This is a genomic window from uncultured Sphaerochaeta sp. (genome assembly GCF_963676625.2).
In the GTDB taxonomy this organism is placed as follows: Bacteria; Spirochaetota; Spirochaetia; order Sphaerochaetales; family Sphaerochaetaceae; genus Sphaerochaeta.
On the sequence record NZ_CAXXYB010000010.1, the window covers coordinates 115,344 to 173,014 of the forward strand.

Annotated in this window: 39 protein-coding genes, 2 tRNA genes, 5 rRNA genes and 2 pseudogenes (1 of these 48 only partly in view); 13 read left to right on the forward strand and 35 right to left on the reverse strand. The window is 47.9% G+C overall.

The window, feature by feature from the left end:
- The 3 genes from ACHZBG_RS15945 to ACHZBG_RS15955 all read right to left on the reverse strand — a co-directional run.
- Positions 1-2,113: ribosomal RNA gene (locus ACHZBG_RS15945) — 23S ribosomal RNA — on the reverse strand (it extends 828 nt beyond the left edge of the window).
- 51 nt (positions 2,114-2,164) lie between these two features.
- A tRNA-Ala gene (locus ACHZBG_RS15950) sits at positions 2,165-2,238 on the reverse strand.
- 148 nt (positions 2,239-2,386) lie between these two features.
- Positions 2,387-3,927: ribosomal RNA gene (locus ACHZBG_RS15955) — 16S ribosomal RNA — on the reverse strand.
- The 16S and 23S rRNA genes sit together here with 1 tRNA gene alongside, the layout of an rRNA operon.
- 1,781 nt (positions 3,928-5,708) lie before the next feature.
- Here ACHZBG_RS15955 and ACHZBG_RS15960 point away from each other — a divergent pair.
- A complete protein-coding gene (locus tag ACHZBG_RS15960) occupies positions 5,709-6,296 on the forward strand; it encodes a DUF1801 domain-containing protein (protein WP_320130458.1) in 588 nt (195 codons plus the stop codon).
- A 156-nt stretch (positions 6,297-6,452) separates the two neighbouring features.
- On the opposite strand, the gene rrf is transcribed toward ACHZBG_RS15960, so the two are convergent.
- The 22 genes from rrf to ACHZBG_RS16070 form a co-directional block, all read right to left on the reverse strand.
- Positions 6,453-6,566: ribosomal RNA gene (gene rrf / locus ACHZBG_RS15965) — 5S ribosomal RNA — on the reverse strand.
- A gap of 83 nt (positions 6,567-6,649) precedes the next feature.
- Positions 6,650-9,590 (reverse strand): 23S ribosomal RNA (locus ACHZBG_RS15970).
- An 88-nt stretch (positions 9,591-9,678) separates the two neighbouring features.
- Positions 9,679-9,752: transfer RNA gene (locus ACHZBG_RS15975), tRNA-Ile, on the reverse strand.
- Between the two features lie 139 nt (positions 9,753-9,891).
- Positions 9,892-11,432: ribosomal RNA gene (locus tag ACHZBG_RS15980) — 16S ribosomal RNA — on the reverse strand.
- Positions 11,433-11,755: 323 nt separating this feature from the next.
- Positions 11,756-12,583, reverse strand: a complete 828-nt coding sequence (locus tag ACHZBG_RS15985) for an HAD-IIB family hydrolase (RefSeq protein ID WP_320130459.1) — start codon at positions 12,581-12,583, stop codon at positions 11,756-11,758.
- 13 nt (positions 12,584-12,596) lie between these two features.
- Positions 12,597-13,193, reverse strand: a complete 597-nt coding sequence (gene pgsA / locus ACHZBG_RS15990; protein WP_320130460.1) for a CDP-diacylglycerol--glycerol-3-phosphate 3-phosphatidyltransferase — start codon at positions 13,191-13,193, stop codon at positions 12,597-12,599.
- Positions 13,194-13,205: 12 nt separating this feature from the next.
- Positions 13,206-14,720, reverse strand: coding sequence for a carboxypeptidase M32 (locus ACHZBG_RS15995; RefSeq protein WP_320130461.1), 1,515 nt, complete (start codon positions 14,718-14,720; stop codon positions 13,206-13,208).
- Between the two features lie 88 nt (positions 14,721-14,808).
- Positions 14,809-16,557, reverse strand: a complete 1,749-nt coding sequence (thrS, locus tag ACHZBG_RS16000; protein WP_320130462.1) for a threonine--tRNA ligase — start codon at positions 16,555-16,557, stop codon at positions 14,809-14,811.
- Positions 16,558-16,922: 365 nt separating this feature from the next.
- The gene (locus tag ACHZBG_RS16005; RefSeq protein ID WP_320130463.1) at positions 16,923-17,414 is read right to left on the reverse strand and encodes a GAF domain-containing protein; all 492 of its coding nucleotides are present in this window, start codon (positions 17,412-17,414) and stop codon (positions 16,923-16,925) included.
- Positions 17,411-18,889: a monomeric [FeFe] hydrogenase gene (locus tag ACHZBG_RS16010; RefSeq protein ID WP_320130464.1), complete on the reverse strand. Its 1,479-nt coding sequence runs from the start codon at positions 18,887-18,889 to the stop codon at positions 17,411-17,413. The genes ACHZBG_RS16005 and ACHZBG_RS16010 overlap by 4 nt, the downstream gene beginning before the upstream one ends.
- Positions 18,882-19,157 carry a hypothetical protein gene (locus ACHZBG_RS16015; protein ID WP_320130465.1) on the reverse strand — a complete coding sequence of 92 codons (276 nt, stop codon included), beginning with the start codon at positions 19,155-19,157 and terminating at the stop codon, positions 18,882-18,884. The genes ACHZBG_RS16010 and ACHZBG_RS16015 overlap by 8 nt, the downstream gene beginning before the upstream one ends.
- 28 nt (positions 19,158-19,185) lie before the next feature.
- Positions 19,186-20,379, reverse strand: coding sequence for a SpoIIE family protein phosphatase (locus ACHZBG_RS16020; protein WP_320130466.1), 1,194 nt, complete (start codon positions 20,377-20,379; stop codon positions 19,186-19,188).
- Positions 20,376-22,202: a [Fe-Fe] hydrogenase large subunit C-terminal domain-containing protein gene (locus ACHZBG_RS16025; RefSeq protein WP_320130467.1), complete on the reverse strand. Its 1,827-nt coding sequence runs from the start codon at positions 22,200-22,202 to the stop codon at positions 20,376-20,378. Before ACHZBG_RS16025 ends, ACHZBG_RS16020 begins: the two co-directional genes overlap by 4 nt.
- A 13-nt stretch (positions 22,203-22,215) precedes the next feature.
- Entirely contained in the window at positions 22,216-22,473 is a 258-nt protein-coding gene (locus tag ACHZBG_RS16030) for an NAD(P)H-dependent oxidoreductase subunit E (RefSeq protein ID WP_320130468.1), read from the reverse strand.
- Between the two features lie 192 nt (positions 22,474-22,665).
- Positions 22,666-23,337, reverse strand: a complete 672-nt coding sequence (locus ACHZBG_RS16035; protein ID WP_320130469.1) for a redox-sensing transcriptional repressor Rex — start codon at positions 23,335-23,337, stop codon at positions 22,666-22,668.
- A 3-nt stretch (positions 23,338-23,340) separates the two neighbouring features.
- Positions 23,341-24,201, reverse strand: a complete 861-nt coding sequence (ispH, locus tag ACHZBG_RS16040) for a 4-hydroxy-3-methylbut-2-enyl diphosphate reductase (RefSeq protein ID WP_320130470.1) — start codon at positions 24,199-24,201, stop codon at positions 23,341-23,343.
- Positions 24,202-24,274: 73 nt separating this feature from the next.
- Complete coding sequence (secF, locus tag ACHZBG_RS16045) at positions 24,275-25,480, reverse strand: protein translocase subunit SecF (RefSeq protein WP_320130471.1); 1,206 nt, start codon at positions 25,478-25,480, stop codon at positions 24,275-24,277.
- Positions 25,481-27,208, reverse strand: a complete 1,728-nt coding sequence (secD, locus tag ACHZBG_RS16050) for a protein translocase subunit SecD (protein WP_320130472.1) — start codon at positions 27,206-27,208, stop codon at positions 25,481-25,483.
- Positions 27,209-27,241: 33 nt separating this feature from the next.
- Positions 27,242-27,769 carry a preprotein translocase subunit YajC gene (gene yajC / locus ACHZBG_RS16055; RefSeq protein ID WP_394699414.1) on the reverse strand — a complete coding sequence of 176 codons (528 nt, stop codon included), beginning with the start codon at positions 27,767-27,769 and terminating at the stop codon, positions 27,242-27,244.
- Positions 27,770-27,911: 142 nt separating this feature from the next.
- Positions 27,912-29,546, reverse strand: coding sequence for a chaperonin GroEL (gene groL / locus ACHZBG_RS16060; RefSeq protein WP_320130473.1), 1,635 nt, complete (start codon positions 29,544-29,546; stop codon positions 27,912-27,914).
- A 118-nt stretch (positions 29,547-29,664) separates the two neighbouring features.
- Entirely contained in the window at positions 29,665-30,546 is an 882-nt protein-coding gene (locus ACHZBG_RS16065; RefSeq protein WP_320130474.1) for a DUF92 domain-containing protein, read from the reverse strand.
- On the reverse strand, positions 30,543-31,211 hold the full coding sequence (locus ACHZBG_RS16070; RefSeq protein WP_320130475.1) for a hypothetical protein: 669 nt from the start codon (positions 31,209-31,211) through the stop codon (positions 30,543-30,545). Before ACHZBG_RS16070 ends, ACHZBG_RS16065 begins: the two co-directional genes overlap by 4 nt.
- A gap of 273 nt (positions 31,212-31,484) precedes the next feature.
- Between ACHZBG_RS16070 and ACHZBG_RS16075 the strand changes: the two genes are divergently transcribed.
- Positions 31,485-31,763 (forward strand): RNA-binding protein, encoded by a 279-nt coding sequence (locus tag ACHZBG_RS16075; protein WP_320130476.1) that lies wholly within the window; start codon positions 31,485-31,487, stop codon positions 31,761-31,763.
- A gap of 82 nt (positions 31,764-31,845) precedes the next feature.
- Here ACHZBG_RS16075 and ACHZBG_RS16080 read toward each other — a convergent pair whose 3' ends face one another.
- The 3 genes from ACHZBG_RS16080 to ACHZBG_RS16090 are packed head-to-tail and all read right to left on the reverse strand — an operon-like array spanning position 31,846 to position 34,506.
- Positions 31,846-32,103 (reverse strand): DUF1653 domain-containing protein, encoded by a 258-nt coding sequence (locus ACHZBG_RS16080; protein WP_320130477.1) that lies wholly within the window; start codon positions 32,101-32,103, stop codon positions 31,846-31,848.
- Positions 32,097-33,953 carry a DUF2207 domain-containing protein gene (locus tag ACHZBG_RS16085; protein ID WP_320130478.1) on the reverse strand — a complete coding sequence of 619 codons (1,857 nt, stop codon included), beginning with the start codon at positions 33,951-33,953 and terminating at the stop codon, positions 32,097-32,099. Before ACHZBG_RS16085 ends, ACHZBG_RS16080 begins: the two co-directional genes overlap by 7 nt.
- Before the next feature lies 1 nt (position 33,954).
- Positions 33,955-34,506 (reverse strand): LemA family protein, encoded by a 552-nt coding sequence (locus ACHZBG_RS16090; RefSeq protein ID WP_320130479.1) that lies wholly within the window; start codon positions 34,504-34,506, stop codon positions 33,955-33,957.
- A gap of 173 nt (positions 34,507-34,679) precedes the next feature.
- On the opposite strand from ACHZBG_RS16090, the gene ACHZBG_RS16095 reads away from it, so the two are divergent.
- Both ACHZBG_RS16095 and ACHZBG_RS16100 read left to right on the forward strand, forming a co-directional pair.
- Positions 34,680-35,150 (forward strand): ArgR family transcriptional regulator, encoded by a 471-nt coding sequence (locus ACHZBG_RS16095; RefSeq protein WP_320130480.1) that lies wholly within the window; start codon positions 34,680-34,682, stop codon positions 35,148-35,150.
- A 69-nt stretch (positions 35,151-35,219) separates the two neighbouring features.
- On the forward strand, positions 35,220-36,782 hold the full coding sequence (locus ACHZBG_RS16100) for a glucose-6-phosphate isomerase (protein WP_320130481.1): 1,563 nt from the start codon (positions 35,220-35,222) through the stop codon (positions 36,780-36,782).
- A gap of 564 nt (positions 36,783-37,346) precedes the next feature.
- Here the strand turns inward: ACHZBG_RS16100 and ACHZBG_RS16105 are convergent.
- From ACHZBG_RS16105 to ligA, 4 genes and pseudogenes are all read right to left on the reverse strand, one after another.
- Positions 37,347-38,680 (reverse strand): annotated as a pseudogene (locus ACHZBG_RS16105) (ATP-dependent 6-phosphofructokinase).
- Positions 38,677-39,069 carry a LysR family transcriptional regulator gene (locus ACHZBG_RS16110; protein WP_320130482.1) on the reverse strand — a complete coding sequence of 131 codons (393 nt, stop codon included), beginning with the start codon at positions 39,067-39,069 and terminating at the stop codon, positions 38,677-38,679. The pseudogene ACHZBG_RS16105 and the gene ACHZBG_RS16110 overlap by 4 nt, the downstream one beginning before the upstream one ends.
- Positions 39,060-40,358: an aminotransferase class I/II-fold pyridoxal phosphate-dependent enzyme gene (locus ACHZBG_RS16115; RefSeq protein ID WP_320130483.1), complete on the reverse strand. Its 1,299-nt coding sequence runs from the start codon at positions 40,356-40,358 to the stop codon at positions 39,060-39,062. The genes ACHZBG_RS16110 and ACHZBG_RS16115 overlap by 10 nt, the downstream gene beginning before the upstream one ends.
- 64 nt (positions 40,359-40,422) lie before the next feature.
- Positions 40,423-42,551 (reverse strand): annotated as a pseudogene (gene ligA / locus ACHZBG_RS16120) (NAD-dependent DNA ligase LigA).
- A gap of 143 nt (positions 42,552-42,694) precedes the next feature.
- Here ligA and ACHZBG_RS16125 point away from each other — a divergent pair.
- The 8 genes from ACHZBG_RS16125 to ACHZBG_RS16160 are packed head-to-tail and all read left to right on the forward strand — an operon-like array spanning position 42,695 to position 53,779.
- On the forward strand, positions 42,695-44,659 hold the full coding sequence (locus ACHZBG_RS16125; protein ID WP_320130486.1) for a molybdopterin cofactor-binding domain-containing protein: 1,965 nt from the start codon (positions 42,695-42,697) through the stop codon (positions 44,657-44,659).
- Positions 44,656-45,207 (forward strand): 2Fe-2S iron-sulfur cluster-binding protein, encoded by a 552-nt coding sequence (locus ACHZBG_RS16130; RefSeq protein ID WP_320130487.1) that lies wholly within the window; start codon positions 44,656-44,658, stop codon positions 45,205-45,207. The genes ACHZBG_RS16125 and ACHZBG_RS16130 overlap by 4 nt, the downstream gene beginning before the upstream one ends.
- Positions 45,191-46,078, forward strand: coding sequence for an FAD binding domain-containing protein (locus ACHZBG_RS16135; protein WP_320130488.1), 888 nt, complete (start codon positions 45,191-45,193; stop codon positions 46,076-46,078). The genes ACHZBG_RS16130 and ACHZBG_RS16135 overlap by 17 nt, the downstream gene beginning before the upstream one ends.
- Positions 46,079-46,094: 16 nt before the next feature.
- Complete coding sequence (gene dnaE, locus ACHZBG_RS16140; protein ID WP_320130489.1) at positions 46,095-49,556, forward strand: DNA polymerase III subunit alpha; 3,462 nt, start codon at positions 46,095-46,097, stop codon at positions 49,554-49,556.
- Between the two features lie 39 nt (positions 49,557-49,595).
- Positions 49,596-50,252 carry a YggT family protein gene (locus tag ACHZBG_RS16145; RefSeq protein ID WP_320130490.1) on the forward strand — a complete coding sequence of 219 codons (657 nt, stop codon included), beginning with the start codon at positions 49,596-49,598 and terminating at the stop codon, positions 50,250-50,252.
- Between the two features lies 1 nt (position 50,253).
- Entirely contained in the window at positions 50,254-52,344 is a 2,091-nt protein-coding gene (recG, locus tag ACHZBG_RS16150) for an ATP-dependent DNA helicase RecG (RefSeq protein WP_320130491.1), read from the forward strand.
- Positions 52,345-52,401: 57 nt separating this feature from the next.
- A complete protein-coding gene (gene rsmD, locus ACHZBG_RS16155) occupies positions 52,402-52,962 on the forward strand; it encodes a 16S rRNA (guanine(966)-N(2))-methyltransferase RsmD (RefSeq protein WP_320130492.1) in 561 nt (186 codons plus the stop codon).
- Positions 52,952-53,779, forward strand: coding sequence for an acyl-ACP thioesterase domain-containing protein (locus tag ACHZBG_RS16160; protein ID WP_320130493.1), 828 nt, complete (start codon positions 52,952-52,954; stop codon positions 53,777-53,779). The genes rsmD and ACHZBG_RS16160 overlap by 11 nt, the downstream gene beginning before the upstream one ends.
- A 1-nt stretch (position 53,780) precedes the next feature.
- Here ACHZBG_RS16160 and ACHZBG_RS16165 read toward each other — a convergent pair whose 3' ends face one another.
- Genes ACHZBG_RS16165 through lspA form a run of 3 tightly spaced genes read right to left on the reverse strand, consistent with a single transcriptional unit; the run spans position 53,781 to position 55,613 of the window.
- Positions 53,781-54,800, reverse strand: a complete 1,020-nt coding sequence (locus ACHZBG_RS16165) for a hypothetical protein (protein WP_320130494.1) — start codon at positions 54,798-54,800, stop codon at positions 53,781-53,783.
- 2 nt (positions 54,801-54,802) lie between these two features.
- On the reverse strand, positions 54,803-55,090 hold the full coding sequence (locus ACHZBG_RS16170) for a leader peptide processing enzyme (protein WP_320130495.1): 288 nt from the start codon (positions 55,088-55,090) through the stop codon (positions 54,803-54,805).
- Positions 55,083-55,613 (reverse strand): signal peptidase II, encoded by a 531-nt coding sequence (gene lspA / locus ACHZBG_RS16175; protein ID WP_320130496.1) that lies wholly within the window; start codon positions 55,611-55,613, stop codon positions 55,083-55,085. Before lspA ends, ACHZBG_RS16170 begins: the two co-directional genes overlap by 8 nt.
- Positions 55,614-55,942: 329 nt before the next feature.
- On the opposite strand from lspA, the gene ACHZBG_RS16180 reads away from it, so the two are divergent.
- Positions 55,943-57,598, forward strand: coding sequence for a peptide ABC transporter substrate-binding protein (locus ACHZBG_RS16180; protein WP_320130497.1), 1,656 nt, complete (start codon positions 55,943-55,945; stop codon positions 57,596-57,598).
- The last annotated feature ends 73 nt before the right edge of the window (positions 57,599-57,671 follow it).

Here is a 57,671-nt window from a genome sequence, read left to right on the forward strand (position 1 = left end):
GTAAAGGTTCACGGGGTCTTTCCGTCTAACCACGGGTACCAGGCATCTTCACCTGGACTTCAATTTCACCGGATTTCGCGTTGAGACAGCGCCCATATCGTTACACCATTCGTGCGGGTCGGAACTTACCCGACAAGGAATTTCGCTACCTTAGGACCGTTATAGTTACGGCCGCCGTTTACTGGGGCTTGGATTCGCTGCTTCGATTGCTCTGACAACTCCTCTTGACCTTCCAGCACCGGGCAGGTGTCAGTCCATATACTTCCCATTGCTGGTTCGCATGGACCTGTGTTTTTGGTAAACAGTCGCATGGGCCGTTTCACTGCAACCCCCTTGCGGGGGCCATACTTATCCCGAAGTTACGTATGCATTTTGCCGAGTTCCTTAACGCGAATTCTTCCGTGCGCCTGCGCATTCTCAGCTCGCCCACCTGTGTCGGTTTATAGTACGGGCCCCCAGAGCCTATCCTTAGAGACTGTTTCTCGGCACGACGACTACGCGCACTTCGACCTGCCTAGACAGGTCTCGCTCACGGCTCGCCTCGGCACCCGGATTTGCCTGGGTGCCTCATCGGCTCGCCGCTCCGGCAGGGACTACCGTCGCCCTGCTGCGTTTCGCCCTATGCGTCGTCCCAATCGGAACTCTGGGAGGTGCTGGGATGTTGACCAGCTTCCCATCGACTACGGCTCTCGCCCTCGCCTTAGGGGCCGACTAACCCTTGGGTAGATTACCTTTACCCTGGAAACCTTAGGCTTTCGGCGGACGGGGATCTCACCCGTCTTTTCGTTACTCATGCCTGCATTCTCACTTCCGTCCCGTCCACGGGGGCTTCCGCCCCCGCTTCTTCCGTACACGGAATGCTCTCCTACCGACAGCATCAAGTGCTGTCCCGCGGCTTCGGTGGCGTGCTTAGCCCCGTTAAATTATCGGCGCATGACTACTCGACCAGTGAGCTATTACGCACTCTTTGAAGGGGTTGCTGCTTCTGAGCCAACCTCCTGGCTGTCTGTGCAATCATACTTCCTTTCCCACTTGGCACGCCTTTGGGACCTTAGCCGGCGGTCTGGGCTGTTTCCCTCTTGACGATGGCCCTTATCAGTCACCGTCTGACTGCTGCATATTGTATCGCGGTATTCGGAGTTTGGTTAAGCTCGGTACCCAGTGACGGGCCCTCACCTATCCAGTGCTCTACCTCCGCGACAGTCCGTGCAACGCTAGCCCTAAAGCTATTTCGGAGAGTACCAGCTATTTCCAAGTTTGTTTAGTCTTTCGCTCCGAGCCACAGCTCATCCCAACCCTTTTCAGCGGATTTAGGTTCGGCCCTCCACAGGATTTCACTCCTGCTTCAGCCTGGCCATGGCTAGATCACTTGGCTTCGGGTCTACCGCACGCGACTGAACGCCCTGTTCAGACTCGGTTTCCCTGCGGCTCCGGGACTTCTATCCCTTAACCTTGCCGCATACGGTAACTCGCAGGCTCATTCTACAAAAGGCACGCCATCACCCCTTCGGGCTTTGACCGCTTGTAGGTCCACGGTTTCAGGTTCTCTTTCACTCCCCTCCCGGGGTCCTTTTCACCTTTCCCTCACGGTACTATGCGCTATCGGTAGCTGCCGAGTATTTAGCCTTGGAGGGTGGTCCCCCCAGATTCCGGCAGGATTTCTCGTGTCCCGCCGTACTCAGGTTGCGTGGCCATGCAGCCGAAAGGGTTTCGCGTACGGGGCTTTCACCCGCTCTGGCCGGCCTTCCCAGGACCGTTCCGCTACCCTTCCGGTTTTTGACTGCACGGGGCAAGCCCCCGCCACGCCCCTACAACCCCGCGCACCCGAAGGCACGCGGTTTGGGCTCCTCCCCGTTCGCTCGCCGCTACTGGGGGAATCTCGTTTGATTTCTACTCCCGCTGGTACTTAGATGGTTCACTCCCCAGCGTATACCGCGGACACGCTATTTTGTTCACGTGCCCGCGAATGTCATCAGGACATTCGGGTTACCCCATTCGGATACCCGCGGATCAAAGGGTATTGGCCCCTCCCCGCGGCTTTTCGCAGCTTATCGCGTCCTTCCTCGCCTGGCAGCTCCTAGGCATCCTCCGTGGACCCTAATTTCACTTGACCATATCATTCTTCCAATCCCTACGCTTGTCCTGTCAATAATCACCAATGCTCTGGAGGCAAGGGGATTCGAACCCCTGACCCTCGGCTTGCAAAGCCGATGCTCTAGCCAGCTGAGCTATGCCCCCGAATAAAAAAGGGCGGGGGAAGGAAGAGAAGATCTTCGACGGCGGCGCCCCTGGGGGGCGTCTTGTTCGCAGGACTCTCACCTGCTGGCCAACGGCCTTGGATTGCGGTCCGGGGCTGTGAGAGCCTCGGGCCTGCCTTTCTTGTCAGAAAGGAGGTGATCCAGCCGCACCTTCCGGTACGGCTACCTTGTTACGACTTCACCCCCCTCACCAGGCGTACCTTCGGAACCGCCCCCCCTCGCGGGTTGGGCTGGCGACTTCGGGTACCCCCGACTCGGATGGTGTGACGGGCGGTGTGTACAAGGCCCGGGAACGTATTCACCGCGCCATGCTGATGCGCGATTACTAGCGATTCCAACTTCATGGAGTCGAGTTGCAGACTCCAATCCGTACTGGGACCGGCTTTAAGCGATTCGCTCCGCCTCACGGCCTCGCTGCGCTCTGTACCGGCCATTGTAGCACGTGTGTGGCCCAGGGCATAAGGGCCATGATGACTTGACGTCGTCCCCACCTTCCTCCGGTTTGTCACCGGCAGTTCCGCCTGAGTCCCCACCTTTACGTGGTGGTAACAGGCAGCAGGGGTTGCGCTCGTTGCGGGACTTAACCCAACACTTCACAGCACGAGCTGACGACAGCCATGCAGCACCTGTATACCGGCTGCAAGCAGCTATGCCCTTTCAGGCATATTCCGGTATATGTCAAGCCCTGGTAAGGTTTCTCGCGTACCATCGAATTAAACCACATGCTCCACCGCTTGTGCGGGCCCCCGTCAATTCCTTTGAGTTTCACCCTTGCGAGCATACTCCCCAGGCGGTACACTTAATGCGTTAGCTTCGGTACCGAGGGTCAACCCCCCGCCACCTGGTGTACATCGTTTACTGTGCGGACTACCAGGGTATCTAAACCTGTTTGCTCCCCGCACCTTCGCGTCTCAGCGTCAATACATGGCCAGATGCCTGCCTTCGCCATTGGTGTTCTTCCAGATATCTACAGATTTCACCCCTACACCTGGAATTCCGGCATCCCCTCCTGTATTCAAGCCCTGAAGTTTCCAGCGCGTCCCCCCGGTTGGGCCGGGGTCTTTCACGCCAGACTTGCAGGGCCGCCTGCACGCCCTTTACGCCCAATGATTCCGAACAACGCTCGCCCCCTACGTGTTACCGCGGCTGCTGGCACGTAGTTAGCCGGGGCTTATTCCGGGATTCACGTCATCCCGCGGCCATTCCCTGCCACGGTTATTCCCCCTCCCGAAAAGAACTTTACAACCTCACGGCCTTCATCGTTCACGCGGCGTCGCTCCGTCAGGCTTTCGCCCATTGCGGAAGATCCTTAGCTGCTGCCTCCCGTAGGAGTCTGGACCGTGTCTCAGTTCCAATGTGGCCGATCACCCTCTCAGGCCGGCTACCCATCATCGCCACGGTGGGCCTTTACCCCGCCGTCTAGCTAATGGGCCGCGGACTCATCCCCCGGCGGCGCCGTAGCGCCTTTCCCCGGAGCCCCTTGTGGGGCCCCGCTCGCATCCGGTATTATCCCAGGTTTCCCAAGGCTATCCCGGACCGGGGGGCAGATTGTCCACGTGTTACTCACCCGTCCGCCGCTCTAGGGGCCCGAAGGCCCTTGCCGCTCGACTTGCATGCTTAAAACGCGCCGCCAGCGTTCGTTCTGAGCCAGGATCAAACTCTCCGTCATAGGAATACGGGCCCGAGGGCCCGCTCTTATTCACTTCGATTGTTTGCCCTGTCTTTTCTCGCAAACGAACGTAGCTTCTTTCATCTACCGTTCATCATTTTGAATTGACTGGGAAGCCCCCTATTCGGTGCCTCCGTCTCTAATCTTCTCTTCCTTCCCTGCGCTCGTAATTTCATAAATCGTTGGCATGCCCGGCTTTACCCGGCGCCTCTTTCTCCGCCTCATCTCTGAGGCGCTCGGTTAACATATCCGATTTCCCGCTTCCAAGTCAAGACCTTTCGAACTTTTCTTTTCAGCGTTCCGCTCCGTTTCTGCTTGCCGAACAAGATGGGACTATATACGCCATGCCTCTTATTGTCCAGTAGGTTTTGCAAAATATCATGAAAAAAGTTCAGTATACTAAATCTCTTCTGAAAATGATGATTCTCTTCCAATAATGGTCATTTGATCATTCCTTTATGGATTTTCAGGTAAAAAATTCTCCAGGAAATTGAAATTTCCATACTCTATATAAGAGGAATACTACACTAGGTAACCAACCTTTCCACTTCCTGTCAGTACCTATTCAAGGAACTCAAACCTAACCTCAAAGACTCTTTTTATCCGTTGAAACAAGACAGGAAAACTCTCTCTTTACAGAGAGACACAAACTAATAAAATAAACGCAATATAGAATAAGAAAAAGATATATGATTTCTTCATAACAATGCATCTTATTATCCCTTAATATATTAGTTAATTTCTTTCCACCTATTTCTATCGTGTATCTTTTTACTTCCTGATTTTTTTTCATACTATTGGAAGCTATAAGAGAGCCAACCTCCAGCTAAAGGAGGGCTTTCTCCTATGAACACTTTCTGAGTTCTATCCTATCTATAGAGAGAAAACCAGGACTGAAAAAGTGCAGATCTACGCTTCATTAGAAGGAAGTAATCCTTGAGAATCGAGCTGATTCAAGAGTTCCTCATTATAATAAATAACAGGAAATATCTTTCCGCCAAACAGGTAGTTCTTAAGGTTTTCAACCCATATTTCATCCTAAAACAATGGACTGAACCAAAAATCGATATTCTGGAGACACTTGCAACAGGTCCGATTATTTTTCATTATTTTTTTTATTTATATCTTTTTCTCACTCAATACACAGAAATTTGCATGCAATTTTTCTGCAACATCGATAAAAACAAGTAAATATTTTTTTTCAAGCAAAAAATATTTCTTGCAAATGTTTAAAAAAAAGATCCTGATCATGAAAATCTTTGCAATTCTTTCAAAAAATATTTTTCCTTCCCCTCATTAATCTTGGTGAAATTTAAACCCTCACTGTCTTTCTGTATGATATTTTCCAGAAAACAGAATATTGAGAGAAAAATACATTCCTTTTATTCTGGAAACATTAAGATCATCTGTCGCAGTGCATCAATATAACCAGTCATCAGCATTCGTATATATAAGGGTAAGGAATAACCCTATTACTCTACGATGATATTTCCAATAGTTTTTGTCTTTCCATCAATTTCCACCTTCCAGTTCTAAAAAACAGAAACCTTATAAAGAAAGACTCCTTGCCTATAGCACCAAACAAACAATATCAACTCTCATAAAAACAGTATGCAAAACAAACCCAGGCATTTAAGCTCCCTACAGGGAGGCTCCTCCCTATATTGACATCGTAATAAAATGATCTATGATTTTTGAAAGGGATTTCACCAATAAGGAGCTCTTGCAACTTCTTGTTTTCCGATATCTTGAATAGCAAGTCAGGAGGAGTACCTCGCCACATGAACACTCGTAATCCAAAAGTCGATGAATATATAACCAAGGCCAGCAGGTGGCAAAGCGAAATGGCTCACCTGCGCGAAATTCTTCTGGATTGTCAACTCATGGAGGATTTTAAATGGGGTGCCCCGTGTTACACGTTTCAGAATGCCAATATAGCAATTATGCGTGATTTCAAGGATCATTGTGTACTCATACTCTGCAAAGGATCACTGCTGCAAGACAGTGCACACATTCTTGTCAAACCAGGAGAGAACACACAAGCTGGACGTCAAATTCGCTTCACGACCCTGGAAGAAATAATTTCAAGGGAAACAATTCTAAAAGACTATATGCAAGAATCCATTCTAATAGAAAAATCTGATCTGAAAGTAATTCCCAAGGAACATACCGAACTTACCTTCCCTTCTGAGTTTTCAGAGTCCTTGGATGGAAGCCCTTCCTTGAAGCAGGCCTTTAAAGCGTTGACTCCAGGAAGGCAACGAGCATACATCATCTATTTTTCAGCACCCAAGCAATCCAAGACAAGAAAAACCCGGATAGAGAAATATCTACCCTTGATTCTTCAGGGAAAAGGCATGAACGATTGACCAAGCTATAGACGAATCCCCTGAAACCAGGATCCTGCCATTCTCCAATTCATTTTTTTATCGATGTGTCCAGAAATGACAAAAGCGCACCGTAGGGTGCGCTTCTGCTATATATCAATCACATCCCCTGTTGGGGACGGAAAGGGCAAAGAAAAGGCCCGGCGGCTACCTACTCTCCCACGGACGAACCGTAGTACCATCGGCGTGAGAGTGCTTGACTTCCGTGTTCGGGATGGGAACGGGTATATCCACTCTGCTATGGCCACCGGGCCAGCCAACACCTGGGAGCCCGAACAACTCGTTGTGTTCGGACGACCGGCCTTGGCTCTGGGCCTCGGGACTGGAACGATGATATGGTCAAGCCTCACGGATGATTAGTACCGGTCGGCTGAACGCATTGCTGCGCTTACACCTCCGGCCTATCGAACAGGTCATCTCCCTGTTTCCTTCAGCCCGCATCGAGTGCGGGGGGGATGTCTCATCTTGGGGAGGGCTTCCCGCTTAGATGCTTTCAGCGGTTATCCCTTCCGAACGTGGCTACCCAGCGGATGCCGTTGGCACGACAACTGGTACACCAGAGGTTCGTCCACTTCGGTCCTCTCGTACTAAAAGCAGAACCCCTCAGACATCCAACGCCCATGGCAGATAGGGACCGAACTGTCTCACGACGTTCTGAACCCAGCTCGCGTACCGCTTTAATTGGCGAACAGCCAAACCCTTGGGACCTGCTCCAGCCCCAGGATGCGATGAGCCGACATCGAGGTGCCAAACCTTGCCGTCGATATGAACTCTTGGGCAAGATCAGCCTGTTATCCCCGGAGTACCTTTTATCCGTTAAGTGACGGCGCTTCCACGCGCTACCGCCAGATCACTAAGACCTACTTTCGTACCTGCTCGGCTTGTTTGCCTCGCAGTCAAGCCACCTTGTGCCTTTACACTTGCCAGATGATTCCCAACCATCCTAAGGTGACCGTCGCGCGCCTCCGTTACTCTTTGGGAGGCGACCGCCCCAGTCAAACTTCCCGCCTGGCACTGTCCCCGGCCCGGATAACGGGTCGGGTTAGAAAATTGGAAAGGGAAGGGTGGTATTTCACCAGCGGCTCCGCACAGCCTGACGGCCATGCCTCGCGGCCTCCCACCTATCCTACACATCCCTGTCCAAGTCTCCATGCCAAGTTGAAGTAAAGGTTCACGGGGTCTTTCCGTCTAACCACGGGTACCAGGCATCTTCACCTGGACTTCAATTTCACCGGATTTCGCGTTGAGACAGCGCCCATATCGTTACACCATTCGTGCGGGTCGGAACTTACCCGACAAGGAATTTCGCTACCTTAGGACCGTTATAGTTACGGCCGCCGTTTACTGGGGCTTGGATTCGCTGCTTCGATTGCTCTGACAACTCCTCTTGACCTTCCAGCACCGGGCAGGTGTCAGTCCATATACTTCCCATTGCTGGTTCGCATGGACCTGTGTTTTTGGTAAACAGTCGCATGGGCCGTTTCACTGCAACCCCCTTGCGGGGGCCATACTTATCCCGAAGTTACGTATGCATTTTGCCGAGTTCCTTAACGCGAATTCTTCCGTGCGCCTGCGCATTCTCAGCTCGCCCACCTGTGTCGGTTTATAGTACGGGCCCCCAGAGCCTATCCTTAGAGACTGTTTCTCGGCACGACGACTACGCGCACTTCGACCTGCCTAGACAGGTCTCGCTCACGGCTCGCCTCGGCACCCGGATTTGCCTGGGTGCCTCATCGGCTCGCCGCTCCGGCAGGGACTACCGTCGCCCTGCTGCGTTTCGCCCTATGCGTCGTCCCAATCGGAACTCTGGGAGGTGCTGGGATGTTGACCAGCTTCCCATCGACTACGGCTCTCGCCCTCGCCTTAGGGGCCGACTAACCCTTGGGTAGATTACCTTTACCCTGGAAACCTTAGGCTTTCGGCGGACGGGGATCTCACCCGTCTTTTCGTTACTCATGCCTGCATTCTCACTTCCGTCCCGTCCACGGGGGCTTCCGCCCCCGCTTCTTCCGTACACGGAATGCTCTCCTACCGACAGCATCAAGTGCTGTCCCGCGGCTTCGGTGGCGTGCTTAGCCCCGTTAAATTATCGGCGCATGACTACTCGACCAGTGAGCTATTACGCACTCTTTGAAGGGGTTGCTGCTTCTGAGCCAACCTCCTGGCTGTCTGTGCAATCATACTTCCTTTCCCACTTGGCACGCCTTTGGGACCTTAGCCGGCGGTCTGGGCTGTTTCCCTCTTGACGATGGCCCTTATCAGTCACCGTCTGACTGCTGCATATTGTATCGCGGTATTCGGAGTTTGGTTAAGCTCGGTACCCAGTGACGGGCCCTCACCTATCCAGTGCTCTACCTCCGCGACAGTCCGTGCAACGCTAGCCCTAAAGCTATTTCGGAGAGTACCAGCTATTTCCAAGTTTGTTTAGTCTTTCGCTCCGAGCCACAGCTCATCCCAACCCTTTTCAGCGGATTTAGGTTCGGCCCTCCACAGGATTTCACTCCTGCTTCAGCCTGGCCATGGCTAGATCACTTGGCTTCGGGTCTACCGCACGCGACTGAACGCCCTGTTCAGACTCGGTTTCCCTGCGGCTCCGGGACTTCTATCCCTTAACCTTGCCGCATACGGTAACTCGCAGGCTCATTCTACAAAAGGCACGCCATCACCCCTTCGGGCTTTGACCGCTTGTAGGTCCACGGTTTCAGGTTCTCTTTCACTCCCCTCCCGGGGTCCTTTTCACCTTTCCCTCACGGTACTATGCGCTATCGGTAGCTGCCGAGTATTTAGCCTTGGAGGGTGGTCCCCCCAGATTCCGGCAGGATTTCTCGTGTCCCGCCGTACTCAGGTTGCGTGGCCATGCAGCCGAAAGGGTTTCGCGTACGGGGCTTTCACCCGCTCTGGCCGGCCTTCCCAGGACCGTTCCGCTACCCTTCCGGTTTTTGACTGCACGGGGCAAGCCCCCGCCACGCCCCTACAACCCCGCGCACCCGAAGGCACGCGGTTTGGGCTCCTCCCCGTTCGCTCGCCGCTACTGGGGGAATCTCGTTTGATTTCTACTCCCGCTGGTACTTAGATGGTTCACTCCCCAGCGTATACCGCGGACACGCTATTTTGTTCACGTGCCCGCGAATGTCATCAGGACATTCGGGTTACCCCATTCGGATACCCGCGGATCAAAGGGTATTGGCCCCTCCCCGCGGCTTTTCGCAGCTTATCGCGTCCTTCCTCGCCTGGCAGCTCCTAGGCATCCTCCGTGGACCCTAATTTCACTTGACCATATCATTCTTCCAATCCCTACGCTTATTTTGAACTACTATTGCTAGCTTATTCACTGTAAAAAAACCAGTTGCCATTGCAACTGAATTGGGACTGATAAGACTTGAACTTATGACCTCGTGCTTATCAGGCACGCGCTCTAACCACCTGAGCTACAGTCCCGAACTACAGAAATATCAGAGAAGAGAAGAGATTTAGAAAGCATTAGGGATCTTTTGTTCGCAGGACTCTCACCTGCTGGCCAACGGCCTTGGATTGCGGTCCGGGGCTGTGAGAGCCTCGGGCCTGCCTTTCTTGTCAGAAAGGAGGTGATCCAGCCGCACCTTCCGGTACGGCTACCTTGTTACGACTTCACCCCCCTCACCAGGCGTACCTTCGGAACCGCCCCCCCTTGCGGGTTGGGCTGGCGACTTCGGGTACCCCCGACTCGGATGGTGTGACGGGCGGTGTGTACAAGGCCCGGGAACGTATTCACCGCGCCATGCTGATGCGCGATTACTAGCGATTCCAACTTCATGGAGTCGAGTTGCAGACTCCAATCCGTACTGGGACCGGCTTTAAGCGATTCGCTCCGCCTCACGGCCTCGCTGCGCTCTGTACCGGCCATTGTAGCACGTGTGTGGCCCAGGGCATAAGGGCCATGATGACTTGACGTCGTCCCCACCTTCCTCCGGTTTGTCACCGGCAGTTCCGCCTGAGTCCCCACCTTTACGTGGTGGTAACAGGCAGCAGGGGTTGCGCTCGTTGCGGGACTTAACCCAACACTTCACAGCACGAGCTGACGACAGCCATGCAGCACCTGTATACCGGCTGCAAGCAGCTATGCCCTTTCAGGCATATTCCGGTATATGTCAAGCCCTGGTAAGGTTTCTCGCGTACCATCGAATTAAACCACATGCTCCACCGCTTGTGCGGGCCCCCGTCAATTCCTTTGAGTTTCACCCTTGCGAGCATACTCCCCAGGCGGTACACTTAATGCGTTAGCTTCGGTACCGAGGGTCAACCCCCCGCCACCTGGTGTACATCGTTTACTGTGCGGACTACCAGGGTATCTAAACCTGTTTGCTCCCCGCACCTTCGCGTCTCAGCGTCAATACATGGCCAGATGCCTGCCTTCGCCATTGGTGTTCTTCCAGATATCTACAGATTTCACCCCTACACCTGGAATTCCGGCATCCCCTCCTGTATTCAAGCCCTGAAGTTTCCAGCGCGTCCCCCCGGTTGGGCCGGGGTCTTTCACGCCAGACTTGCAGGGCCGCCTGCACGCCCTTTACGCCCAATGATTCCGAACAACGCTCGCCCCCTACGTGTTACCGCGGCTGCTGGCACGTAGTTAGCCGGGGCTTATTCCGGGATTCACGTCATCCCGCGGCCATTCCCTGCCACGGTTATTCCCCCTCCCGAAAAGAACTTTACAACCTCACGGCCTTCATCGTTCACGCGGCGTCGCTCCGTCAGGCTTTCGCCCATTGCGGAAGATCCTTAGCTGCTGCCTCCCGTAGGAGTCTGGACCGTGTCTCAGTTCCAATGTGGCCGATCACCCTCTCAGGCCGGCTACCCATCATCGCCACGGTGGGCCTTTACCCCGCCGTCTAGCTAATGGGCCGCGGACTCATCCCCCGGCGGCGCCGTAGCGCCTTTCCCCGGAGCCCCTTGTGGGGCCCCGCTCGCATCCGGTATTATCCCAGGTTTCCCAAGGCTATCCCGGACCGGGGGGCAGATTGTCCACGTGTTACTCACCCGTCCGCCGCTCTAGGGGCCCGAAGGCCCTTGCCGCTCGACTTGCATGCTTAAAACGCGCCGCCAGCGTTCGTTCTGAGCCAGGATCAAACTCTCCGTCATAGGAATACGGGCCCGAGGGCCCGCTCTTATTCACTTCGATTGTTTGCCCTGTCTTTTCTCGCAAACGAACGTAGCTTCTTTCATCTACCGTTCATCATTTTGAATTGACTGGGAAGCCCTAATGCTTCCTTCGAAAGCTTTCGCTTTCCACGCTCGATCAACAACCGTTTCCGGTAATCATCTTTGCGTATATCTTCTCTTCTCTTCTCTCATATATCTGTAAAAAATCTGTTCGCTGAATGAACTCTGTCGTTCAGCGTGCTCCGATAACATATCAAAATAGAGTGTTTAGTGTCAAGGGTCATTGTCAAACAAATTGACAATTATTCTTTTTTGGCATCAATCAGAGCAGTCGCAATTTGTCTAAACCCTTCTCCACCATGATAATGGGAAACATATAAAGGGAAATCAACCATTTCCTCCTTATGATCCAGGACAGTACCGACACCAAAGGAAAGGGGAATATAGGAAAACATCACCTGGTCATTGGGAGCATCCCCACAATAACAACATTGGTTCTTGAGTGAACTTTCATCAATTCCAAGGATATCAGCGAAAAAAGCAACCGTTCCCTGTCGTTTGTCATACTGACCGAACCAGGCATTTACATGAATGGAACTCACTGCCGTACCTGCACCAAATCGGTGACAGATATTTACAACCTCACCAATCTGTTTTCTGGTCAAGAACGGCGGTTCGCTGCCATGGTCAAAGGCAATATCATACAACCTCGCAAACTGATCACTGGATAACTTTGCCTCGGGAACCTCAGTAAGAACCGCAGAAATAAGCTTTTGGGAACGTTCGGCATAGCCTTGCTGGATGATGGAAGGATGGACATAGTGCTTGATAACCCCATCTTTCCTATAAAGACAGACCGCCCCACTTTCGCTAAGCACTGCCTCAACCGGCCATTGACGCAGATAGGTATCCCCCCATCCTGCAGATCCTCCAGTAACACAAATCACCTTGAACCCATTCTCAGACAAATCCCAGAGCGCCTGCAAGGCGTCCGGACTCAATTTACCCTTGGTAGTAATCGTATCATCCACATCGGTAAGGACATACCTTATCGGTTTGACCTCTTGGGGCGATAACAAGGAAAGGTCCCGCAAAAAAGCGGAACCTTCAAGAGAAACAGGACTAGTCATTATAGCAATATCCTTATTTTGACATCGTCGAAAGACTTCCGTCCCTGACAATGGCCTTGATATAGGTCATAAATGAAGCAACCGAGGCAAACGCAGCCAAGGCAAACAGAACAACAAGAATAGTTTTGAAAGGAACCAACCAAGCAGCTTCACTGAACCAACGGCCAAAAGCAATATACAAAATACCGGCCGCTCCGCTGACAGCATACAAGACTGCCTTGCTTTTTCCCCAAATGTTCGCAGCAACAGGTTTCCCCTTACCCATCATCAACATTCTGACAAAGATAATCGAGAATTCCCTCCACATGATAACAAGGAAAGCCCAGGCTGGCATCACCCCTGCCATCATCAGACAGACAAAATAGGTCAACCGGGAAAAGGTATCTGCAAAAGGATCCATAACCTTTCCCAAATCGGTTACAAGATTGTATTTACGTGCAATTATCCCGTCCAGCAAATCAGTGACCTCCGTAAGGGCAAGCAAAACAATGGTCAATAGAGAAGAAAGGGTTCCCAATTCCGGACCGAACCACAGAGGAAGACTGAAGGATATAAAAAACAAGGGAGCCATTATCAATCTTGATACAGTAAGCTTATTTGGAATATTCATGGAAATCCTTTATTAGCCAAACAGATGGTTGAATTTGTTATCAAGGTACTTTGTGAACAGATTCGCGTCAAGCCTTTTTCCCGTTGTCCTGACAAGCAAATCCATCGGACTATACAGCGATCCTTTCTGATAGATCTCTCTATTCAGATAAGAACCCAACTCCTTCAACTTTCCTCTTCGGAGCAAATCCTCGCTATCCAGTTCCGTATTCAATTTTTCCCAGATCTGTGCCCCATAGAAATTTCCCAGTGCATACGTGGGGAAATAGCCAAAGTCAGCGCCACTCCAATGGACATCCTGCAAAGCCCCTTTACTGCATGTAGGAACCTCGATTCCCAGCAATTCCTTCATTTTCTTGTTCCAGGCCTCGGGAACATCCCTAAGAGCAAGCGATCCATCCAACATGGCCTGTTCCAATTCAAACCTAAGAATAATATGCAAGCTATAGCTCACTTCATCGGCATTGGTACGGATATATCCAGGAGAAACCTTATTGATGGCCTTTACGAATCGCACCAAGTCGATGCCTTCCAGTTGGGAAGGAAAGGTTTTTTTGAACAAGGGAAAATAATGAATCCAGAAAGCTTCGCTCTTTCCGATCATATTCTCCCAAAGCCGACTTTGCGATTCATGCATACCCATGGATGCCCCATTGGCAATGCTTGTCCCCTTTTGTCTCCCCTGGGAGGCTCCCATCTCATACAAGGCATGACCACCCTCATGTACGGAAGAATAGAAAGAATCCATTACACTGGGATCAGTATATCTTGTAGTAATCCGTATATCATCACATCCAAGAGTCGAGGTAAAGGGGTGGACGGATACTGCACAACTCCCCCTGTCAAAATCAAAGCCCATATCGGTAAGAACCCGATTGGCAAAGGCTTGTTGTTTTTCGATGGGATACTCTTTCAATAAAAACGAATCATCGACGTTACGTTGTTCCTGATGTCTCACCAACGAAACCAAAGAAGGCTTAACGCTGTCAAACAGGGCCTTGACCGTCGAAGTCTTCATCCCTTGCTCATAATCATCAAGCAATACATCATATTGGGAAGAACCTTCCTTGGCATAACAAGCAGCTTTCTCCCGAGTCAAATCGATAATCTTTCCAAGATGAGGTTCAAACAAACCCCAGTCATTCTTCTTCCGGGCTTCTACCCAACTTTCATGGGCAAGGGAAGTTTCGATGCTTAAGCCACGGACCAGTTCAAGAGGCATTTTACGCTCTTTTTCCCAGACCCTGAACCGGATCCGAATCAAGGCCTTCTCAAAATCATCATTGCCTTCGCCTTCACCGTGAGTTTCATCGGCACCTAGTTTGGCCAATACCTCACCCATCTCATTCCCACAGGCAAGTTCATGGCTTTCAGTGGAAAGCCAGCCCATTTGCTGGGCCCTTTCGTCCATTCCCTTTTTTGAAGATGCAATTTCCTGATCCCAGGAAAGTACTGCCTCAATATGCTCGAGCATAACCAGTTGGCGATCCATTTTCTCCAATCGGGAAAAAGCCTTGTCCTTCGTCATGAATACCTCCGATAACAACAAAAGCCGGTATTTCTCCGGCTTTTGTCAAACATACTTTACCAAAAAGCCCAACTGCAGGGAATATCCCCTACAGTTGTTCCTTGCTTTCAACCTTGGACTTTACCAAAGCGATGAACTCAGCAGTAGATAAACCATTCTCCTGCTTTCCGTTACGATACCGTACGGAAACCAGATCATCCTGCTGTTCCTTTTCCCCAAGGATAACCATGTAGGGAATCTTCATCTGCTGGGCAGAACGAATCTTCGCATTCATCCTGTCATCACTTAGGTCGGCACTTACACGGAAACCCTCGGATTTTAAGCGAGCCTCGACTTTCCCGGCATAATCGTAAAAAGCCTCACCGACAGGAATTACCTTGATCTGCTCAGGGGCAAGCCATGGAGGGAAAGCCCCCGCATAGTGCTCAACCAGAACACCAAAGAATCTCTCGATGGAACCAAGCAAGGCCCGATGAATCATATACGGTTGCTTCTCCACGCCATCACGGTCCACAAAAGTCATATTGAAGCGTTGGGGCATATTGAAATCAAACTGCACCGTTGAAAGCTGCCATTCACGGCCAATGGCATCCTTGACTTTCAAGTCAATCTTTGGTCCGTAGAAAGCACCGCCGCCTTCATCCACCTCATAGCTCAACCCTTCGGCCACGATAGCCTTGCGCAAAGCCTCGGTGGCATCATCCCATCGAGCAGGATCGCCGACAGCTTTTTCAGGTCGGGTAGACAAATAGGCCTTTATATCCACAAAACCAAAGGAATGAAGCATATACAAGGAGAATCGCAAGACTTCCTTGATCTCATCATCCATCTGTTCGGGAGTGACAAACAAGTGGGCATCATCCTGGGTAAAGCCCCTGACTCGCATCAATCCATGCAAGGCACCGGCCTTTTCATATCGATACACAGTCCCGAGTTCAGCCCAACGGAAGGGCAAGTCCCGATAGGACCGTTTGCTGTTCTTGTAAATCATGATATGGAAGGGACAGTTCATGGGTTTCACATAATAGTCGCTCTTGTCCATCTCCATAGGAGGGTACATACCTTCCTTGTAGAAGCCAAGATGACCACTGGTTTCCCAAAGCCAGGATTTTCCGACATGCGGGGTATAAACCAATTCATACCCGTTTGCGTAATGTTCCTTTCTCCAAAAATCCTCGATGGCAAGACGAACCCTGGCCCCCATCGGATGCCAATAGACAAGCCCCGGACCTGCTTCTTCATGAAGGCTGAACAAATCCAGTTCCTTGCCAAGCTTCCGATGATCTCGTTTCTCCACATCCTCGAGATGTTGCAGATACAGTCTCAGGTCCTTGGGGTTTGCCCAAGCAGTACCATAAATACGGGTAAGCATCGGATTTGACTCCTTACCTCTCCAGTAAGCACCTGCAATACTCATCAACTTAAAGGAATCGCCACGCAATTCCTTGGTGGACTCAACATGAGGACCTCTGCAGAGATCGGTAAATCCCCCCTGATTATACAGGGATACCTCCTCCCCTTCAGGGATTGCCGCAAGCAACTCAAGTTTGTATTTCTGGTCGGCAAAGGCAGCCTTTGCCTCATCCCGTGTTACGACGGTACGGACAAACTTCTTATCCTCTGCAATGATCTTCTTCATCAACGTTGAAATTTCTTCCAAATCGTCGGTTACCAAAGGCCTTGGCAATTCAAAATCATAATAAAATCCATTTTCAATCGACGGTCCGATGGCAATCTGGGCTGAGGGGAACATCTCCAGCACAGCTTCAGCCATTACATGGGCCATCGAGTGACGGATCTTGGAGAGCTTTTCATCTCCCATTTCCTGTTTAGCCATGTCTATCTCCTTTCCACCTTTTCAAAAGGGGCATTCAGTCAAATAAAAAAAACCTTCGTGCTTTCACCCTCCGCTACGTTTCCGTAGTACGGCAAGGACGAAGGCATGAAGGTTCTCATGTTTCCGCGGTTCCACCTTGCTTCCTTTCCGACTCTTTTTCGCCGGAGAAGACGCTTCATGTTCCTGTATCGTAGGAATACGGCATAACCTACTGGGTTTCCCGTTCGATATGCGGCTCAAAAGGGGTTTTCAACGGGCGCTTGCCAGATTCCTCTCAACCAAGGGAATCCTCTCTGTTGCCTCGATACCGTTTACTCGTCTTTCTCAATGCCTTGCAGTAAGAATGCTCACATTAGATAAAATAGTCAAGACCAAAGTCTTTGGGAAAGCAAACTTGCCACCCGTTCCAAAGAAATCTGATCATCTTCGGTAAAGCGGTCCACCAAAGGGCTGTCAAGATCCATGACAGCCACAACCTGACCACAGCAATCAACTATGGGGACAACCAGTTCACTATTGGAGGCTCCATCACAGGCAATATGTCCGGGAAAAAGGTGGACATCCTTCACCAATTGGCTTTGACCCGTGGTCGCTGCTTTTCCGCAAACCCCTCTTTCAAAGTCAATGTCAGTACAAGCCACCTTACCCTGGAACGGTCCGAGAACCAAATGTCTTGAAATGCCTTCCCGTACATAGAACCCCGTCCAATTCACCTCAGAAAAATGAGCCCAGAGCAAAGCGGCGACATTGCAAAGATGACAATATCGTCGCTCAAGGCTCCCCTCCCAAGGATCGACAAGGGCTGCAACCTGATCATAAAGAGACAATCCGAGTTGCCCCGTGATGGGAGTTGTCATTTCTTTTCCATCATCTTAAGAGGATCACGCATTGATTTTACCGGAGTCGCCGCATTGTTTCCTCCACGGAGCTTGAGGGCAACCGAAGGTTTTACAATGGTTCCGGGGCCATTGATACAACCCCCTTCACAGCACATCACCTCGATCAAATCCACTTCAGGCGGACGTTTTTCCCAAACTTTCATCATGCGGAACATTTTCTTGTCCACTCCATTTATCGGCATCGTCTGGATTTCAAGATCTTCCTTCAGGCGACTGACCACACAACTGGCAACACCTGTCGTTACGGCAAAGCCCCTGCAATCCTCGAACGTGGAGGTATCACCAAGATCCGCAGCTTCCAGTTCCCTGACATCCACACCTTTTGCCATGAACAAAGAAGCAAGTTCACTGTAGGTAATCACCCCATCGACATCAGCAGACCGGGCACCTTCCACTTTCTTTGCAAGACATGGCCCTATGAATATAGTCTTTGACTCGGGGAAATTCTTTTTGCTTATTTCCGCCGTATATCCCATCGGAGTCCTGGCTGTCGAACGTTTGGTTGCCAAAAAGGGTAAATGCTTGTCAACTATCTCCATATAGGCCGGGCAACAACTGGTAGTCATGTAACCTTCATGGTTCTCTTTCTTGCGGGTCAGTTCCTCCGCCTCATGATCACTGGTCACCTCTGCTCCCTGGGAAACTTCGATAACCCTGGTAAACCCCGAAACCAACAGAGCTTGCTTGATCTGTCCCAAAGTACCCGGAAATTGTCCTTCAATCGAAGGAGCAATCATGGCAGTGACATCGTCTCCTGCCTTGAGCATCTTTACCACGGGAAGGAGTCCCGACCGTTCGACGATTGCACCGAAGGGACAGCTCATTGCACATCTTCCGCAACTGATGCAGTTTTTGTAGTCTATCTCAACATATCCTGCCTCATTTTTCTTTATGGCGTTTACAGGGCAGGCTTCTTCACAAGGCACAGGAATATGCACCACTGCATGGAAGGGACAAACTTCCTTGCACTTTCCGCACCGTATGCAACGATCTTCCTGGATATGGGCTTGTCCATTGAGAAAGGAAATGCAATCCTTCGGGCAGTTGGCCAGACAGGGACGTGCAAAACAGCCTCGGCAGGCATCACTTATGAGGTACCGGTCAGGCGGGCAAGAGGAACAGGCCGTACTGATAGTTGTCAAAATTGGCAACGGAGGAGTATCCTTGGCCAGGACTTCCTTCACATACTCGGTCAAGGGTTTCATTTCATCGTCATATTCTTCGATATTGATTCCGAGCAAAGCCATAATCCTATAACGAATCATTGCCCGTTCCTTGTAGATACAGCAACGAGTCGGAATACGGTCCTTGGGAATAATCGTAAACGGAATCTTATCCGCATCTTGAGTCAGGGTGTCATCAAAAAATTGCTTAAGGACTTCAGTCTGTACTTTTCGTTTGATCAACGTGTACTGATTGTTCAGTTCAAGCATTTACCGCCTCCGCTAATAATTTGCAGAACCTCTCCTGTGTTACATCATCATAGATTTTTTCATTGATCTTGATAAAAGGAGGCTTTACATTCTTGGAAGAATCCTTGGTACTCTTGCACATATTGAGACAAGAAATACCCTCTATATCGCAGTTTGCAAGAACTACTGGATCCAGAAAATCGTTATACAGCAGCAAATCGGCACCACCTTGGACAAAACAGGCAGTTCCTACGCAAATTCTCACTATTACTTTTTCTTTCTTGCTCATACGTAACTCCTCTCTATATTTTATTCCCCTACAAGTATTCTTGCGAGGTTTCTTTCAAGTAATTTATTTCGAGAGCCTTTCGCAGCCTCCCGATTATCGTTCTCCGAATACCAATCTCCACCGGAATGTTTGGATCTTGATGTGCCTCGTTTATCTTGGTTCCGACAATAAAGTGCACCTGGTCACTATCCTGTAAAATCTCCACGAACTTTTTGACAGCATCGTTCGGCAGCTTGTGTATAGGAATTTTTGCCTCAAGCACATTTGCAACTTTACTCAAGGTAAGCATACCTTCGGTTACCAAGTCTATCCCTTCCATGCTGGAGGAAGGCGGAACATCTGGAGACCAGCAGTGCATGTCAACTTTCAGCTTCTTGTCAAACAACCGCGAGACGATCAAGGCTGTGGTTCCTCCACTGACAATCTTTTTTCCCTCGAATTGACAAATCTTCTCCCCCAATAGCTCATCCTTGTCCTTTGTGAACGGGGGACCTGTTACAATAAGCGTTCTCCGGGGAGCCCGAACATAGACTGCAACACACGTAATGTCATCCTTTGAAGCAAGTCCATCCAGGCTATTCGCCTTCTGCACCAAACAAAGTGAGAGATCGTGCGAGGAAATACCTGGATTCCCTTCTATAATTTCCCCAGCATATTTTTTGACTCCCTCGAGTCGCCAACCAAGGGGCAAGGTTTTGCCCAAACCCGCCTGGGTCACCCCATCACTGAACATAAGCAGGCGATCACCTACGGCTATCGTAAAATGGGAACAAGCAAGCTCTTCCCGCTTGAAAGCCCCTTCCCTCATCAGATTAATCCTTTCCCGTTCCCACGAAAGCGATTCCTTTCCCCTGAAATGCAAGGCAAGGGGATTGTCATACTCTACGAGATTCACCTGGATATCCTCCAAGGAAGTATGACGTATATCGGCAATGGTAAAGGTCGAATAGCTAATTTTCCGCTCTTTGCAAACAGGAAGCGTATTCATGATTATCTTTGCCGAATGAGTCAAATCCATTGGACTGAAGCTTAACTTGTGAGCCATATGTGCTGTCAGGCTCGCAAGCACATTGGCTTTTACCCCGCTTCCCAGACCATCACTCAAGGTACAGACAATCTGGTTGCTGTCAGGATTGCGCGATAAAAGGAATACATCTCCCCCTATCTGCTGCCCACTTTTGTATATCTGGGCATAATCGACATCAATGAAAATATCATTCATGAAAAATCCTGTTGTTCATCACGGGTAAACCCATCAATCTCTCCACCCTCAGGAACCTTGAAGGCATCTATCAAACTATTGAGCATAATTTCCGTATCCGCGGCATTTTCCCCTAACAGGGAAGCAATCTGTTGCACTGTTTCCAAACTCTTTTGGATAACATCCTCCGCTTTCTTGACGACAGTCTCCCTTCGAACGGTAGGTGTAGTTACATCCTCGAACAAAGCTCCGACCAATCGTTGCTTTTCTACGGAAAAAAAGGTTACCCGCAAGAACCTATCCTGGTAATGCAGTCGATATTGTTCTGTCTTTGGCTTGGAAAACTGTTCACGGAATTTGTCAAAGAAGGGAACAAAGCGCTCCAAGGGCAAGCCACCGATAAGATCCAGTATCTCTTTCTCCACCATATAATCCACATCACCAAACATATTGAGAAAACCATTGTTGCAGTCAACAATTTTCAGTTGGTCATCAACAATGACAACTCCTATGGGGATGGTTCGCAAAAGGACATCGATTTTATTCTGTGCTTCCTTACGCATCTTGGTTACGCACATTTCGGGTTCTGCCATTCCGTCAAGATAGGCAATGGTCATTTCCCTGCAATTATTATAGCCACACCCACCACAATCCAACTCATCTGACTTATCAACCTTCCCCAACTCTTTCAGCGCTTTCTCGATCTCTTGCTCGGAATGTTTGGCTGGAAGGGCTCCCATCTGGGCACTCAGGCCAACCTGGGGTTCCTTGATAAGCTTGTAGCCTTCGGACAAAAGCAGATCGACAAAAGGAGCGGGAGCCTTGAAGATTTCTCGGTTTTCCTGAATTCTGTTTTTCGTATATCTGCTGGCATACCCTTTCTTGAATGCAGAAGAACGCCCCTTCAGATTTCCGGGTCCGTTGATGCATCCCCCTTCGCAAAAAAGCAACTCCAGGAAATCAGAATCCTTATCCGTACCGAAAGGCGGTAATTCACGAAGTGTTCCGATAACCTGTTCGGAACCGCTGATAGCGACCGCACTGGTCTGGAATGGATTGTTTCCCCATTTCAGGGAGGCTATCATGCCACCTTCCACTGGATAGAAAGTCGATTTACCGGCGGCACAGGGTACAAACGAGGGAATTTCCACGGAATGGCCATCCAATTCTTCCTCGATAGCGGCAAGCTCAATATTCTCCTGGGACAACCAGGCTCGAAGCTCCCCGAAGGTAAGGGCAAAATCAGGATATCCCGGAGTATCATCGGCTTCCACCTTCTTGGCAATGCAAGGGCCGATAAAAACGATCCCGATATCTTCGCCATACAGAGACCTGAGATAGGCACTATGACATTGCAAGGGCGAAGGAACCTTGCTGAGATTAGGAACCAAGGCAGGATAATATTTCCGCACCAATTGCACCACAGTGGGGCAAGCTGTTGAAATCCAGGGGCATTCACCCCCATGCTCCTCGGCATATTTTTCGATACTTGCACTGACCAAGGTAGCTCCGATGGCTGTCTCGCTTATGGCAAAAAACCCCAAACGCTGAAGTGCAACAAGAATTGCATCCACTGAATGAGGAAATTCCGAGGCAACGGAAGGTGCCAAACTGCAATATACCTTTCTTCCACTCTTGAGAAATTGTTGTACCCGGAAAAGGTCATTGCGTATTTTTTTTGCATGGGAAGGACAGGTATCAACACAATGGCCGCAATAAATACAGCGGTCCTTGACCACCACGGCAGAACCATCCTTGACCTGGATAGCCTTGACGGGGCAGGAACGGACACATTTATAACAATCCCTGCATTCGGTCAACTCAGTGTATATTGGATGTATCATTGCAGTTTCCCCCTCAGGGCTTTTCATGCTTGGCAAGTGCTTCAAGGAGCAAGTCTACAACACATTCGCTTTTGACGCCAGAAAAAGCAACATCATCAATTTTCAAATTGGGACCACCAGAACAAGCACCCAGACAAAGGTGACCGATCAATTCAACCTGGTCTTCCAGATGGTTCTCTGAAATATAACTTTCCAGATTTGCAAGCGCCTGTGAATTTCCCCGGGCAAAACAGGAACTCCCCATACATAATTCGACCTTCACCTTTTCCATCACAAACCCCACTTTTATTATGATATGCTAGCAATTTACCGTAAAATAGTCAATAAAATCTTAAATATGAAATTTATAGCGTTTTTACATGTATTTAATTTCATGTTTAACGCATTTTTAAGCAGTTAATATTACTGTTGTTATATTAATAATGGGATAGCAGTATACTATCCCATTTTCTCAGCTTAAAATCTACCACTCATCCATTTCACCCGACAACTCTTCATTGGCCATCTTGCGTCTGACCTTTGCCGACAGAACCGCAAAACTTGTAGCCAAATCCGTCCTTTGGACTACGACATGTTCAGGCAGTTTCAGATCCTTGGGAGCAAAATTCCAAATCGCCAGAATCCCGCAATCCACAAGCAACTCCGCTATTCCCTGGGCTTGAATGGCAGGAACGGCGATGACTCCGATATTCACATGATTTTCCTTGATATATTCCTTCAGACTATCCAAGGGAAAAACAGAAACCTCCCCGAGCTTTGTCCCGCATTTATTTTTATCGATATCAAAGGCGGCAACAATTTTCAGTCCATAGCTTTCAAATCCCTCGTATCGGGAAAGCGCTGAACCAAGATGGCCTGCTCCGATCAGGACAGCATCGGTGGCATTATCCCAACCAAGAGTATGGATGATGGCCTCAATTAAATACGTAATGCTAAATCCAACCTTTGGTTTTCCTTCGATACCTGTACAAGAAATATCCTTTCGTACCTGTATCGGTTTCAAACCAAGTTCATCAGCGAGGGTAGTCGCCGACACCATTTCCTTTCCTTCCTCAAGATACTGCTTTAACAGCCTTAGGTAAGAGGGAAAGCGCTTTATCGTGGGTATAGGTATCCCCCGTCTGTCTTCTTGCATGGCTTATTCTTCCTCCAGTAATCTTTTTCGGACAGCTTCAATGGTTGAAAGCGGAGTCGAGGCTCCTGCAGTAAGGCCCAAGGGAGAATAGCTTCGCATCTCCGCCGTCACTTCATCTTTCGTTTCGATATGCCAAACTTTTTTCCCTTGTTGCTGAATCAAGGCAAACAAGGCTTCCGTATTGGCACTTTTTTTCCCTCCGACCACCACAAGGGCCTCACATCGGGAACATAATTGCAAGGCTGCGTTACGTCTGTTTCGGGAGCTGGGACATACATTGTTTACAAAAACAAAAGCAGTGCCCTTTGCCTCCTGAACCCTGATGGCAGAACGGATTTTATAAAAAAGCGACCTCTCGTAGGTTGTTTGCACAAATACGGCATAGTTACCATCTGAGGGAAGAGCGGCTATCTGACTGCAATCATTTACCAGAATCGTAGAACAAAGGATACCCTCTCGCTCAACTCCTTGCATGGCAATCGTCTCAGGATGTTTTTCCATTCCTATGATAATTATAGTGTATTCCTTACTGTATTCCTTGATAAGGGCAAGATTTCTTTTCACTACAGGACAGGTGGCATCAATGATCGTAAAGCCTGCGTCCACAAAACCACGGTACAGGGAATCGGGAATACCATGAGCACGCAAGACAACCAGTCCTGGTTCATGACCCTCAGGGGATTCTATTACGACAAGTCCCTGGGCAGCAAGAAGATCACAAACCTGTTCATTATGAATGATTTTCCCGACGGAATAGACAGGTTTTTTCAACTTATGGGACATTTGAATCGCCTGTTCCACCAAATCAATCGCCCTGGAAACACCACCACAATAGCCCATAGTATCTGAAAGAATCAGTTCCATAGTTCTCTCCAAAAACAAAAACGCCACCGCAAGGAATCCCCACGGAGGCGTCTTACTTCAGCAATGCAGCAAATCAAACCTTTGCAGGGGCCTTCTCGACAGCATTATCTTTTTTCTGCGCCTTGCTGATCCAATACAGGAAGGAAGGAGCGAGAAAGTTGGATGAATACGTACCAAAGACGATTCCAAAGAGCATGTTAATTGCAAACATCTTGATATCACCGGAAGCAAAGATAGCCAAAGGCGCAATTGCAGCCAAGGTAGTGACACCACTCATAATCGTTCGAGTCAACGACTGGGTTACACTTCTGTCAACCTGGGTTGCAAGGGGTTCACCTTTATGCAAACCGATATTTTCACGTACGCGGTCAAAAATAACAATGGTGTTGTTCAACGAATAACCGATAATGGTCAATAGTGCCGCAATAGTGGTACCAGAGAACTCAAAACGGAAAATCGCAATTGCACCGAGCATCATCAAGACATCGTGCATGAGGGCAATCAAGGAAGAAACGGCAAAAGCAAAACGGAACCGAATCCAGACATACACCAGAATCAAGGCCATTGCAACGACAATTGCAAGAATGGAACTCGAGACCAAGGAAGCGCTGAACTTTGCACCGATATAATCGCTCTGGAGAATTACGGCACTGCCTTTCCCAAAATAGGCATCAAGGGCTGCAGTCACTGCATTTTCCATGGAGGACTGAGTATCACCATCCTTGATTCCGAGCCTGACCTGGAAGGTCTGGTTCTCGCTTGCCCCGATGGTCTGCACCTTGACGTTTCCTACAGAAGAGAGAGCCGCACGAACCGTATCAATGGTCTTGGTTCCAGAGGCCTTGAAATTCAAGGAAGTCGGCGTTGTGGACAAGGTTGCAGGAAACCCATATCCAGAAAGCAAATCGGAAGTCTTCAAGGTTCCGTCGACGGCAGTCGCGGAAATCTTGGCTATCTTGGCTAAACCAGTGGCAAGATCTGCTGCAGTCGGATAGGCCGCAGAGTCAAAAGTTGTGGTAGAAACTCCTTCTCCACCTCTAATTTCCAAAACAAGGGCAGACCCAGAAATAGAGAGTGTGGCATCATTGCTACCTGAATAAGCAACATTCAGACCAGTGGGAGCAAATTGAATTCTCTGACTCAAGCCACTCTCAAAGTCAACACCAAGGTTAAACCCTCCGTTGACAATGAGCGCGACAATACCAGAAACCAAGAGGATTGCTGCCAAAATGCTGGTAAACCAGCGGACTTTGATAACAGGAATATCTTTCTTAAGCATTTAGTTTTTCCTCCAGCTGATACGCAACTTCTTACCTTCACGGTCCGTTACTGCTGCATCAAAAATCAAGTGCGATACAAACAAGGCAGTAAACAAGGAGCTTATGATACCAATAGCCAAGGTGTTTGCAAAACCTTGAACAGTACTGCTACCAAGTTGGGAGAGAACCAAAGCCGCAATGATCGTTGTGATATTTGCATCCATGACTGTCCAGAAAGCTTTATCGAAGCCTGCCTTTACAGCGGCCTGGGGAGACTTTTTCAGTCGCCGTTCTTCCTTCATACGCTCAAAGATAATGACGTTTGTATCGACAGCCATTCCCAAAGTCAGGATAAGACCGGCGACGCTTGTCAACGTCAAGGTAAAATTGAAGGCAGAAAGAATAGCCATCATGATAAACAAGTTGAAAATCAAGGCAAGGTCAGCTACCAAGCCACTGATGCTATAGAAGGCAAACATCAGGATAACGACTAGCACCAATCCAAGGGCAATGGCCTTCAAACCAACAGCAACGGCATCCTCACCCAAGGTAGCACCAACAGCCGACTGGCTGGAAACGGTAAGTTCAATGGGAAGGGCAGCGGTGCGAAGCACGATTGCCAGATCATTGGCTTCTGCCGAAGTAAATCCAGAAATCTGAACGGAACTTCGAATACCTTCGTTGATAGTTGCCATAGCCTTGACTTTTCCATCCATCACGACTGCGAGGGTGTCATTTACATGGGTTGAAGTCAGTTTATAGAAAATATCACCACCAACATCATCGAGCTGGAAGTTGACTACAGGTTTTCCGGTGATGCCATCAGAACTTGTGGTAGCACTCTGCAAATGGCTGCCATCGAGTCCGACTTCTTCACTTACGACTACGAAATTCTTCAATTCATCAATACCATACTTGTCGCTTATATAGTAACCGGTTGCAATCTTGCCAGCTGGAAGGAAAGCAGGTTGCTTGAGAGCTCCTGTATCAGTATAGACTTCAGAAGGATTGGCCTTATAATACTCATTCAACTGGGAAGTAAGATCATTATCCACCATCTTGAACACCAAGGAACCCTTTCCACGGAGGAAGGAGTTTACGCGTTCAGGATCCGCGGCACCAGGGATTTCAATTAAAATCTGGTCAGTTCCCTGCAAACGAATGTTTGGTTCACTTACACCGAATTGGTCGATACGTTTGTGAAGAATCTCAATATCCTGATTGACAACAGCCGTAATCTCGGTAGCTGAAGCAGAAGAACCCTTCTTCGCCTCATAGGATGCCTTGTCGGCTTCAAGCAAGATGCTCATGCCTCCACGGAGATCCAAGCCCAGCTGCAAAGCCTTGTTGCTCAATTTCTTGTAGGCAAGCAATTCAGTGCGATAGTGATTTTCACAGGCATCAAACACATCTTGTTCACTATAGAAACCTCCCAAAAGGGCTTCTACCGTCCATGTCTTCGGGACAGACTGTTTCATAGCCTTATAATTGGCTTTTGCCACGTCCTTCAGATACCCATACTCGTTAGGAAGTGCAGCAAGGGAATCCTTTGCTGCCAATTCCTTAAGTGCACGAAGATCCCGCGAAGCTTGTCCGCGTGAATATTCCTTGATCTGCACGTTCGAGCCTGTTGCCAATTCTTTGGTGCTCTGGGGTACTCCACCGTACCACTTAAAAGTCGGATACAAAAAATATCCGCACATCAGAACAACAAAAAGAACAATCACCAGACGACTCCGTTTTTTCATGATACTCTCCAGAATGTCTCTATAATATTTATTTTATTTCTCAGTTTCAGGGGCCGTCTCAACAACGGTCGCATCGGTAGCCTCAGCCTTCTCTGGAGCACTGATCTTTTCAACTTTCTCGTCTGCTTTTTCTTCTTTCTTGGTTTTCTTCTTGCCCGCGGAAGCAGTCTCGGCTTTTTTGTCTACGATGCTGCTGATGGCACTCTTGGAAAACTCCATACGGGTATTATCGTCAACTTTAACAACAACAGTTGTCTCCTTGACAGCCATTACCGTTCCGTGGATTCCTCCGATCGAAACCACTTTATCGCCTTTCTTGATAGCAGAAAGCATATCCTTGGTTTCTTTGTCGCGCTTCTTTTGGGGTCTGATGATAAGAAAGTAAAAGATTACGATAATGAGACCAAACGTAACAAACGTCGTCATCATCGAACCGGAAGAGCTTCCTGAAGCTCCAGAAGCTTCTGGGGTTGCCAAAGCACTAAGTAATGACAGCATGGTTGAATCCTCGCTTTTAGTAAAAATTGGATGCCTGAAAGGGATGGAATACGCACTTCGCATCCAATTTTCCAAGTACCGATAAAAGTATCACGTTCAAGCTATGGTAGTCAAGTTTTACCATTCGCAGTATAAAAATCAATAAACACACAAAGAAGGCCGCAAAGAATTACTTCTTCGCGGCCTATCCGGAAGGTTTTTGACCTTACATCATTCCGCCCATACCCTCTCCGCCTGCAGGCATGGCTGGACCAGCCGGTGCAGGAATGTCGGTGATGGCACATTCAGTAGTAAGAATCAAAGCTGCGATGGAAGCAGCATTCTGCAAAGCACTACGCGTCACCTTGACAGGATCGATGATGCCGCAATCGGACATGTTGACCCATTTCAAGGCTTCTGCATCAAAACCAATTCCAGGTTTCTCGTTCTTGCACTTGTCGGCAATGATAGCCCCGTCAAGACCGGCATTCTCTGCAATCTGACGGATAGGTTCCTCAAGAGCGCGGCGTACAATCTTGTAACCAACCCTTTCCTCTTCGGAAAGCTTGGAAAGATCCATTCCCTCAAGAACCTTGGCTGCCTGCACCAAAGCCACACCACCACCAGGGATGACGCCCTCTTCAATAGCGGCACGGGTGGCACTGAGAGCATCTTCCACTCTATGTTTCTTTTCTTTCAGCTCAACCTCGGTGGCTGCGCCAACATTCAACACGGCAACTCCACCAGCAAGCTTTGCCAAACGTTCCTGGAGCTTCTCACGGTCGTAGTCACTGGTGGTATCACCAATCTGGGCCTTGATCTGGGCAATCCTGTCCTTGATATCGGCTTGTTTGCCACTTCCATTGATAATAGTGGTATTTTCTTTCTCGACCTTGACATTCTTTGCACGTCCAAGTTGGGAAATATCAGCATTCTCAAGTTTAAGGCCAAGTTCCTCGCTGATCACCTGACCACCGGTCAAGACCGCGATATCCTCAAGCATGGCCTTACGGCGATCGCCAAACCCAGGAGCCTTGACAGCCACTACGTTCAAGATTCCACGAACACTATTGACAACCAAGGTGGCAAGGGCTTCACCATCGACATCCTCGGCAATGATCAATAAGGGTTTGCTGGTCTGGGCAACTTTCTCAAGAACAGGAAGCAACTCTTTCATGTTGGAGATTTTCTTGTCGTAGATGAGAATGAACGGGTCTTCCATGACTGAGGTCATGGTGTCATGATTATTGCAGAAATAAGATGACAGGTAGCCACGATCAAATTGCATGCCCTCGACAAAATCAGTGGTGGTTTCGATCGTCTTGGATTCTTCAACGGTAATGACACCGTCCAGACCGACCTTTTCCATTGCATTTGCAATCTCATCACCGATTGTGCGGTCATTGTTGGCGCTGATGGTTGCGACCTGGGAGATCTCTTCCTTGTCCTTGATCATCTTTGCCTGTTTCTTGATTTCAGTAATTGTATCGGCAACAGCCTTGTCAATACCACGACGGATACCCATGGGGTTGACTCCCGCCGCAACACTCTTCATACCTTCCTTGGTAATAGACCAGGCAAGGACCGTAGCGGTCGTGGTTCCGTCACCGGCGACATCATTGGTCTTGGTGGCAACTTCCTTCAAAAGCTGGGCTCCCATGTTTTCAAACGGGTCTTCCAACTCAATCTCACGAGCAACGGAGACTCCGTCCTTGGTAACGGTAGGAGCACCGAATTTCTTGTCAAGGACAACCAACCGACCCTTTGGGCCAAGCGTAACCATTACTGCACGGGAGATCTTTTCGACACCTGTCACCAAAGACTTCCGAGCCTCTTCATTGAACTGCAATTGTTTTGCCATACTTATATCCTCACTTAAGAATATTTAGTTCGTAATAAACGAATGGGAAAGCGTACCGTAACGCCCACCGTGATGTAACATACAAATAAAAACGATGAGAAGCAAGAGAAAAAATCAATTACCCTATTGTCAGCGCAAGGGCTCCTGCCAATAAAGATCCAAAGATATTACTGATAAGGTTGACCATATCATTGTCAATCCACCGAATTCCCCTGACAAGAGACAACTGCTTTCCATGCAGGAAAGGATGCTCCGTCAAGGTATTCGTGTCCTCATCAAGATAGTGAGCCTGTACCGTAGCCCCAAGAAAGCTATCAAGGATGCAACCAGAGAAACCACCAAGGGCCATTACCGAGGCATACCCAAAATTCTTGCCCGTGACAGGAAGGAAATTTCCCAGCCAACAGAGAGCAATGAGCAAGGACCCGAGCACCCCTGCCATACTGCCAAGCGGGCTAATCGCCCCGGAAAGGCCAGGTTGCATGGGTTTTCTGGTAATAATCGAAACAGGTTTCGTCCTGGAAAGTATCCCCACTTCACCGGCAAAGGTGTCACTTGCCGCCTCGGCAATCGCACCCCCGAACATAACAAGGACGATCATCGAGGGAGAGAAAGCATAAAGCAAAGCACAGAAGAGGGCCATACCTCCGTTTGCAAAAACCTGAAGGGCATCCCGACAGCCACCCTTCTTCTGCATACTTGCCAGATCCTTGGCCTTATGAGTCCTTGCAATGGCCCCCAGGACCCCTGCCGCCAGGAAAAAAAGCAAAAGACAGCCCAAGGCCCCGAATCCAAGAATCCAAGTAGTACCAAGACCAACGAAAAAGGCGGCGAGACTCCCTTTCAAGGTCAATTGCCTTGCCAGATAGGAAATCAGGACCACGGCCATCATACCCAGGACAAGGATCCAAAAGGCACCGTCAAGAGAGAAAAACCAATTATTGAAAATACTCGCCAAGGAGTACGAGAAGGGAACCAGATTGGCATACGTTCCTATCATACAAAAACTCCTGCCAGAAAAGCACAAAGAAGAGGAACAGAAAGATTATCGATGCCCAAGGGAGTAATTGCCTCGACAAAGGAAGCTACAAACCCAATCAACAAGGACAGGGCAAACGCCATTCCCAAAGAGAGGGAAGACATCAAAAGAATCAATAGGAAACTGACCAGGAAACTGACTGCCAACATAGACATGGCTCCTATGTAGGTCTTGCCACCGGAAGGAAGAGGCAACTTCTTTTTCCCCCACTTCATGCCAATGAGGGCTGCAAGTCCGTCCCCATAGCCCATTACCAATACACCTATCAGGCAGGCAAGGCTCGAAAGTACCCCATTGAACTGCAAAAATACCAGGAGAATTAGGGTAATCGGATAATATATCAAGCCATAATTACGTTTTCTATCGTTCAGGCCGATTACCTTTCCCCAATTCAAAAAAGTAAACAGACTATTGGCAATAAGGAAGACTATCGGACCAACCAAGGCATACTTCAGCTGGGTAAAATAGGCTATTTCAAGGAACCACCAGTTAGAAACCCCGATATGTACGATTTTTCTGACTGTCTCACTCGAAATCTTCGTATACTTTCCCAAGGCAAAGGCAACCACCAGAATACCCCCGAGAAAGGAAAAAGAGCTGATCAGACCTGCAATGTTGTTGTCCATGAAGCCCATCATGCAAGGAACAAGAAATAAATGCAAGAGTTGCAGATACTGATTACAAAATAACAAAAATGGACTATAGCTCAATTGACATGGCAAAGAGCTCATGCTAACGTCTAATTGCTTTCGATTTTGAGTTGCAGCTAGTCCGTTATCCTACCAATCGTACGTGTGCGTTACTGAATCGCCCCCGCAGACAGGTAAAAGTTCGAGACTGCGCCAAATGAAGCAATTATTGTTTATACAGGGAACCTACACCTGTGAAGGATGCTTTTTATGGCAAAGAAAATTTATGTTGGTAACATGAGTTACAACACTTCCGAAGAAGAACTTCGGGACCTGTTCGCACAGTACGGTACCGTACTCAGTGCATCCATCATCATTGATCGTGAAACCCGCCGCCCCAAGGGGTTCGGTTTCGTTGAAATGGAAGAGGATTCTGCTGCAGAGGCTGCTATTTCACAGCTCGACGGCAAGGATTTGGGTGGACGCAATCTTCGCGTCAACGAAGCAATTGCAAAACCACGTCCGGTACGCAACAACTACCGCGACTAGTTTTTGATTGTTTCTCGTTTACATTTTCACACTATGATTCAGTAATGGGACGGAGCCAGCAATGGCTCCGTTTATGTATTGTTCAGGAAGTTGTCCCATTTTCCGTTTGACTTTGCACAAACGTGAAGCGCTTTTGCATTATGCCATCCCTTTCAACCAAGGAAACAAACATATCATAGGGACGTACCCACAAGGATTTTGATCCGACAGGGCGATACAACACCATGGTTGCGAGGGACTCACTGTCTATGACAGTATCCTGGACTTCGTACAATCCCCCCTTGAAATGACGGTATAGACCTTTTTCAATTCTCTTGCGTTCCACTTCAGGTTTTACCATGCTCCACCGCCACCACCACCAAAACCGCCCCCGCTGAAACCACTGGAACCAAACGAGGAATGCACACCACCGCGAGCTCCCTCCCTGGTCTGGGCATACAAGGTGTGCTCCATGACATTGGAATGCAACCGATGGGCCAGGGCACTATAAAACATGACATCGTACATCGAGGTCGTTCCACGATACCAAGTAGGAGGTTCAGTAGTAAGGCCCTTGAATTTCTTTGCCCATTTATCTTCCAGTCCAAGCACTATCGCATAACCAAGAACATGATAGAAAAGTTGTGGATCATTATCTATCATCAGCTTGAGCTTATCCATCTCCACCTTGTCTATGAACTCGCGGTACCCTATGGTCTGTTCAAGCATCGCATTGGCATACGCACTGCGTTTGACTGTGACGATTACCAGGATAGCAAGATACACAGGAAAGAGTGTGGAAGGAATTGCCATCCAGATTGCATAGGAAACAGCATTCCCGATTATATAGACTTGCAGGAAAATCATCAGCACATAGGCAAGAGCACCGAGAAGGATGGAGAAAAATAGCTTGAAAGCCTTTGTACCCTTGCCAAGGATTTCCCATTTTCGGGTCAGGTTCCAAGTAATGAATCCACTGGCAAAAGCTATGAAACCGCCAAAGACCAGCATGGTGGCAGTGCCTTGGGACATATACATAATCGTTGAGGCAATTGCATTGCCGATTACCACGATCGCTGCAAAAAGCACGATAAAGATACGCTTGCTCTCGGCAGTACTGTCAGTCAGTTTGCGCTCACCCTTGAAATAGGACAGGGCTCCGCTCTTCGCCTTTTGCATGGCTGAGGCAAACTTGTTCGTCTCGAGCTCATTGAGGGAGACGGTGGTACCGTCCCCACAATCAAACAGAGCCTCAAACAAAAGCTGCTCCTGTTTCTTGGTTGTATCAGGATCCTTGAGCTTCGTGAAAGTCATTTCCTTCTTCCCGGTCTCCTCGATGGTCAGGCATCCTTGGTCAGCCCAATAGAATATCAGGGAAGTAATATCCTTGTTATCGACTCTCCCATCGGCAAGATAGCCAACCTCCAGGGGACTGAATCCCTCCGGTGGTTCAAATCTTACGACAGGGACAAAAGGATCCTCTTTCCCATATTTTTGGAAAATACGGGTAGCAAGAAGACAAAGCGCAAGACCCAGGATTGCCATGAAAATGGAAGCTAATACCGTATTGTCCCTATAGGGTTTCACTCCGGTAAAATATCCCTGTTCCATCTGGACCCTGATAGTCAGGGCTTCTCCCGGAGCCAGATCCTTGGCAGAGCCTGTAATTGTCATACGGTCAGAAGAAACCTTGAATTCGCCCCTTTGCTGGGTAGATCCATATTGTCCGCCTGTCACCCAGACCATCGAGGGATCAATTGCCTTGGGGAAACGGATGGTATAGGTAAAGGTCTTGATGGGACATTGCCAACCGGTACCTACAAGGTTGAAATACATTTCATCATAGTCAGTATATCCATCATCCCCGATATCATACGTATAGGAAAGAGTATAATTCTTGTTTCCCACAACGGTGCTGTCGGCATCGCCCAGGCGGAACGTAATGAAGTCGGCAGATACCGAATCCTGGCTAATGGGATCGGAACTCTTGAGGTTGGTAAGCTCTACCCTCTTTTTCCCGAACCGAACAGGGATCTCCCTGTATATTCCATGACGGGGGATGGAGAAATCAACCTTGAAATCCTCACGGATGGAATAGACATTGCTCGGGGAAACGGAAATATTCATGTTGTAGGTATCGATATAATAATCGGAGGCCCACAGGAATGAACCTGCAACAAAAAGGACAAGGAAGGCAAACCATTTTTTCATATTAGAATTTTACCTCGACCCTGGCCTTTGCCTCTTCTTCGATGGTCAGATAGGGCTTTTTGGTAAAATGAGACATCGAGGCGACAATCATGGAAGGAAAGACTTCAGTAATGGTGTTGTATTGTTTGATGACTGCATTGTAATACTTACGGGCAGAAAGCAATTGTTCTTCAATCTTTTGCAATTGTTTCTGCAGATCAAGGAACCCAACATTTGCCTTAAGGTCAGGATAGGCTTCACTGAGGGCAAACAAGGACTTGAGGGTTGAGCTGAAACCTTTGTTGGCGGCATCCTTGTCTTCAAGGGTCGTTGCACTCATCGCTTTATTCCTGGCCTCGATCACCGCGGTAAGGGTTCCCTGTTCATGCTTGGCATATCCTTTTACAGTCTCTACAAGGTTCGGCACCAGATCATATCGTTGCTTAAGATGGGCATCCAGCGCAGAAGCCGCCTCTTCGCCCTGGTTTTTCAATCGAATCAATCGATTGTAGACACCGACATAATATAGAGCGAGAATTACCACAATTGCAATTACGATAAATACAGCTACCATATAACACTCCTTCTTGATTATACGTAGAATGCCCCACATTGCCTGCTCGGTCAAGGGTTGCAATAAAAACCGTATCGTTCAACCTTGCATTACGTTCAATTGTACTGTATCTTTATTCGTGTAAAACGTATAAATATTCAGTTAATTATAGGAAGACAGGAGAAGCAGGAGATATGAGGGAAAGACATAACCGATTGACAGTCGTCAAGGAAATGATAAAGAGCAACCGTATCGACAATCAGGATACATTGCTTGAAATGCTCAAGGTAGAAGGATACACAGTAACCCAGGCAACCCTATCCAGAGATCTGAAAATGCTCAAGGTAGGAAAAATCTCAGATGGCTGGTCAGGCTATTATTATGCTCTCCCTGAAAATGACTTGATAAGTGAATCAGAGAAAAGCTATATCCAGGATGTTCGAAGAGGAATACTTTCCATTGAATTCTCAGGAAATTTTGGCGTCATAAAGACAAGGCCAGGTCATGCAAACAGCGTAGGAATAGCCCTGGATGTACTGGCCCTCCCAGAAATTCTGGGTACCCTGGCGGGTGATGACACAATATTCGTCATTCTCAGGGAAGGGATGAGCAAGGAAGATCTTCAGGACAGCTTCAAGACCCGCATCCCGGAAATCGAAGAATAAAACCAAGCTTGAACTAATAGGCCCCTCCCTTTACAATGGGTGGGGCGTTTTTATCAGAGGAGAAACAACATGGAATTCAAAAATATCGATTCTTGTACTTCGTTTACTCAACTCATGAGCCAAGAACCTTGCAACGTTAAGAAGGAACTGACCAAAAACAGAATCCAAGCCTATTGCATTGCCGAAGGCGGAGGACTTTCCTACAACTATGCAGCCATGCCCGTGGATGAGGCAATACTGAAAACCCTGCAAGAACTCAGCGACGAGCAACAGCTCATAGAAAAATATGTTGCTCTCCTCAACGGGGAAATCATCAACACCGGGGAAAAGCGTCTGGTCCTGCATCAGTTGACCCGTGGACAAATCTTGTCCACTGTATTTGCCGATGGTGAGGATAAAGGCGAATTTTATAAAACTCAACTTGACAATATAAAGACCTTCTCCGAGGAAGTCCGTTCAGGAAAAATCAAGGGCTCCACGGGAAAAACCTTCAAGACTGTCGTACAGATTGGTATCGGAGGAAGCGATCTCGGACCAAGGGCCCTGTATCTTGCCTTGAAGGGATCCCAGGATTCCAGTCAGCTGGCAGCAAAATTCATCAGCAATGTGGACCCCGACGATGCGGCAAACGTCCTGGAAGGACTAGATTTTGAATCCACACTCTTCATTTTGGTCTCGAAGAGTGGAACCACCTTGGAAACCCTTACCAACAGGGATCTCGTCATCGAGGCCATCAAGACAAGCGGTATCAAGGGAATCAACCCGGCCAAACATATGGTAGCGGTAACCAGCAAGACAAGCCCCCTGGCCTCCTCCGAGTCAGTACTGAAAGCGTTTTTCATTGATGACTATATCGGGGGACGGTACAGTTCCACCAGTGCCGTGGGCGGAGTGCTTCTCTCCCTGGCTTTTGGATATGAGACCTTTTCCCAGTTGCTTTCAGGTGCCCATGAAGCCGACAAGCTTGCATTGGGAATGGACATCACTCAAAACGCAGCACTCATGGATGCCCTTATCGGAGTGTATCTGCGTAATGTATGTTTGTTGCCTACCACGGCAATACTGCCCTATTCCCAGGCTCTGAACCGATTCCCGGCACATTTGCAGCAACTTGACATGGAAAGCAATGGAAAGCATGTGAACAGAAGGGGCGAAGCGGTTGCCTACGCTACGGGACCTGTCATTTTCGGCGAGAGCGGGACCAATGGACAGCACTCCTTCTACCAATTGCTGCATCAGGGAACAGATACCGTCCCCTTGCAGTTCATTGGATTCTCAGAGTCCCAGCAAGACAAGGATATCGTGGTTGAAGGATCTACCAGCCAGGAAAAGCTCAACGCCAACCTGGTTGCCCAGATTGTGGCCTTCGCCCGTGGCAAGGAAGATACAAACCCAAACAAGCAATTCGAGGGAAACAGGTACTCTTCGGTGATCACCGGCAAACAACTGGATGCCAAGGCCCTGGGAGCCCTTCTTGCCCATTTCGAGAACAAGGTCATGTTCCAGGGTTTTCTTTGGAACCTCAATAGCTTTGACCAGGAAGGGGTTCAGCTGGGAAAAGTCCTTGCGAAAAAAGTATTGGAAGGTTGCAAGGATGATACGATACTGAAGGCTTACGCAGATATCCTATAGCCAAAAGTAGTCCCAAATCAAAAACCGGGTAATTCTTGTCATGCACAAGGGGCCCGGTTTTTTATGATTACCTGATAATCAGTCTCAAAACGTTCGATAGGTACCAATTGATTTATATATGAATGAAACAGCATTTCAAAACAATAATGACATAAAGAAAAGCACAAAGTAACAATAATATTCCTTTATGCACATTATTTGTAAAAAAGTACAAAAAAACCCCCTAGGGAAAAGGAGGTTAAACCCTAGAGGGAACAAAAGGAGGTTAGAAAAAATCCGATTCAATTGCTATCCGACCCAACGGGTGCAGAAGCATGTCGTTCTCTTTCTGATTCGTACAGTATAAATAACAGGAAAAAAAATCAAGCAGTTAACGGTTTTTTTATAAAAAAGTTCTCTCTTTTTAGTTACAATGCCACTAATTAAAAATACAATCCCTCGTTTTTCATAAAATTATTGCATCAATGCACAAATCTTTGCATATCCCTTTGAAAACAAGACAACACCTTTTTGCAACAAAGCACCGCATTTCTGCGGTGCCTCATTTCATAAAACAGAAAAATTCTACTTATGATTCTTCATCATGAAGGGCTGGCGGGTATTCTCCAGGACATCCCTCCAAAGGGAACCTTCCAGGTCAACATGGTTTCTGGTACTTACCGCAACCTTGATCGGCAGATGCACGAATCGGTTATTGACCTGGGCAATGAGGGATTGGGTCTTCCCCGACATGGCCGCATGTACGGCATGGGCTCCAAGTCTTGCACAATAGATGGAATCGAAGGAATCAGCAGGGGCACTTCTGATGATATAGGAAGGATCAATATATTTTACATTGGTTTCGATACCTTCCTGCTTGAAGTAGGCAATGATACGTTCCTTCAAGAAAATACCGATATCCTGATATTTGACATTGCAGAGGCATCGGTCTCCCCTGTCGAGGGAACCAAATCCTGACCAGCCCCTTCAGAAATAAGTACTACCGCATGACTGCGATCGAGAATCCTTTGCTTCAACCTTGCCATCAATCCCTCAGGACCATCCAAATCAAACGGGTTCTCGGGGATAAGGCAGAAATTCACATCGCTCTGGGCTAGGGAAGTGTTTGCGGCGATAAACCCTGACTCACGTCCCATGACTTTCACCAGACCAATGCCATGAATGGAATTCTTTGCCTCGATATGAGCACAGCGAACAACAGGAACGGCCATCTGCACGGCAGTATCGACACCAAAGGAACTCTGGATGAAGGACAGGTCATTATCGATGGTCTTGGGAATTCCGATAACAGAGATCTTCAGATTTCTCTTTTTCACTTCCTCGCTGATATCATAGGCACCCCTAAGGGTTCCGTCGCCACCAACAGTAACCAGGATATTGATGTTCATCCTCTCAAGGGAATCAACAATTTCCTCGACCTGTTTTCCGCCACCCCGGGCAGAACCGAGAATCGTACCACCTTTTTCCTGGATATCATCAACAACATCCGGGTCAAGGGGAATCAAAGGCCAGGGGCTATTTTCCAGCAAACCCTGATATCCGTACTGCACACCGCTGATTCTTCTGACCCCATAACGGTACCAGAAACATCTGACAACGGCACGAATGACATTATTCAATCCCGGGCAGATTCCACCACAGGTACAAATCGCTGCATGTACATGGGCTGGATTAAAGTAGATCTTGGCTCGAGGTCCTGCGACTTCCAACGTTTCCTCATGTCGGGGAACGGGATGGCCCTTACCATCGATATCGGTATCAATGCTATAGAGAATATGATCATCATCAGTAACATAATCAGCCTGACCGTCATCATGAGTCGTACTCATCATAATCGGGGAGGAAATCTTTGCCTCGCCCAAGTTGGGAATGGAAAAATCAATCTTAGTCAAACTCATTGCGAACCTCCGTGAATATCATTCGATTTATCCGTTGAATCAAGCAAGCGGAAAAGCTGTTCCCCGAAATGGTCATATTGCACTGCTGCCTGTTTCTTAACACCAAGCTCAAAGCTCTCATATAATGAGATGAACGCCTCGGCAAAAGGAGTCAAGGTTGCACCATCCCTGTTTGCTCCGCCCTTTTTCCGGTCCAAGACGGCAACTCCAAGGTTTTTCTCCAGGTTCCTGATCATTGCAAAGGCCTTCGAATACGACAATTCAAGCTCAGAAGCCGCTTTTCTCAACGACTTCTGTTCCCGAACCTGTTGCAAAAGCCAAAGGACCCCAATTCCCATGAATTTTTCGCCTTCATCATCTATGAGATATAGCTTTGTCTTTAATTCCATGCTTCTCCCGCGGCCTTGAAGACCAAGTCGATCAGTTCAGGAATCTTATCGTTTTCCACCGAGCAATAAGCAAGTCGGAGCGTAGTATCCTGGATATTGATACATCCAACCTGATACTCGTTCAAAAGATATTGCCTCAGTTTTTCAGAACTACCCTTGCATTTGAAAGCCATGAAATAGCCACTATTAAACGGATAGGGTTTCAACAAATCGGAATCCTCATATTTTTTCAGGGCCTTTGCCAGGGTATGGAATCTTCTCTCCATCTCAAGTCTGGTATTTTCCTTGTCCTGAAGATAGTTCTTTCCGTTTTTCATTGCATTCAACAAAAGGCTCTGTCCCGGTCTGTCGCAGTTGGAAACAGTACTTCTGATAATCCCAAGGCTCTTTTTATTCAAGGCATCATAGTGCTCGGCAGTCAAGGACTTGGAAGCATAGGTGAGAAACCCAATACGGAACCCCCAGACCATCTCCTCTTTTGTCGCGGCATCACATTTGACGGCAAAGATATTGTCATGGGCATTGGCAATGCGACCGAACAAACCTTCCTTGGCAGTCTCCTCTTCAAAGAACAAGCCAAAATAGGCATCATCGCAAAGAACCATGAGTTTCATACCGGAGTCAGCCAATTCAATCAAGGCCTCCGCAATGGCATCCATCTCGGTTTTGGTAGGAGTGTACCCGGTAGGGTTATTGGGAAAATTCAGCAGGACCCGTGCCTTTTTCTCAGGAATGGAGGCAAGGGCCTCTTTCATTCCCTCTACATTGAAACCGCCCTTTTTATTGTACATGGGAAACGTCGAGACTGTGGCGTCGACCTGCTGAGTGAAGATCAACTCATAATTATCCCAGGCCAAATCAGGAATAAGCAATGTATCGCCATGTTGGGCAAAAAGCTGGGCCAGACTGCTCAGGCCATGGGTCAATCCGGCAGTAACAATGGGAAGGGAGAATTGCTTGCCTTTGAGCAAAGGATTCTTTGCAATCATCATTTCCTTCCAGATAGCACGCAACTGAGGATCCCCACCGCCTGCTGCATAGGAAAAAAGCTCTGCAGGGGTAAAAGAGTCGGGGACAAACTGATTATAGATATCGCTAAGATACATCGGTTGCCCGCCAGAGGTAGCCATACCTATAGTGGCATTGAACCGAGTAGCCTTTTGCTTTGCTTCGGCACTCTGGGCTACGATACCTTTGGGAAAGAACATTCTCCGTCCGACGTCGGAAAGCATTTCATCGACGATGGTACCTTTCAATATTTCATTCAATTCAACGGCAAGTTCATGCATGACAGATCCTCCACTTACTAGTACCTGTATATACGTTTCTATAAAAAAAGTCACTAAACCAGTGTTAAAAAGAGAACTCACCTTGCAAATCTGTCCCAGTGGCAACTTTTTTGTCCTTGGGTTCTTCCTGGGAAAGCAATTCCAGGAATTTTTGTTCATTTACGATGCTGATGGAAAGTTGTTCGGCCTTCGCCAACTTACTGCCTGCTCCTGTGCCCGCCAAAAGATGGGTTGTCTTTCCAGTGATGGAAGTGACCGTACGACCTCCCCTACGCTCGATTTCCTCAAGGGCAAGGGTCCGTGGGTTGAACTGTTCAAACGAACCGGTAACGCACCAAGTCTGATTGGCAAATATCTGCGGGAGCAAAGGCTCTTGATTTTCCTTCTCTTCAAAACATAACCCTGCCAGGCGTAGAGCCTCAATTCTTCTTTGCATTGTCGGGTCATTGAGGCTATCGACCAACAATCGCGCTGTTTTCTCTCCCACTTGCTTGATCGCGACCAATTTTTCGATATTTTGACTGCGGGCAAGTTCCAAGAGCTCATCCATCGACTTGACGCCACTTGAAACCAAAAGGTCCACGGCCTTCTTGCCGAACTCGGGGATTCCCAGAGAAACCAGCACCCGTCGAAAAGGCTGGTCCTTGCTCTTCTGGACACCTTCACGTATGGCACTTATTTTCTTTTCACCAAATCCCTGTGTATCGCCAAGCACTTTTGCATAATCAAGGAAATATATATCATCGACATCCTTGAGCAAGCCCTTCTCGATAAGGGCCGAGGCTGTTTCAGGACCAAAGGAGTCTATATCCATTTGTCCCTTTCCGATAAAAAACTCGACCTTCCCTCGTATTTGGTCAGGACAGAGAGGATTCGGACAGAACGTATGGGCCCCTATCTTGACCAAGGGAGTATGGCAACTTGGGCAGGTTTCTTGCATTTTCCATACGCCTTGTCCTATTTCATTTTTCTCCAGGACCCGTTCGACAGCAGGAATCACATCACCCCGTTTGGAAATCTCGACGGTATCCCCTATCGCCAATTCAAGCATGTCGACGTAATCCTGATTATGCAACGTAATATTCGATACCGTAGAGCCTCCTATCGCCACCGGTTTCACCCGTGCGACCGGAGTCACCCTTCCTGTCCTGCCTACCTGAACATCTATTTTCTCCACGATAGTCTCAGCCTGGGGAGACTCGAATTTATAGGCGATTGCCCAACGTGGATGATGGGCTGTATAGCCAAACTGTTCGCGTAGGGCCAATTCATTTACTTTTGCCACTAGTCCGTCGATTTCATAATCCAGTTTTTTACGAGTATCTGTCCTCGTTTGGATATATGCAGGGATATTTGAAAAAGAACCACTGTGCCCCTCCAGACCTGCCTGGACAAGTCGTGAAGCTGCCTCTTCCTCCGTCTTGCAAAACAAGCCGATGGTCGGGTTGACGCGAAATCCATATTCCTTGAGTTTCGAAAGAAGCATGACATGATCACCAAAGGACCTTTCTTTTTCCCCTTCCCAAAAACCTTCATACACAAATATCTTGAGGGGAACCTTGGCTACTTCACTACTCTTGATCCTCCTGATTGTCCCTGCCGCAAGATTTCTCGGATTTGCATAGGGCACTTCCAGGGATTTGTTCAGTTCGAGAAAATCCGCTTTCTGTAGATAGACTTCCCCCTGACTGCCAGGGTATCGGCAACAGGCAAACGCAACGGTATAGAGGAAATGGTCTTGATATTGGCAGTGACATCGTTTCCCACTGTCCCGTTTCCCCGGGTTACGGCACGAACCAACAATCCTTTTTCATAATAGAGAACCATCGACACACCATCGATTTTTTCCTCTATGACGAAACTGAGATCCTGTTGCATCTTCTGCTGGCTCTTGGAAATCCAAGACTGGATCGCCTCATTGCTATAAGCTTTGTCCAGGCTCAGCACCGGTATGGTATGGACCACTTCAGGAAATTCCCCACTAAGATCACTACCGACTCGCTGGGTAGGGGAATCAGGAAATTTCAGTTCCGGATGTTCTTGTTCCAGAAGGCTGAGTCTATCGAACAATCGATCATATTCCGTATCGGCAACAAGTGGCCTACTATCGACATAATATGCTCTCTGGTAATTCAAAAGCTTACCGGAAAGCAACAGCACTTCATCAAGAAGTGATTGTTTGTTTTCTTCCATGAGGGCATTTTACAGTCCCCCTGTCCCCATGGCAAGGTGGTCTGCCCAATCTTTTATTACGTTTGCCCCGAGAGACTGTCTCTCATTGCAGATAATGGTACAACATGATATCTTTCAGTACTAGGGAGTATATCCAATACATCATGGCAGAAAAGAAACCATCCTACTCAAAACTAAACAGACTTCACGGAATAGTGATTTCCTCCCAGGTTGATTCCGGGAAAATCGCAGAGGTTCGTATGCCCGAGTTGGATAGTAATTTCATTCTCATATCCACCAGGGATATCCCGGGAACCAACAGGGTACGTGTTTTGGATGAATCGATGCCCTTGCTCACCTCCTCCCAGATATCCTACAAGGAACAACCTATTCTTGCCTTGTTCGGTTTTGACAGTGAGTCGGTTCAGCTCAAGAGCAAGGAAATTGAAATACTTCTCCAGCAAGAGGAACAGACCCCACTGGAAGAACCTGAAACAGAAAAGAATCCTCCTGTTCTGTACAAGTATGGGGATATGGAAAAAATCCTTGCCACCGAAGGCTTGCTTTCCTTAAAAAGATCCTATCATTTTGCCGACACCCAACGAGAGTCCAACGATATCAGTCGAATCTCTGCCGAGATGGAGGATGACAGGCTGCATATCTATACGCCTACCCAATGGCCTTCCCATGTCAGGGACACGGTCAGTGAGGTGACATCCTTCCCAAAAAAGAAGATTACCATCCATAAACTTCCCTTCTACGCCCCCCATGATGAAATGTTGATCAATCCGTCCGTATTGTCTTCCATTGCGGCTGTGGCCTGTCTGAAAGGAAATTGTCCTGTGGAAATCCAAAGCAGGATATCAAATCTCAGGCCTATCATAGATATTGAACGAAAATCCTGGTACTTGCCTGAAGGTAGGGTCCTGGCAGAACAAATCGAGGTCAAGGTCATCCAAGGGTTCGTCACACTATTCAGTGAAGAAATGGCCAAGCAACTGATAGCCGGGCTGACTCCCTTGTATCAATTGGATGCCCTCACCATTGCCATCTCCTTCGAGACGGCCAGCTTCCGGCCAGCTCATTTCTATGGGGATCTTGGCTATAGTGATGCCCTTGCCTGCACAGAAGCCCATTATTCGGTCCTGGCAAAGACCACAGGCTACAGCCCAGCTCTCTGGAGAGTTAAATATGCCATCGAAAGTACGGGACATACCCAGATCATCAAAAGCGAAAAATATACGCGACTCAAGGAAATCCTAAGTGATACCTGTCTTCGATGTGATTTCCAACGTAAAAATGCCGCCTACGAGATGCAGACCCAGATGCGAGTGAAAATGTCCACCTTTTTCAATTACAGCAGGGGTATCGCCGTGGCCTGTGGACCAGGCATAGGTGGCTTCAGTTCAGACTGTGGCAAGTTGCCACAACAGGCTGTACAGATACAACTCAACCCAAACGACAAAGTGGAGTGCAACACCTCTTTCTATACGATAGGATCGAGTGCGGATATCTGGAAACAGATAATTTGTGAAGAACTCAGTGTCGAGAAAGAGAACATCTCTTTTGCAACTGATGAAAAAGACCTTATAGATAGCGGGCCTTCTGTTCTCTCTGCAAATAGCGGGAGAATGCCGTTGCAGATCCAACGAGCTTGTGCACAGGTCAGGGAAAAACGCTTTTTGCAACCTCTTCCCATTTGCGAGACCGTTACAAATAACAAGCTTGCAGGAAAGAATCCGGCTCTTTTTCTAAGCAACAATTGGGTTACCGTTGCACTTGAATTGGAAATAGACACCGTCACCCTTCAACCGCTGGTAAGGAATGTCTGGCTGACCATCGCTACCGGCAGGATATTCGATGAACAAAGCCTCAGAAGCAAGATCAGGCATATTGTAGTGACTACACTCAGAGAAGACGGGGCACTGCTCTCGAGCGGAAAGAGTTTTTCCATCGACATCAAACTTATCGGGGATGGCGAACAGATTTCATCCTCGTTCTCCAGTGCCCTCAAGGGAATAGTGACGGCAACTTTCCTGTCTGCCCTGGAACAGGCTCTTGGTTCCAACATACCGAAAATCCCTGTTACAGGGGACTCCATATTGACTGCAATGAGGGGGAAAGGATGAAAATAGAATGTTCCATCGACGGAAAGGCTCTATCTCTTTCTGTCAATTCCAACAAACCTCTTTCGCTTATTCTCACCGAAGACGTAGGGAATCGGTCGCTCGTGAGTTACTGCCAGGGCAATGGATGCGGCAACTGCATAGTCCTCTTGAATGAAGAGGCTGTCTTGAGTTGCATGATCCCGGCTTTTCGTCTCAAGGATTCCACTATCAGGACCTTTGACAGCTTTCAGAAGACAAGGCAGTACAGGGATATAGAAAGGGCCTATAGGGCAACAGGAAACAACCCTTGCCCCAACTGTTATGCTTCCAAGACCCTTATCATTGAATCCATCCTTCAGGACTTGACCAACAGTCACCCGGGGAAATTGGGTTCCACTCTTACAGGAAGGATCCAGGTCCCCCAGGACAATGACGAAATCATCGACGAAAAGAACATCGTCCAGGAGCTCTCATTGAATACCTGCACGTGCATGGATATGTCAGAAATGCTCCAAATCGTTGAAATTGCGCTCGGTTATAGGAGGCGTAAACGTGTACGAAGGAATTAGGTCCCCGGCCATCCACATTCCCAAAAACATGTCTGAATTCAATTCCATAGCCCTTCGTTACCCCAAAGCCAGGATTTGGGCCGGCGGAACCTATCTGATGAGTCAGAAAAATTACTATCCCAGCGAAAACAATGAAGATATCATTGACCTCGAGGGAATGGAAGAACTGAAAAAAATAACAAGAACCGAACGCTTTGTGGAAATTGGTTCCATGGTTACGGCTTCCCAATTGTTATATGCAGGCAAACTTGTATTGCCTGATATCTTGCTGGAAACTTTGCAATCCCTTGCCTCACAAATCGTCAGACGCCAAGTTACCATCGGAGGGGCCTTGAGCATCCCAAACCTAAGGCTTTCCTTGTCTACGACCCTTTCCGTTTTGGATGTGACGGTGGAAATCAAGCTATTCCAAGGAAACAAGGTATCGACACAATGGATACCAATCTCCAGATTGTATGAAAAAAACGGGAATCTTGCCGTCAATTCGGACAAAATGCTCATAACAAGAATACGGCTTGGCCTCGATTACGGGGATTACCAGCGATTCATCATTGTCGAGGATCCTATCCGGAACAGTCAGGAATGTGTCATTTTTGCTTTCCAGGCCAGACGTACCCAAAATGCCCTCAATAAGGTAAAGTTCTGCATGAACTTTCCGCACAAGGCTTTTCACATCAATAAAGAAATTGAAGCCAGGTTGTCAGGGGAAGCACTGCCCATCAATCCGGAACGCGTAAATACCATTTCGTATGAACTGGTTGCCGAACTCAGAAAGCAACACAGTTCAATCACAGAACTGCAACTTGAACGAGGCCGAAGGATGTTTGAATCAGTCCTGCACGGTATGAACTCACAAGCCTTGCTTACCTGATTCCTTGGGAGTTTTCATGGAAGATATCGATATCAGTCAACAAACAGGCGGCTTTGTACACCTGCATAATCATACGGATTTTTCCCTATTGGACGGAGCTGCTTCAATTGGGAAATATATGGCAAAGGCCCAGGCTTTGGGAATGAAAAGCCTTGCCATAACCGACCATGGAAATATGTTCGGCTCCCTCAAATTCTATAATGCAGCCCGTGAGGCCGGCATAAATCCGATTCTCGGCTGTGAATTCTATTGCAACCCTCCCAGCCATACGGAAAAACCGGCACCGGGAGGTATGAGAACCCATCAATACCACCTGATCCTCCTTGCCATGAATGAAAAAGGGTATCACAACCTGATGGAACTCAACTCGATTTCCTTTACCGAAGGTTTCTATTTCAAACCCAGGATCGATGACGAGTTATTGAAACAACATAACGAAGGCCTTATCTGTCTCTCGGCTTGCCTTGGTGGAGAAATTCTCCAGCTCTTGCTCAAAGACCAATATGAGGAGGCAAAAAGCCGTGCCCTATGGTTTGCCTCTGTCTTTGATGACAACCGGTATTACCTTGAAATGCAGGATCACAACCTCCCTGAACAAAAACAGACAAACCCTTTGCTCAAGAAACTGAGCGATGAAACCGGAATCCCCTTGGTTTGCACCAATGACATCCACTATATAGACCAAAGTGATGCCAACGCCCAGGATCTTTTGCTTTGCATCGGTACGAACTCCAAAAAGAACGACCCGGACAGAATGCGGTTCCCCAACGCAGAGTTCTACATGAAAACCCAGCAACAGATGGAAGAAACCTTCTCCTGGTGCCCAGAGGCAGTGGCAAATACAGCAAGGATTGCACAACGATGTAACATTGAAATACATCTCCCGGGCCCTTTGCTTCCCGAATTCAAGGTTCCCGAAGGGTTTGAGAATACCGCTGACTACCTGACCTATCTTGCAACCGAGGGATTGAAGGAACGCTATAAGGAAATTACCCCGGAGTTGCAGAAACGTCTGGACTATGAACTTGGCATTATCATAAAGATGCAATTCGAAGGGTATTTCCTCATTGTTCGCGACTATATCCACTGGGCCAAGACCCATGACATCCCGGTAGGTCCCGGAAGAGGATCGGGAGCAGGTTCCCTGGTCGCCTACTCCATAGCCATAACCGATGTTGATCCGATCAAGTTCAACCTCCTCTTCGAACGATTTCTCAACCCGGAACGGGTAAGCATGCCTGACTTTGACATCGACTTCTGTTTCGAAAGAAGACAGGAAGTCATCAACTATGTAACTGAACATTACGGTACCGATCGTGTTGCCCAGATAGCCACGTTCGGAACATTGAAGGCAAAGGCCGTCGTAAAGGACGTGGCCAGGGTACTCGATATTCCCTTCGATGAATCAAACAATATCTGTAAGCTTATCCCGGATGAACCCAAGATGAACCTTACCAAGGCCTTTGAGCAGAACAAGGAATTGGGAGAATTGGAGGCCAGAGGTGGAATTTACGCCGAACTCTTCGATGTCGCAAGAAGATTGGAGGGCTTGAATCGTCATACCTCAACCCATGCAGCCGGGGTAGTAATCGGAAAAGAACCGTTGATCAATTATGTTCCCCTGTACCGTGATGCGAAGACTGGGGCGATCTCCACCCAATATACAATGGACCTGATCGAGAACTGCGGTCTGGTCAAGATGGACTTTCTGGGTTTGAAAACCCTGACTCTTCTCAAGCATACAGAAGATTTGATCAAAAAAAAGAATCCTGACTTTTCAATCGAGGATATTGATGAACAGGACCCCAAGACCTTTGCCATGCTCTGCAAGGGCGATAGCACCGCGGTCTTTCAGTTTGAAAGCACAGGAATGCAAAACATCCTTCGCGAAGCCCAGCCTTCCAATCTAGAGGATCTGGTTGCACTCAATGCCCTGTATCGACCGGGTCCGATGGCTTACATCCCCCAATTCATCAATTGCAAACTGGGCAAACAACCCATTACCTATGCAGACCCCGAATTGGAAACTGAATTGAAAACAACCTACGGGGTTATCGTGTATCAGGAACAGGTCATGAAGGTTGCCCAGATTATTGCAGGCTACTCACTTGGCAGTGCCGATATTCTCAGGCGTATCATGGGCAAGAAGAAGGTAGCAGCCCTGGAAAAGGAGAAGATCAAATTCGTCGCAGGGGCAAAAGCTCTTGGCAGGTCTGAAAAACATGCCATAGAGATATTTGAGATGCTGGAACCTTTCGCAGGGTATGGTTTCAACAAATCCCATGCCGTCGCCTACTCGGTGGTTGCCTATCAGACTGCTTTTTTGAAGGCCAACTATCCAGCTGAATTCTTGGCCTCCAACTTGACCAACGAAATGGGAAGCCCTGACAAATTCACCGAATACCTGCAGGTTGCCAAGGATATGGGTCTGGAAATAATGCCCCCCTCGGTCAATTATTCGGACAAGCATTTCTCCGTCGTGGAAGGAAAGATCGTGTACGGCCTTGCAGGAATCAAGAACGTCGGGGAAGCTGTGGTCGAAACCTTCGTCAAAGAACGCGAGAAAAACGGTCCCTTCAAGGATTTCCTGGATTTCCTTATGCGCATTGACCCTCGTGCGGCAAATTCAAAGTTGCTTGAATCCCTAATCAAGGCAGGGGCCTTCGATAACATGGGGATAAATCGTCCCACTTTGCTCGAAAACGTTTCGGCAGCCGTTACCTATGTCCAGAAAAGAAGGGAAGCAACGGCTTTTGGTCAGATTTCCCTCTTTGACGAAGAACAGGAAGCTGAAATGGATACGTTCATCATGAAACCTGTGGAGGACTGGGAACTCAAGGAAAAACTGGAAACAGAAAAGGAATTGCTGGGGTTCTATATTTCAGGACACCCGATGGATGCCTTCAAGCAATCCATCAAGGAACGGGTGACGGTAAATACGGCAAAGATAGAACAGCTTCCGTTCGGGAAAAACACCAATATGATCGCGATGGTAACCGGCCTTCGTCCGTATACGACAAAAAAAGGTTCAATCATGTGCTTTTTGCAACTTACGGACCTCAATGCCACTTTCGATGCCACTCTTTTCCCGAAATCCTATGAACTGTTCAAGGATACCCTGCATGTCGATGGAATCTATGGCTTTACCGGGAAGTTCGATAATTCGAGAGGAGTCGAGAAAGTATCCTATTTAATTGATCAAGTCTATGCCGACCCGAATGAACTGGCACCGGTTGCTGTGTCCTCTTGTCACATCGAACTGGAAAAATCCTTCTGCACAAATGAAGGAATCACTGAATTACGCGACATCTGCCTGAGTTTTGGAGGCCTTTGTTCCTTGCAACTGATCATAACCAGTGCAGAGGATCAATCGAAGGATACCATAGCCTGCGGCAGGGAATTTGCTGTTCGTTTTTGCGATGATTTTGTCCGTGAAGTGAAACAGAGTCCTGCCGTACAGAATATATGGTTCGACTAAAGAAGAAATCTCAGCTATCTTAGTACATGGAGGAACGACATGACCAAAAACTATTCCTATGACGTAAACCCCGGGGGGTTTTCTTCGTCACAGGTGCTCATGACCATTGCAAGTATTGCAGCTACCCTCATTGCTCTCTATTCGATGTGCATTTGGTTGAGAATCATATTGACTTGGATAAAAATTCCAGGACAGATGCAGGAAAATCCCGTTGCCCGTTTTCTGGGAAAAATCGTTGACCCGTATCTTAATTGGTTCAAGGGCATAGAATCCTTGAGAAGAAGCCGACTCGATCTCACCCCACTGGTTGCCCTGGCTGTACTTTCCATAGCACAAAGTATGCTCAGGCTTTTGGGAACCTACGGAAAGCTTACCGTGGGGCTTGTGGGAGGGCTTGTCCTTCAAACCCTTTGGGGCTATATCATAAGTCCAATTCTTTTCTTTATCATCGTTTTATTGATCATACGTTTGGTTTTCTGTTATAAAAGAGGACCCAATTCAATCCAGTACATAAAGATGCTCGATACAATGATCGGAGGTATCCTCAATTGGGTACAAAACTTATTCTACAAGCATCAAACCATCAATGACCGTCAGCTCGTAATTACGGCCCTGGTTTTCTTTGCCATTGTCTACCTTGTCTGTTCAGGAGTGCTTGGATTGGCAGTGTCCGCCTTGGCAAGACTTCCTTATTGACATGGAATATCTCCGTAACCTGAAAAGCAGCCTATCCTCTTTACCAAAGGTGGGTCCAGCCGCAACCAAGGGATACGGAGAACTTGGTTTGTCTACCTTCTCCGATTTATTATCGCTCTCCCCCCGTGCCTGGGAAGACAGAAGCACCATCCATCCCTTGGGAGAACTGGAGGACGGGATGATGGCCAACACCCTTGTCGAGGTCGTCGCCCATACATACTTCGGCCCTAAATTTTCCAATAGACGAACGCTCAAGATATTGGTAAAGGATGTCTCGGGACAAGGGTATGGACGGTTATCGCTTGTGTGTTTTGGAAGGAATTTTCTGGAAAAGACCCTGAAAGTCGGCCATATCTACTATTTATACGGAACAGTAAGTCGCCATATGGGAGAATTGCAATGCTCGCAATTTGAAATGCTCCCTGCAACCGAGGAAGGGGATTTTCCCTCTTCTTTCGGAAAGATACTTCCGATTTACCCCTTGAAGGGAACACTCAGCCAAAGGATAATCCGTCGCGATGTATCGTCAGTATTATCCCAGGTCGATCGATTTGAAGAAGAACTCCCCCGCTCGATACGGACAGAGTATTCACTGCTTTCGCTTGACGAAGCCCTGAGGACCTGGCACTTTCCCAAGACCCTGGGAGAACTTGAGCATGCCCGGAAAACGCTCGCTTTCTCTGAGTTGTTTTACCTCCAGCTTGTTTCCAGACGAAGAACCCCCATTCTGGAAAGGTCAGCCAAACCAGGACCTGGTATTCCCACCAAACTTGAATTGAAATTCATGGAGAATCTGCCCTTTGCCCTCACCCAGGATCAATTGACGGTCCTCAAGGAGATACGGAAAGACCTGGACAGTGAAATTCCCATGAACCGGCTGCTGCAAGGCGATGTAGGAAGCGGAAAAACCTTGGTAGCCTGGATAAGTGCCCTCCATACGCTCTCTACGGGAGCCCAGGTAGCGTTTATGGCACCGACAGAACTTCTATCGCGCCAACATGCGGAATCGGCGGCAAGATTGCTGGAACCTTTGGGCATTCGCATCGCCTTTCTTACCGGCTCAGTCAAGGGAAAAGAACGAAAACTATTATTACAGGCTATAGAAGAAGGAAATGTCGATATCGTCATAGGTACCCATGCACTTTTTTCCAAGGAAGTCAGCTTCAAGAATCTCAGATATATAATTATCGACGAACAACATCGTTTCGGGGTTGAACAACGACTGGCCTTGATGCAAAAAGCCGAGGTACCCGATTTGCTTTTGATGACGGCCACCCCGATTCCCCGTACCCTTTCGCTTACCGTATTCGGAAATCTCAACGTCTCCACCATACTGACCATGCCTCCCGGAAGGCTTCCCATCGTCACCCATATAGTCAGCGAAGAGAGTCGGGAGCGTATGTACAAGGCGATCGCCGTTGAATTTCAAAGAGGCCATCAAGCATATTTCGTGTACCCGAGAATCGATGATACCGGGGAGAGTGATCTGCGGGATGTCACCAATATGTTTGAATTCCTGAAAAATCAGTATCCTGGAGTCCCGTCTGCATTGATCCATAGCAAACTGGACGAAGATCAAAAGGTCTCCATACTTTCCCAATATCAACAAGGAAGTGTGCAATACCTTGTATCGACAAGTGTCGTGGAAGTCGGCATAGATATTCCCAATGCAACCTGCATGGTAATAGAGCATGCCGATCGTTTCGGACTCTCTGCCCTTCACCAGCTTCGGGGACGAGTAGGACGGGGAAAGAATCAATCATACTGTTTTTTGGTCTTTGGCAAGGATCTCAGTGAGGATGCCAAACAACGGCTCAAGGTCATGAAAGAGTCCACAGATGGATTTTTCATTGCAGAACAAGACCTTCTGATACGGGGACCCGGGGAAATGACAGGAACCAGACAGTCCGGGTTCTTGCGACTGCACTACGCCTCCCTTACCGAGGATCTTTCCCTTATTGAACAAGCACGCAAGGAAGTGGATAGAATCCTTTTGCAGGATCCCTCTTTCCTGAATGAAGACAATAGCGTCATTCGCAGGGTTCTTTTGGAATCTCCACCCTTTGAGGAAGAATCGGTGGACGTTTCCTGACCTGCCTTGCACAAACATTGGGCATCTTTTATTATTTGGTGAAGCAAGGAGAAAAAAGTGCGTATTACCGGGGGAAAATATAGAGGAAGGACTGTTCTTTGCCCACCTGGAGTCATTCGACCTGCCATGGACAGTATGAGAGAATCCTTATTCGGTATATTGGGAAATCTTGAGGGCCAATCCTGGCTTGACTTGTTTACCGGAAGTGGGTGTGTCGGAATCGAAGCCGCCTCACGAGGGGCAAGTCCTGTACATCTTGTGGAAAAGGATCATATCAAGAAGCAAACAATCCTGACCAATATCAGCATGGTCGATTCACAAATCCAATTATTCATGGCCGATGTAAGAAGATTCATCCCTACGGCCAAACGACAATACGATATCGTCTATGCAGATCCTCCTTTTCCGATGGACGGGAAGATTGAATTGGCAAAGGCCGTTGACAAGGCAAACCTATTGACAGAGAACGGCTTGTTCATCATCCATTATCCAGCCGAGGAAAAGAAAGACTGGCCCAAAGAAATCGGCAACCTATTCTGTTATGACGAAAGGCAATACGGACGAAGCACACTCCGGTTCTTTGTAAACAAAAAGGAAACCAAGAAAGATGAAGCTTAATATAGAGGCTATCGATGGCAACAATGTTGCCCATAGCCAGTTCATGACCTATACCTATGAGACAGATAGTTTTTATTATGCCAGGCTTGCCTTTTATTTCGAGATAGTCCAGGAAGCAGCTGGTTATCACGCAGCTGCCAGGGGTTGCAGCATTCCCGAACTTCATGAAGAAGGAAAAACCTGGGTCATTACCCGTACCCATATCCATGTCGACCGATATACAATCTGGCCTGAGGTCATATCCGTGGAAACCTGGGCCCAGAAACCGATGCACTTGTATCTTCCCCGAATAATCAAGGGCTATGATGAAAACAAAAAACCGGTCTTCTCAGCCATTACCTATTGGGCTGTCCTGGATCTAGGACGCAATGGACGCCCTTGTCGCCCAGAGGAGATTTCCAAGAAAATAGGCCAGCCACCGGCAGATTTGCCTCAATACAATCTGGATTCAGAACTGAAAAGAAGGACGACCTATGATGCATCCGAGTGTACGACCCTCTCAGTATACAAGCCGACCATCAAGTATCTCGATTCAGACAGCAACCAGCACGTAAATAATATTTCCTATCTTAATTGGGCTCTGGAATCACTTCCAAATACGTTCCGGGATACCTTCAAGGTATGCGAGGCAGACGTATCCTGGATTCGCCAAACCTATTCTGGGGAAAATGTTACGGTGTATACAGGAAGTATTGATCCATTGGGTTTCAAATCAGAGAATCCGGTTCTATTCCATAAGATAGAGAGAACCGAGCAGGATCAAAGCAAGACCATTGTCTGGGAAGGAATGACTACCTGGGGAAAACGTCCTGTCTGATCTATACAAAAACCTTTCGTAGGGAAGGGTCTTTCCCCAAAAGAAGTCCAATTGACTCCCTTACAGGAAAGATTCCTTTCTTCTCGTTTGCCGAATAGTAACAATACCAACATTGCTCATCAGTCTTGAAACGGGCATCACAACTCACCACATACCTGCTCGCCCAGCCTTTCTCGGGAGTAGGAAGTATCTCGGCCCGGAAAGTGGGAGCCCAGACAAGACCATCGGGGCTTTCCAATTGCAGGAGAATCGAAGAAGTCTTCCCTTTCTTTTTATCCCATCGAATGGCACATTCGAAAGCGGCAAAACCATCGGAAGCTTGCACCACCTTTATACTGCCACAGGCCATATTCCTGTAAGGATCGTTGGCATCGGGTTCCAAAAGAGGTTTGCCTCCATTGGCCAGGGTATACGGTCCCTCAAGGGTCTTGGAGGTGGCCAAGGAAAAATACGTGGTTACTTTTTGCTTTGTATCCTCAAGGATGGTATGGGAAGCTCCAAAATAGAGACTGTACCCCTCTTCTGTCTTGAATAGTTGTGGCCGGGAAATCCGCGGTTTCTCAAGATGATATCCTGCAAAGGGAATATCCTTGCTATCCAGAATTATCTTGGGTTCACTATAGAGAATAAGATCAGTGGACGACCTCATCTCAAAACGGCTTGAACTGATTTTTTCAAAGTCACGTCTTCTCAGATGGCCTTTGTTCCAGGCAGGAAGAGAGGAATCATGCTTTTCATAGATAAGATACCAGACACCTTCCTGATAAAACACAAAAGGGGAATGTCCCCGTAGTTCAATCATTTTGCGAGGTTCCCAGGAAATCCCGTTTTCACTGGTGAAATGCTCGAGGCCTACCCAAGTATGGGCAAATAAGTGCCATTTTCCGTCAGGTCCTTGGTCGGGCAACAAGAAACAAGGGTCACACAAACGCCCAAGATACCAGAGACTGCGCAATACAGGCTCATCACTGAAGGGAAACCAGGATATCTTGGAGAAAGAGGAGACCGAAGGAAGATTCATTGCTAGTCCTCACGACGGCGATTGTTCTTCCGTTTACTGATCAGGGGCGCCAGCTTATCCTCCAGGTTGAATTTCTTGCCCATCCATTTGACAATAACCGAGTACAAATAGAAACTACCCCCGATACTAACCAAAAAGGATAACCCAAGCCACAAGGAAACCAAGGAGCTTGAAGGATCTGCAAAGCGGGTAATCAGTATAAAACAGATTACAAAGAGAATGAGCATGATCAATACATTCAAGACAGTAGCGGCAAGCATGAACCAAATGGTATTCGATTTTTTAGACATCAGTTGTTTCCTTTTTCCCTTTTGCAGGGAAGAGCAAAGTAAGTGCAAGCAGTATACCACTTATTACCAGCGAAGCATCGGCGATGTTCCAGGTCGGCCAACGATCAAACCCAAGAAAACCATAGGTGTTTACCGAGATAAAATCAACAACCCGAAAGGAACGGAAAATACGGTCTGCCAGGTTTCCCATCCCACCACCCAAAAACAGGGCAAGAGTCCAGCTTTGGAGCGAAGTAAGATATTCCTGTTTTCTGAAGAAGATATAGGCTACACAAACAAGCAAAAGAAGCGGCAACAGGATAAACCCAAGGAATTTGACAACCAAAGGCAAGCCAAGTCCCATACTAAAGGCAATCGCTGTATTGCGGACATGTACGATATAGAGGAAATTACCGCCAAAAGAATAACCGATGGTATTTTCCGGAATATGACTGACAATCCAAGCCTTGGACAGTTGATCGGCAAGAAGAATGCAGCAAGTAAGAAGCAACGGCAAATATCTATTACGAGGTTTGGTATCCATAACGGCAATATACTACAGTCTTTGTATCTCTGCAAACAACTTCACCTACCTGTATCTGCTTTTTCATTCTGGATGTATCTTGATTTATCACCTTTTTGCAGCAATACATTTTGATTGATTTGTATAGTTTTTATTCTCTGTCTATGCATGGTGCATCATTTCACATGAAAATTTTTTTACCTTTATAGACCTTTTTTGCCCATTTTGCATAAATATGCAGGAAATTTTATTCCAATTCATTATCATGGTAAAATATTAATTATCACCATCATAGGTAAAGATGCCTTGTTTTTCCCTACATCTTTATTTTCATGGGGAGGAGCGAACAAGTGAAAAAACGAACCGTTTTGACGTCCCTGCTTTTGCTCGGTTGCCTAAGTCTGTTTGCAAATGGAAATGCCGAAAAAACCACTGCTGCAACAGCACCCGTACAGAAGAACAACACCCTGAATGTCATGATTGAGGTTGAGGTTGAAAGCCTTGATCCCCAGATTGCAACCGATGGTACCTCTTTTGAGGTAATTGCAGATTACACGGATGGCCTTAAACAAATGGCAGCTGATGGTTCAGTTATCAATGCTTTATGTGCCGACGAGCAAATCTCTCCCGATGGCTTGACGTATACCTTCAAGATTCGTGATGACGCCTATTGGTCCAATGGCGACCCTGTCACTGCCGATGACTTTGTCTTTGGTTGGCAGCGTGCCGTAGATCCCGATACAGCCTCAGAATATTCCTACATGATGAGCGACATCGGGCAACTGAAAAATGCCGCAGCCATTGAAGCAGGAAAAATGAGCGTTGACCAGCTTGGAGTGAAGGCCATTGATGCAAAGACCTTGCAGGTACAACTCGAAGTACCTGTCTCTTATTTTGATGAATGTCTTTATTTCCCTACCTATTATCCAGTCAATCGTGCGTTCTTTGCAAAGTGCGGGGACACCTTCGCAACCAGCGCCGATACAGTACTGAGCAATGGTGCCTATATACTCAGCGAATATGAACCGGCTGCCACCAGTTTCAAACTTATCAAGAATCCCAAGTATTATAATGCTGGCAAGGTAAAGCTTGATGGATTGAACTATCAGGTCATCAAGGATAGTCAGCAGGCCTTGATGAGTTACCAGAACGGCGACTTGGATATCATCCAGCTCTCCGGTGACCAGGTTGACCAAGTAAAGGATGATCCTGAGTTCAAGAGCGTCGGTGCCGGATACCTTTGGTACATCAGCCCAAATATTGCAAAATCCACTGATTTGGCAAATTTGAACCTGAGAATGGCAATGACCTTTGCACTCGACCGCGAAACTTTGGCCAAGAGTGTAATCAAGGATGGTTCCACGGCTGCCTTTGCCGCCGTCCCAACCCAATTGGCCACGAATTCGAAAGGCCAGGACTTCACACCGAACCAGACAGAGTTCTCTGATGTCTGTGACTTTGATACCACCAAGGCCCTGACATATTACAACCTTGCAAAGAAAGAACTCAACAAGGACTCCTTCAAGTTTGAGATGATTGTCGATGATACGGAAATCCAGCAGAATGTGGCAGCCGTACTCAAGGAAGAGTTGGAACAGAGACTTCCCGGACTTGAAATTGATCTGCGCATCGAGCCCAAGAAACAGAGGGTCCAGGATATGCAGGATGGTACCTATACCCTTGGCTTGACCAGATGGGGACCGGACTATGCAGACCCGATGACCTATCTTGGTATGTGGGTGACCGGCAACGATAACAACTATGGATTATGGAGCGATGCCCAGTATGATTCCTTGATCGCCGAATGCACCACCGGGGATTTGTGCACCGATCCAGTTGGACGTTGGGATGCCCTGAAGAAAGCCGAAACCATTGTCATGAAGCAGGCTGTCATCTTCCCATTGTATCAGCAGGCCAATGCCGACATGATCAAATCCAATGTATCCGGAATTGAATTCCACCCTATTGCCTTGAATCGTGTATACAAAAACACAGCAAAAAAATAGAATTCTGTATCGATTATCCGATGAGTTCCCAAAAGGAATTCATCGGATATGTTTTTGACAACAGGATTGATAC

Excerpts from the sequence above, each read along its gene's own strand:
- recG (WP_320130491.1), top strand. The coding sequence starts at position 50,254 with ATGGAATATCTCCGTAACCTGAAAAGCAGCCTATCCTCTTTACCAAAG.
- ACHZBG_RS15960 (WP_320130458.1), top strand. The coding sequence starts at position 5,709 with ATGAACACTCGTAATCCAAAAGTCGATGAATATATAACCAAGGCCAGC.
- thrS (WP_320130462.1), bottom strand. The coding sequence starts at position 16,557 with ATGGCTAAACAGGAAATGGGAGATGAAAAGCTCTCCAAGATCCGTCAC.
- ACHZBG_RS15985 (WP_320130459.1), bottom strand. The coding sequence starts at position 12,583 with ATGACTAGTCCTGTTTCTCTTGAAGGTTCCGCTTTTTTGCGGGACCTT.
- ACHZBG_RS16005 (WP_320130463.1), bottom strand. The coding sequence starts at position 17,414 with ATGACAACTCCCATCACGGGGCAACTCGGATTGTCTCTTTATGATCAG.
- ACHZBG_RS15995 (WP_320130461.1), bottom strand. The coding sequence starts at position 14,720 with ATGACGAAGGACAAGGCTTTTTCCCGATTGGAGAAAATGGATCGCCAA.
- ACHZBG_RS16130 (WP_320130487.1), top strand. The coding sequence starts at position 44,656 with ATGAAAATAGAATGTTCCATCGACGGAAAGGCTCTATCTCTTTCTGTC.
- ispH (WP_320130470.1), bottom strand. The coding sequence starts at position 24,201 with ATGGAACTGATTCTTTCAGATACTATGGGCTATTGTGGTGGTGTTTCC.
- groL (WP_320130473.1), bottom strand. The coding sequence starts at position 29,546 with ATGGCAAAACAATTGCAGTTCAATGAAGAGGCTCGGAAGTCTTTGGTG.
- secF (WP_320130471.1), bottom strand. The coding sequence starts at position 25,480 with ATGCTTAAGAAAGATATTCCTGTTATCAAAGTCCGCTGGTTTACCAGC.
- ACHZBG_RS16025 (WP_320130467.1), bottom strand. The coding sequence starts at position 22,202 with ATGATACATCCAATATACACTGAGTTGACCGAATGCAGGGATTGTTAT.
- ACHZBG_RS16015 (WP_320130465.1), bottom strand. The coding sequence starts at position 19,157 with ATGAGCAAGAAAGAAAAAGTAATAGTGAGAATTTGCGTAGGAACTGCC.
- ACHZBG_RS16075 (WP_320130476.1), top strand. The coding sequence starts at position 31,485 with ATGGCAAAGAAAATTTATGTTGGTAACATGAGTTACAACACTTCCGAA.
- ACHZBG_RS16125 (WP_320130486.1), top strand. The coding sequence starts at position 42,695 with ATGGCAGAAAAGAAACCATCCTACTCAAAACTAAACAGACTTCACGGA.
- ACHZBG_RS16170 (WP_320130495.1), bottom strand. The coding sequence starts at position 55,090 with ATGTCTAAAAAATCGAATACCATTTGGTTCATGCTTGCCGCTACTGTC.
- lspA (WP_320130496.1), bottom strand. The coding sequence starts at position 55,613 with ATGGATACCAAACCTCGTAATAGATATTTGCCGTTGCTTCTTACTTGC.
- ACHZBG_RS16100 (WP_320130481.1), top strand. The coding sequence starts at position 35,220 with ATGGAATTCAAAAATATCGATTCTTGTACTTCGTTTACTCAACTCATG.
- ACHZBG_RS16145 (WP_320130490.1), top strand. The coding sequence starts at position 49,596 with ATGACCAAAAACTATTCCTATGACGTAAACCCCGGGGGGTTTTCTTCG.
- ACHZBG_RS16030 (WP_320130468.1), bottom strand. The coding sequence starts at position 22,473 with ATGGAAAAGGTGAAGGTCGAATTATGTATGGGGAGTTCCTGTTTTGCC.
- ACHZBG_RS16035 (WP_320130469.1), bottom strand. The coding sequence starts at position 23,337 with ATGCAAGAAGACAGACGGGGGATACCTATACCCACGATAAAGCGCTTT.
- secD (WP_320130472.1), bottom strand. The coding sequence starts at position 27,208 with ATGAAAAAACGGAGTCGTCTGGTGATTGTTCTTTTTGTTGTTCTGATG.
- ACHZBG_RS16160 (WP_320130493.1), top strand. The coding sequence starts at position 52,952 with ATGAAGCTTAATATAGAGGCTATCGATGGCAACAATGTTGCCCATAGC.
- pgsA (WP_320130460.1), bottom strand. The coding sequence starts at position 13,193 with ATGAATATTCCAAATAAGCTTACTGTATCAAGATTGATAATGGCTCCC.
- ACHZBG_RS16115 (WP_320130483.1), bottom strand. The coding sequence starts at position 40,358 with ATGCATGAACTTGCCGTTGAATTGAATGAAATATTGAAAGGTACCATC.
- ACHZBG_RS16085 (WP_320130478.1), bottom strand. The coding sequence starts at position 33,953 with ATGAAAAAATGGTTTGCCTTCCTTGTCCTTTTTGTTGCAGGTTCATTC.
- ACHZBG_RS16095 (WP_320130480.1), top strand. The coding sequence starts at position 34,680 with ATGAGGGAAAGACATAACCGATTGACAGTCGTCAAGGAAATGATAAAG.
- ACHZBG_RS16070 (WP_320130475.1), bottom strand. The coding sequence starts at position 31,211 with ATGGACAACAACATTGCAGGTCTGATCAGCTCTTTTTCCTTTCTCGGG.
- ACHZBG_RS16010 (WP_320130464.1), bottom strand. The coding sequence starts at position 18,889 with ATGCTTGAACTGAACAATCAGTACACGTTGATCAAACGAAAAGTACAG.
- ACHZBG_RS16090 (WP_320130479.1), bottom strand. The coding sequence starts at position 34,506 with ATGGTAGCTGTATTTATCGTAATTGCAATTGTGGTAATTCTCGCTCTA.
- dnaE (WP_320130489.1), top strand. The coding sequence starts at position 46,095 with ATGGAAGATATCGATATCAGTCAACAAACAGGCGGCTTTGTACACCTG.
- ACHZBG_RS16020 (WP_320130466.1), bottom strand. The coding sequence starts at position 20,379 with ATGAATGATATTTTCATTGATGTCGATTATGCCCAGATATACAAAAGT.
- ACHZBG_RS16065 (WP_320130474.1), bottom strand. The coding sequence starts at position 30,546 with ATGATAGGAACGTATGCCAATCTGGTTCCCTTCTCGTACTCCTTGGCG.
- yajC (WP_394699414.1), bottom strand. The coding sequence starts at position 27,769 with ATGCGAAGTGCGTATTCCATCCCTTTCAGGCATCCAATTTTTACTAAA.
- ACHZBG_RS16165 (WP_320130494.1), bottom strand. The coding sequence starts at position 54,800 with ATGAATCTTCCTTCGGTCTCCTCTTTCTCCAAGATATCCTGGTTTCCC.
- ACHZBG_RS16080 (WP_320130477.1), bottom strand. The coding sequence starts at position 32,103 with ATGGTAAAACCTGAAGTGGAACGCAAGAGAATTGAAAAAGGTCTATAC.
- ACHZBG_RS16110 (WP_320130482.1), bottom strand. The coding sequence starts at position 39,069 with ATGGAATTAAAGACAAAGCTATATCTCATAGATGATGAAGGCGAAAAA.